The 57,671-nt window shown below is 68.3% G+C and carries 53 protein-coding genes (2 of these 53 cut by a window edge); 25 read left to right on the top strand and 28 right to left on the bottom strand.

The annotated features are described in order from the left end of the window. A protein-coding gene (locus A9310_RS18535) for an NAD(P)/FAD-dependent oxidoreductase (protein ID WP_058251906.1) crosses the window boundary here: on the bottom strand, window positions 1-100 show its 5' portion. 1,382 nt of this gene lie to the left of the window's left edge; 100 of the gene's 1,482 nt are visible here — the first part of the coding sequence; the start codon lies at window positions 98-100; its stop codon lies off the left edge, out of view. Window positions 101-218: 118 nt separating this feature from the next. Here A9310_RS18535 and A9310_RS18530 point away from each other — a divergent pair, with 118 nt between their 5' ends. Beyond that, a complete protein-coding gene (locus A9310_RS18530; RefSeq protein WP_058251907.1) occupies window positions 219-1,436 on the top strand; it encodes an MFS transporter in 1,218 nt (405 codons plus the stop codon). On the opposite strand, the gene malQ is transcribed toward A9310_RS18530, so the two are convergent. The 6 genes from malQ to A9310_RS18500 all read right to left on the bottom strand — a co-directional run bounded on the left by malQ (window position 1,408) and on the right by A9310_RS18500 (window position 7,735). Then, window positions 1,408-3,540, bottom strand: coding sequence for a 4-alpha-glucanotransferase (gene malQ / locus A9310_RS18525; protein ID WP_058251908.1), 2,133 nt, complete (start codon window positions 3,538-3,540; stop codon window positions 1,408-1,410). The genes A9310_RS18530 and malQ overlap by 29 nt on opposite strands. 79 nt (window positions 3,541-3,619) lie before the next feature. Continuing rightward, entirely contained in the window at window positions 3,620-5,026 is a 1,407-nt protein-coding gene (locus A9310_RS18520; RefSeq protein WP_083207442.1) for an FAD-binding oxidoreductase, read from the bottom strand. After that, on the bottom strand, window positions 5,007-5,660 hold the full coding sequence (locus tag A9310_RS18515) for an SDR family oxidoreductase (protein ID WP_165629752.1): 654 nt from the start codon (window positions 5,658-5,660) through the stop codon (window positions 5,007-5,009). Before A9310_RS18515 ends, A9310_RS18520 begins: the two co-directional genes overlap by 20 nt. Window positions 5,661-5,828: 168 nt before the next feature. Next, entirely contained in the window at window positions 5,829-6,104 is a 276-nt protein-coding gene (locus A9310_RS18510; RefSeq protein WP_004023462.1) for a GlsB/YeaQ/YmgE family stress response membrane protein, read from the bottom strand. A 180-nt stretch (window positions 6,105-6,284) separates the two neighbouring features. Then, complete coding sequence (locus tag A9310_RS18505) at window positions 6,285-6,728, bottom strand: lipoprotein LpqH (protein ID WP_058251911.1); 444 nt, start codon at window positions 6,726-6,728, stop codon at window positions 6,285-6,287. Between the two features lie 56 nt (window positions 6,729-6,784). Continuing rightward, window positions 6,785-7,735: a ParA family protein gene (locus A9310_RS18500; protein WP_058251912.1), complete on the bottom strand. Its 951-nt coding sequence runs from the start codon at window positions 7,733-7,735 to the stop codon at window positions 6,785-6,787. A 374-nt stretch (window positions 7,736-8,109) separates the two neighbouring features. Between A9310_RS18500 and A9310_RS18495 the strand changes: the two genes are divergently transcribed. The 4 genes from A9310_RS18495 to A9310_RS18480 all read left to right on the top strand — a co-directional run bounded on the left by A9310_RS18495 (window position 8,110) and on the right by A9310_RS18480 (window position 12,282). Continuing rightward, complete coding sequence (locus tag A9310_RS18495) at window positions 8,110-8,751, top strand: hypothetical protein (protein ID WP_065631902.1); 642 nt, start codon at window positions 8,110-8,112, stop codon at window positions 8,749-8,751. 84 nt (window positions 8,752-8,835) lie between these two features. Beyond that, entirely contained in the window at window positions 8,836-10,671 is a 1,836-nt protein-coding gene (locus tag A9310_RS18490) for a hypothetical protein (RefSeq protein WP_065631870.1), read from the top strand. Then, window positions 10,668-10,958, top strand: coding sequence for a hypothetical protein (locus A9310_RS18485; RefSeq protein WP_065631869.1), 291 nt, complete (start codon window positions 10,668-10,670; stop codon window positions 10,956-10,958). Before A9310_RS18490 ends, A9310_RS18485 begins: the two co-directional genes overlap by 4 nt. Then, the gene (locus tag A9310_RS18480) at window positions 10,933-12,282 is read left to right on the top strand and encodes a hypothetical protein (protein WP_065631868.1); all 1,350 of its coding nucleotides are present in this window, start codon (window positions 10,933-10,935) and stop codon (window positions 12,280-12,282) included. Before A9310_RS18485 ends, A9310_RS18480 begins: the two co-directional genes overlap by 26 nt. A 7-nt stretch (window positions 12,283-12,289) precedes the next feature. Here the strand turns inward: A9310_RS18480 and A9310_RS18475 are convergent, their stop codons facing one another. Both A9310_RS18475 and A9310_RS18470 read right to left on the bottom strand, forming a co-directional pair. Beyond that, a complete protein-coding gene (locus A9310_RS18475; protein ID WP_058251916.1) occupies window positions 12,290-12,490 on the bottom strand; it encodes a hypothetical protein in 201 nt (66 codons plus the stop codon). A 101-nt stretch (window positions 12,491-12,591) separates the two neighbouring features. Continuing rightward, complete coding sequence (locus A9310_RS18470; protein WP_058251917.1) at window positions 12,592-13,065, bottom strand: NUDIX domain-containing protein; 474 nt, start codon at window positions 13,063-13,065, stop codon at window positions 12,592-12,594. An 83-nt stretch (window positions 13,066-13,148) separates the two neighbouring features. Between A9310_RS18470 and A9310_RS18465 the strand changes: the two genes are divergently transcribed. Both A9310_RS18465 and A9310_RS18460 read left to right on the top strand, forming a co-directional pair. Further along, a complete protein-coding gene (locus A9310_RS18465) occupies window positions 13,149-14,345 on the top strand; it encodes a pyridoxal phosphate-dependent aminotransferase (RefSeq protein ID WP_065631867.1) in 1,197 nt (398 codons plus the stop codon). Between the two features lie 14 nt (window positions 14,346-14,359). After that, a complete protein-coding gene (locus tag A9310_RS18460) occupies window positions 14,360-15,565 on the top strand; it encodes a serine hydrolase (protein ID WP_065631866.1) in 1,206 nt (401 codons plus the stop codon). Window positions 15,566-16,083: 518 nt separating this feature from the next. Here A9310_RS18460 and A9310_RS18455 read toward each other — a convergent pair. Genes A9310_RS18455 through A9310_RS18450 form a run of 3 tightly spaced genes read right to left on the bottom strand, consistent with a single transcriptional unit; the run spans window position 16,084 to window position 18,474 of the window. Further along, window positions 16,084-17,355: an HNH endonuclease signature motif containing protein gene (locus tag A9310_RS18455; RefSeq protein WP_082652930.1), complete on the bottom strand. Its 1,272-nt coding sequence runs from the start codon at window positions 17,353-17,355 to the stop codon at window positions 16,084-16,086. After that, window positions 17,328-17,504, bottom strand: coding sequence for a transposase (locus tag A9310_RS26415; protein WP_231742397.1), 177 nt, complete (start codon window positions 17,502-17,504; stop codon window positions 17,328-17,330). The genes A9310_RS18455 and A9310_RS26415 overlap by 28 nt, the downstream gene beginning before the upstream one ends. 7 nt (window positions 17,505-17,511) lie before the next feature. Continuing rightward, complete coding sequence (locus A9310_RS18450) at window positions 17,512-18,474, bottom strand: ISL3 family transposase (RefSeq protein ID WP_254661299.1); 963 nt, start codon at window positions 18,472-18,474, stop codon at window positions 17,512-17,514. 952 nt (window positions 18,475-19,426) lie between these two features. On the opposite strand from A9310_RS18450, the gene A9310_RS18445 reads away from it, so the two are divergent. The 6 genes from A9310_RS18445 (at window position 19,427) to A9310_RS18420 (ending at window position 26,919) form a co-directional block, all read left to right on the top strand. Continuing rightward, on the top strand, window positions 19,427-20,809 hold the full coding sequence (locus A9310_RS18445; RefSeq protein WP_065631901.1) for an FAD-binding oxidoreductase: 1,383 nt from the start codon (window positions 19,427-19,429) through the stop codon (window positions 20,807-20,809). Between the two features lie 32 nt (window positions 20,810-20,841). After that, window positions 20,842-22,032, top strand: a complete 1,191-nt coding sequence (locus tag A9310_RS18440) for a helix-turn-helix transcriptional regulator (RefSeq protein ID WP_065631865.1) — start codon at window positions 20,842-20,844, stop codon at window positions 22,030-22,032. A 201-nt stretch (window positions 22,033-22,233) separates the two neighbouring features. After that, window positions 22,234-24,048 (top strand): acyl-CoA dehydrogenase, encoded by a 1,815-nt coding sequence (locus A9310_RS18435; protein WP_065631864.1) that lies wholly within the window; start codon window positions 22,234-22,236, stop codon window positions 24,046-24,048. A gap of 65 nt (window positions 24,049-24,113) precedes the next feature. Beyond that, entirely contained in the window at window positions 24,114-24,875 is a 762-nt protein-coding gene (locus A9310_RS18430; RefSeq protein WP_065631863.1) for an SDR family NAD(P)-dependent oxidoreductase, read from the top strand. Window positions 24,876-24,905: 30 nt separating this feature from the next. Further along, complete coding sequence (locus tag A9310_RS18425; protein ID WP_065631862.1) at window positions 24,906-25,424, top strand: PH domain-containing protein; 519 nt, start codon at window positions 24,906-24,908, stop codon at window positions 25,422-25,424. Then, the gene (locus A9310_RS18420) at window positions 25,411-26,919 is read left to right on the top strand and encodes a PH domain-containing protein (protein ID WP_065631861.1); all 1,509 of its coding nucleotides are present in this window, start codon (window positions 25,411-25,413) and stop codon (window positions 26,917-26,919) included. The genes A9310_RS18425 and A9310_RS18420 overlap by 14 nt, the downstream gene beginning before the upstream one ends. 26 nt (window positions 26,920-26,945) lie before the next feature. Here A9310_RS18420 and chrA read toward each other — a convergent pair whose 3' ends face one another. Beyond that, window positions 26,946-28,400, bottom strand: coding sequence for a chromate efflux transporter (gene chrA / locus A9310_RS18415; RefSeq protein ID WP_065631860.1), 1,455 nt, complete (start codon window positions 28,398-28,400; stop codon window positions 26,946-26,948). 172 nt (window positions 28,401-28,572) lie between these two features. On the opposite strand from chrA, the gene A9310_RS18410 reads away from it, so the two are divergent. The 4 genes from A9310_RS18410 (at window position 28,573) to A9310_RS18395 (ending at window position 32,166) form a co-directional block, all read left to right on the top strand. Next, window positions 28,573-29,049 carry a Chromate resistance protein ChrB gene (locus A9310_RS18410; protein WP_065631859.1) on the top strand — a complete coding sequence of 159 codons (477 nt, stop codon included), beginning with the start codon at window positions 28,573-28,575 and terminating at the stop codon, window positions 29,047-29,049. Then, window positions 29,046-29,477, top strand: coding sequence for a chromate resistance protein ChrB domain-containing protein (locus A9310_RS18405; protein ID WP_065631858.1), 432 nt, complete (start codon window positions 29,046-29,048; stop codon window positions 29,475-29,477). The genes A9310_RS18410 and A9310_RS18405 overlap by 4 nt, the downstream gene beginning before the upstream one ends. A 149-nt stretch (window positions 29,478-29,626) precedes the next feature. Beyond that, complete coding sequence (locus tag A9310_RS18400; RefSeq protein ID WP_139104681.1) at window positions 29,627-31,459, top strand: FAD-dependent oxidoreductase; 1,833 nt, start codon at window positions 29,627-29,629, stop codon at window positions 31,457-31,459. 41 nt (window positions 31,460-31,500) lie between these two features. Beyond that, window positions 31,501-32,166, top strand: coding sequence for a TetR/AcrR family transcriptional regulator (locus A9310_RS18395; RefSeq protein WP_065631900.1), 666 nt, complete (start codon window positions 31,501-31,503; stop codon window positions 32,164-32,166). On the opposite strand, the gene A9310_RS18390 is transcribed toward A9310_RS18395, so the two are convergent. Beyond that, window positions 32,097-32,615 (bottom strand): NUDIX domain-containing protein, encoded by a 519-nt coding sequence (locus tag A9310_RS18390; RefSeq protein WP_139104680.1) that lies wholly within the window; start codon window positions 32,613-32,615, stop codon window positions 32,097-32,099. The two genes, A9310_RS18395 and A9310_RS18390, sit on opposite strands and share 70 nt — an antisense overlap. A 76-nt stretch (window positions 32,616-32,691) precedes the next feature. Between A9310_RS18390 and A9310_RS18385 the strand changes: the two genes are divergently transcribed. Beyond that, window positions 32,692-34,401 carry a nucleobase:cation symporter-2 family protein gene (locus A9310_RS18385; protein ID WP_065631855.1) on the top strand — a complete coding sequence of 570 codons (1,710 nt, stop codon included), beginning with the start codon at window positions 32,692-32,694 and terminating at the stop codon, window positions 34,399-34,401. A 28-nt stretch (window positions 34,402-34,429) separates the two neighbouring features. On the opposite strand, the gene A9310_RS18380 is transcribed toward A9310_RS18385, so the two are convergent. Then, on the bottom strand, window positions 34,430-34,807 hold the full coding sequence (locus A9310_RS18380) for a cupin domain-containing protein (RefSeq protein ID WP_058251930.1): 378 nt from the start codon (window positions 34,805-34,807) through the stop codon (window positions 34,430-34,432). 156 nt (window positions 34,808-34,963) lie between these two features. Here A9310_RS18380 and A9310_RS18375 point away from each other — a divergent pair, with 156 nt between their 5' ends. From A9310_RS18375 to rsgA, 4 genes are all read left to right on the top strand, one after another. Beyond that, window positions 34,964-35,197 carry a hypothetical protein gene (locus tag A9310_RS18375; protein ID WP_065631854.1) on the top strand — a complete coding sequence of 78 codons (234 nt, stop codon included), beginning with the start codon at window positions 34,964-34,966 and terminating at the stop codon, window positions 35,195-35,197. Then, window positions 35,198-35,581 (top strand): VOC family protein, encoded by a 384-nt coding sequence (locus A9310_RS18370; RefSeq protein WP_058251932.1) that lies wholly within the window; start codon window positions 35,198-35,200, stop codon window positions 35,579-35,581. Between the two features lie 72 nt (window positions 35,582-35,653). Further along, entirely contained in the window at window positions 35,654-36,955 is a 1,302-nt protein-coding gene (aroA, locus tag A9310_RS18365) for a 3-phosphoshikimate 1-carboxyvinyltransferase (RefSeq protein WP_065631853.1), read from the top strand. Between the two features lie 22 nt (window positions 36,956-36,977). Next, window positions 36,978-38,012, top strand: coding sequence for a ribosome small subunit-dependent GTPase A (gene rsgA, locus A9310_RS18360; RefSeq protein ID WP_065631852.1), 1,035 nt, complete (start codon window positions 36,978-36,980; stop codon window positions 38,010-38,012). Between the two features lie 12 nt (window positions 38,013-38,024). Here rsgA and A9310_RS18355 read toward each other — a convergent pair whose 3' ends face one another. The 9 genes from A9310_RS18355 to raiA form a co-directional block, all read right to left on the bottom strand. Next, the gene (locus tag A9310_RS18355; protein WP_065631851.1) at window positions 38,025-39,224 is read right to left on the bottom strand and encodes a fatty acid desaturase; all 1,200 of its coding nucleotides are present in this window, start codon (window positions 39,222-39,224) and stop codon (window positions 38,025-38,027) included. A gap of 72 nt (window positions 39,225-39,296) precedes the next feature. Further along, window positions 39,297-40,640, bottom strand: a complete 1,344-nt coding sequence (locus A9310_RS18350) for a fatty acid desaturase (RefSeq protein WP_065631850.1) — start codon at window positions 40,638-40,640, stop codon at window positions 39,297-39,299. Window positions 40,641-40,872: 232 nt separating this feature from the next. Then, complete coding sequence (locus tag A9310_RS18345) at window positions 40,873-42,015, bottom strand: GNAT family N-acetyltransferase (RefSeq protein WP_139104679.1); 1,143 nt, start codon at window positions 42,013-42,015, stop codon at window positions 40,873-40,875. Between the two features lie 82 nt (window positions 42,016-42,097). Further along, window positions 42,098-43,213: a ferredoxin reductase gene (locus A9310_RS18340; protein WP_065631849.1), complete on the bottom strand. Its 1,116-nt coding sequence runs from the start codon at window positions 43,211-43,213 to the stop codon at window positions 42,098-42,100. 74 nt (window positions 43,214-43,287) lie between these two features. Continuing rightward, window positions 43,288-43,854, bottom strand: coding sequence for a hypothetical protein (locus tag A9310_RS18335; protein ID WP_065631848.1), 567 nt, complete (start codon window positions 43,852-43,854; stop codon window positions 43,288-43,290). Window positions 43,855-43,906: 52 nt separating this feature from the next. Beyond that, a complete protein-coding gene (locus A9310_RS18330; RefSeq protein WP_065631847.1) occupies window positions 43,907-45,397 on the bottom strand; it encodes a wax ester/triacylglycerol synthase domain-containing protein in 1,491 nt (496 codons plus the stop codon). Window positions 45,398-45,452: 55 nt separating this feature from the next. Continuing rightward, window positions 45,453-45,974, bottom strand: coding sequence for an Rv3235 family protein (locus A9310_RS18325; protein ID WP_319005263.1), 522 nt, complete (start codon window positions 45,972-45,974; stop codon window positions 45,453-45,455). Between the two features lie 263 nt (window positions 45,975-46,237). Further along, the gene (gene secA, locus A9310_RS18320) at window positions 46,238-49,066 is read right to left on the bottom strand and encodes a preprotein translocase subunit SecA (RefSeq protein WP_058251941.1); all 2,829 of its coding nucleotides are present in this window, start codon (window positions 49,064-49,066) and stop codon (window positions 46,238-46,240) included. 152 nt (window positions 49,067-49,218) lie between these two features. Continuing rightward, entirely contained in the window at window positions 49,219-50,040 is an 822-nt protein-coding gene (gene raiA, locus A9310_RS18315; RefSeq protein ID WP_058251942.1) for a ribosome-associated translation inhibitor RaiA, read from the bottom strand. 395 nt (window positions 50,041-50,435) lie between these two features. Here raiA and A9310_RS18310 point away from each other — a divergent pair, with 395 nt between their 5' ends. Then, window positions 50,436-51,065 carry a ComF family protein gene (locus tag A9310_RS18310; protein WP_058252023.1) on the top strand — a complete coding sequence of 210 codons (630 nt, stop codon included), beginning with the start codon at window positions 50,436-50,438 and terminating at the stop codon, window positions 51,063-51,065. Window positions 51,066-51,082: 17 nt separating this feature from the next. Here the strand turns inward: A9310_RS18310 and lpqB are convergent, their stop codons facing one another. The 3 genes from lpqB to mtrA are packed head-to-tail and all read right to left on the bottom strand — an operon-like array spanning window position 51,083 to window position 55,184. Beyond that, complete coding sequence (lpqB, locus tag A9310_RS18305; RefSeq protein WP_065631846.1) at window positions 51,083-52,831, bottom strand: MtrAB system accessory lipoprotein LpqB; 1,749 nt, start codon at window positions 52,829-52,831, stop codon at window positions 51,083-51,085. Continuing rightward, a complete protein-coding gene (mtrB, locus tag A9310_RS18300; RefSeq protein ID WP_058251944.1) occupies window positions 52,828-54,501 on the bottom strand; it encodes an MtrAB system histidine kinase MtrB in 1,674 nt (557 codons plus the stop codon). Before mtrB ends, lpqB begins: the two co-directional genes overlap by 4 nt. After that, window positions 54,498-55,184 (bottom strand): MtrAB system response regulator MtrA, encoded by a 687-nt coding sequence (gene mtrA, locus A9310_RS18295; RefSeq protein WP_091344371.1) that lies wholly within the window; start codon window positions 55,182-55,184, stop codon window positions 54,498-54,500. The genes mtrB and mtrA overlap by 4 nt, the downstream gene beginning before the upstream one ends. A gap of 88 nt (window positions 55,185-55,272) precedes the next feature. Between mtrA and A9310_RS18290 the strand changes: the two genes are divergently transcribed. Continuing rightward, window positions 55,273-55,926 (top strand): dTMP kinase, encoded by a 654-nt coding sequence (locus tag A9310_RS18290; protein WP_065631845.1) that lies wholly within the window; start codon window positions 55,273-55,275, stop codon window positions 55,924-55,926. Between the two features lie 379 nt (window positions 55,927-56,305). Then, a complete protein-coding gene (locus tag A9310_RS26410) occupies window positions 56,306-56,821 on the top strand; it encodes a hypothetical protein (protein WP_139104678.1) in 516 nt (171 codons plus the stop codon). Window positions 56,822-56,915: 94 nt separating this feature from the next. On the opposite strand, the gene ahcY is transcribed toward A9310_RS26410, so the two are convergent. Then, on the bottom strand, window positions 56,916-57,671 hold the 3' portion of the coding sequence (gene ahcY / locus A9310_RS18280) for an adenosylhomocysteinase (RefSeq protein WP_065631843.1). Its footprint extends 714 nt past the window's final position; the window shows 756 of its 1,470 coding nt (coding positions 715-1,470); the start codon falls outside the window, past its right edge — the gene reads right to left on this strand; it ends in the stop codon at window positions 56,916-56,918.

The following is a 57,671-nucleotide window of genomic DNA, read 5'->3' as shown; positions in this document are numbered from 1 at the left end:
GGATCGCGATGTTGTCCAAGCCCTGTCGCTTCAGTTCGATCGCGGCACCCATCCCGCCGAAGCCGGCACCCACGATCACGACGTCGAGTTCTGGTTGCATCCGACACCCCCTCGTCGCTCACCCTTAATTACCGTTACCGACAGTTACCGTAACCCAGCACACAGCCGGGAGACCAGGGCCGGACCCTCCCGGACGCGGCGGTAGCGTGTCAGCTGCCATGTCTGACCGTTCGCATACCCCCGCCTCCCCTGCGCCGACCGGCGCATCCTTCGCCGCGGCGGTCTACGCCTTCGCCGTGATCATGCTGGGCACCACGCTGCCCACACCGCTCTACGCGATCTACGGCGAGGAACTCGATTTCGGCGTGACCACCACGACCGTGATCTTTGCCGTGTACGCGGCCGGCGTCATCGCCGCGCTGATCGGCTTCGGACGCTGGTCCGACGTCATCGGCCGGCGCAAGATGCTCATCGCCGGCGCGATCCTGTCGGCGGTCAGCGCCGTCGTCTTCCTCACGGCCGGCCCGGTCTGGCAGTTGCTGCTGGGCCGGGTGCTGTCGGGTCTGTCCGCGGGCATCTACGCCGGCGCCGCCACCACCGCGGTCATCGAACTGGCCCCCGCGTCGTGGCGGGGACGCGCCCCGGCCGTGGCGACCGCGGCCAACATCGGCGGCCTGGGCCTCGGACCGCTGATCGCCGGAGTCCTCGCCGAGTACGCCCCGTCCCCGCTGCACACCCCGTTCGTACTCGATCTGGCGCTACTGGTCCTGGTCTTCCTCGGCATCTGGCGGCTGCCCGAGACGGTGGACGTCGTCCCCGGCGCCCGGCTGAGCATCCAGCGGCTGTCGGTCCCGGCCGACATCCGCGGCGTCTTCGTCCGGGCGTCGATCGCCGCATTCGCCGGATTCGCGGTGATGGGCACCTTCACCGGCGTGATGCCGTCCTTCGTCACGAACATCCTCGGCATCGACGACCACGCGTTCACCGGTTTCCTGGTGTTCGTCCTGTTCGCGTCCTCGGCGGTCACCCAGATCGTCGTGCGCCGGATGCCGACCGAACCGGCCCTGATCGCCGGCTGCGCCATCCTCATCCTCGGGACCGGCCTGTCGATCCTGGGACTGGTCGCCGCATCGACCCCGGCGTTGCTGGGCGGAGCGGTGATCTGCGGTGTGGGGCAGGGCATGTCGTTCAGCAAGGGACTGGCGTCGGTGGTCGCGGCGACCCCGGCGGGACGCAAGGCCGAGGTCACCTCGACCTACTTCGTCGTCGCCTACGTCGCGATCTCGATCCCGATCGTCGGCCAGGGAATCACCGCGCAGCACTGGGGTCTCCGGCCCGCCGGGATCGCCTTCAACATCGGGGTCGCTCTGCTGGCCCTCATCGCACTCGTACTGACCATCGTCTCGGTCAGGAACCTGGCACGCCCGACTCGTTGAGCACCGACACGAGGCGGCGGAAGCGCACGCTGCTGACGAGGTCCTCGACGAGCACGACGTCGCCCTCCGAATTGGCCAGCGGGACACACCAGTTCGGGTACTGACTGCTGTCGGTGCCCGGCTGGTTCTGGATTCGTCGCTCCCCCACCGCATCCACCAGGGCGACGCTCAGCAGTACCGACGGGCTGTGGGCGATCACGGCGTAGAGAGCGTCGACGACCTTCGGGTCGGTCAGCGGGGTGTCCCGGGACAGCAGGCCGCGTTCGTAGGCGAGTTCGAGGACGGCGTCGCGTTCACGTGCATCGCGCGCCCGCTCCGCGTCCTCCCCGGAGGCGAGCAGGCCCAGCCGCGATCGCAGCGTGATGTGGTCGCCCGCCAGATATCCCACGGTCGGGGGCAGATCGTGGGTCGTCACCGAGGTCAGACACAGCTCGCGGTAGTCCTCGGGCGGGGTCGCGGCGTCGGGCCCCTGTTCGAACCACAGGATCGACGTGCCGAGGATTCCGCGTTCGCGGAGTGAGTCCTGCACCGACGGTTCGAACACCCCGAGATCCTCGCCGACGACCACCGCGTCGGCGCGGTGCGCCTCGAGCGCCAGGATGCCGATCAGCGCCTCGCTGTCGTAGTGCACATAGGTGCCCTGGGCCGGGCTGCTGCCGTCGGGTATCCACCAGAGCCGGAACAATCCCAGGATGTGATCGACGCGCACACCGCCCGCGTGTCGGAGGACGGTGCGGATCATGTCGCGGTAGGGCTCGTAACCGGCCTCGGCGAGGCGTCGTGGATGCCACGGCGGTTGGTCCCAGTCCTGGCCCTGCTGGTTGAAACCGTCGGGCGGCGCCCCCACCGTCGCACCGGAGGCGAGCACGTCACCGAGGGCCCATGCATCGGCGCTGTGCCGAGCGACCCCGACCGCGAGATCGGCCATCACACCGATCTCCATGCCGGCCGATCGCGCCGCGTGCGCGGCGGTGGCCAGTTGCTCGTCGCAGATCCACTGCAGCCACATGTGGAAGTCGATGCGCCGGGCCATCTTTCGACGCTTCTTCTTCATGTACGCGGGGTCTGCGAACTTGCCCTGCCAGCGCGGGTCGTCGGCGTCGTACCGCTCGGCCAGCGCGCACCACGTCGCGAAACGCTTGAGGCCCTTCCCCTCCCGGCGCCGGAATGCGCGGTAGGCGTGCGCACGAGCCGGGGCGAGCGGGACGCCGTAGATGAGTTCGAGTGCTTCCAGCTTGGCGCGGAATGCCTTGTTGCGCCGGATCTTGTCGGTCGCGGTGTTCTCGTCGAGGAAGCTGCGCTTCAACGCCTTGACCCACTTGCGCTGCGACTTCGACAGCCCGTCCAGCTCGGGGATGTCGGTGATCCGGATGTAGAGCGGGTTGACGAATCGTCTCGTCACCGGCAGGTACGGCGACGCCTCGATCGGCGCTTTCGGCTGGGCGGCGTGAAGTGGATTGACCTGGACGAAGTCGGCGCCGTACGCACTGGCGGCCACCTCGCAGATCCCGGCGAGATCGGCGAAGTCGCCCACGCCCCACGAGTCAGCCGATCGGATCGAGTACAGCTGCGCCGCGAGTCCCCATCGCTTCCGGCCGATCAGCCGGTCGGCGGTGTGCAGTCGGCGCGGCGTCACGATCAGGGGCGCGCTCGAGGCCGATGAATCGTCGAGATCGAGCGCCTTGATCTGGTGATATCCGGTGGGGAGGTCGTCGGGCACCGCGAACGTCGCACGGCCGATCAGCACGCCGTCGACCTCGCGCGGCTCGACCCAGACATCGAGTTGGGGGGCCGCGACGTCGTCACCGGTTTCGCTGACCACCCACACCTTCACCAGGTGCCCGTGCGGAACATGCACGGCGAACGTGGCTCCCGAGCCCTCGGTCACGACGGTCACGGCCGGGACGAACTCACGCCACGGTTGTTCGTCGATCTCGCGAATCGAGTTCTCGATCTCCTCGGGCGAACCCGCGGGGACGTCTAGCGCCCGGAGCACCGCGACCAATGTGTCCGGATCCACCTCGTGCCGCTCGTCACCCCAGCCGACATAGCTGGAAGCGACGCCGTAGCGATCCGCCAGTGCGGTCAACCCATCGAGGTTCACATCAGCCACCCGTGCATGATCGCAGGATTTCCGTGCGCCCGCCGCCCGCGCCGCCCGGTTCGGTCCACCGGTACGGTCCTCACGGAAAGATCACCCCCGGGTTCAGGGTTCCCCGCGGGTCCAGCGCGTCCTTGATCGCGCGCATGGTCGCAAGGTCGGTGGCGTCACGGCCGAGGTGCGTCCAGGCCGACTTCGCGCGGCCGATACCGTGCTCGGCACTGATGCTCCCGCCGTTGGCGGCCACGATCCCGAACACGTGGTCGGTGACCGCGCCGGCCTGCGCCGGCGGGACGTCGAGCAGGTTGACGTGGATGTTGCCGTCACCCACGTGTCCGAAAAGAATAGGGCGACAGGGAAATTCGTTTTCGGAACCCACACGGGACAGTTCGGCGAATGCCTCGGGCAGTGCCCGGATCGGAACCGAGATGTCGAGCTTGACGACCGGTGTCGCGCTCGACCGGGCGATGGCCTCGGTGTGGCCCTCGCGACCGGACCACAGGGCGCAAGCCGGCGCCGGCGCGAGCACGGCGTCGATGATCCCGGTGGCATCACCGAAGAGCTCCGCGGTGGCGGTCTCGATGTCCCCGGTCCCCGACACCTCGAGAAGGACATAGAACGGTCCCGGCGTCGTCGTCGGGCGCCGGTGGCCGTACTCGGCGACGAGCGCAACCCCGGCCTCGGTCATCAGTTCGGCGGCCTCGACGGTCAGTCCCGCCGCCGACGCGGCGCCGATCAGCCCGATGGCGTTCTCGACGCGCTCGATCGAGGCGACCGCGACGGTCGCGGCCGAGGGCGGCGCGACGAGTCGGAACAGGACCCGGGTGATCACCGCGAGGGTTCCCTCGCTACCGGCCAGGAGGGCTGGAAGGTCGTATCCCACATTGTCTTTGACGAGGGATGTCCACCGGCGGAGCACGCGGCCGTCGGCCAGGACGGCCTCGATCCCCGCGATCTGCGACCTCGCGTTGCCCCGCCGGATCATCCGCGTCCCACCGGCATTGGTCGACACGACCCCGCCCGCGGTCGCGCTCTGGCGGGAGGCGAGGTCGATACCGAACGACAGGCCGTGCGCCGCGGCGCGGAGGTCGATGGATTCGACGGTCGCGCCGGCCTGGGCGCCGACACAACGACCGACGGTGTCCACCTCGTCGATGTCGGTCATCCGCACCGTCGACAGCACGATCCAGCGCTCGCCGACGGCGGCGGCCGGTGGCACCGAGCCGCCGACGAGTCCGGTGTTGCCGCCCTGCGCGCAGACCCGGATGCCCGACCGGTCGCATTCGGTGAGCACGCGCGAGACCTCGTCGGTGGTGCGGGGCCGGACCACCGCCTCCGCCGCTCCGCGATACCGCCCGGTCCAGTCGGTCAGGAACCCTGCCGTGGCGTCCGGGTCGGTGAGGACATGCGCGTCGCCGACGATCGCGCGACAAGCCGCGATAACGGCGGCAAGAGGGGAATCCGGCTCCTCAGGACCGTGGGAAGGCATCGAGGATCGGGGTGTCGCCGTCGTTGAACTCGATCACCTCGTGCACCGCCGCCGGATGGTCGAGAACGGCCGCCGCGACCTGGGCGACGTTGTCCCGGCTGACCTGGTCACCCTCGACCCGGTCGCCGCCGAGCGTGATGCTGCCGGTGCCGTTCTCGTCGGTCAGCTTGCTGGGTCCGAGGATCGTCCAGTCGAGTTCCGTGGACTTCAGGTACGTGTCCGCAGCCGCCTTGGCCTCGGCGTAGGCGTGGAAAGAGTTGTCCTCGGGCACACCGTGATCGGGTCCGGCGCCGAAGTAGGACACCATCACGTACCTGCGGACTCCGGCCCGCACGGCGGCGTCCATGGACCGGATCGCGGCATCGCGGTCCACGGCGTACGTCCGCTTCGGATCGCCGCCGCCGGCCCCCGCGGTCCACACCACCGCGTCGTGGCCGGAGATCGCGGTGGCGATGCCGGTGGTGTCGAGGGTCTCGACGTCGGCGACCACGGGAACGGCCCCGGTGTCCGCGACGTCTTCGGCGTGTTCGGGATTGCGGATGATCGAGGTCACCTCGTCGCCGCGTTCCGACAGAATCCGCGCCAGCCGCAGCGCTATCTTGCCGTGTCCGCCGATGATCGCCACTCGAGTCACTGGATGCTCACTTTCGGTTGCTCACTTGTGCGGTCGCCACTCTCGTACCCAATCCAACGTACGCACATGCGCGCACCGGACACGGCCGAGACACGACTCCGCCCCGGCCCGACGTTCGATGCGAACGTCGAGCCGGGGCGGAGTTGAGTCGGACGAATCCGGTGGACCTCAGACGCGGGTACGACCGCGGCCGGTCACCAGCTTCACGAGGAACAGCAGGATGCATGCGCCCGCCAGGCAGGTGATGAAGCTGAAGATCCAGCCCCCGCCCTCGACGTCGACGCCGAACAACGTCAGCAGCCAGCCGCCGAGAAGGCCGCCGATGACACCGACGACGATGTTGAGGATGATGCCCTGCTGCGCATCTGTCTTCATGATCTTGCTGGCGATCCAGCCGGCCAGGCCGCCGATGATGATCCACGCGATGATGCCAATTCCCAGCATGTCTGCCTCCTATGGTCGTCGTGATCCGTTGTGCAAATCGTTAGAGATCGCGAAGACCTCTCGAATCGCTACAAATCGGAACGTACCCAGACTGACAGAGCGTCAAACAGTGTCCGCGGAAAATGTGTACACATCGAGACCGGACCGGTCACCGGACCGAGACCAAGCGGGGAAACGGGATCAGGGGCAGGTCACCTTGATCTCGTAGGACTTGGTCACGGGCTCGGTCGGATTGGCGGGATCGATCCCGGATGCGTCACCGGTGACCGTGTAGGTGTCCCCGTCCTTGGTGACCTCGCCGCTGCCGCCGCCGGCACCCTTCTGATAGGCCAGCACCACACCGTCGAGCGAGCCCAGCCCCACGGACTCCACCTCGGGCGAGTCACCCGACGTCAGGACGACGCCGATACCCGAGCCCCCACCCGATCCGATCCCGATGGTCACCTTGCCCGCGGCGTCGGTGCACCCGACCGTCTTGTCCGCCAGTTCCAGTTCCTGACCGTCGACGGTCACGGTGGCCTCCGCGTCGGTGCCACCCGACGCCGAGTCATCGGAACCGCACGCCGTGAGGGCGACGGCCAGTGCTGCGGCGCCGAGAACCGAGGTGATGTGCACTTTGCGCATGATGGGAGCTCCTGAGGAGTCGAACGAGGCGCCACCGGTCGGCGGCTGAGACGAACTTAGACGCCTGAGCTGCGGTTCGGCGTCGGTCGATCGAATGGGCCGCGGGAACTCGGAACCGCCCCCGAGAGTTCGGCCCGAGCGAGTTCGGCCCGAGCGAGTTTGGCGTCGGCCTCGACCATCACGGCGCGGGTCAGATCGCGGAACTGTTCGTAGTGGCCGTGGTAGCCGTACTTCGCATGCAGGCTCGGCCAGGTTGCGAAGTCGGCGGCGGCACCGATCGCGTTGCCCTCGTGCAGATAGGTCGGGAGGACGTTCTGGATCGAGGTGTCCCGTCTCAGTCGTCGCACCGTGTCCTGATGGAGGGTCGACGCCGCCCGGTACTTGGTGATCACGACCCCCAATTCGACGATTTCTCGCCCCAATTCGGTGCCGAAATCGGCGACCTGACGCTGGATGTGCGGAATCGCATATGTGGACAGGACATCCGGGATGGTCGGGATCAGATATGCGGCGGCCATCGCCAGCCCGTTGAGGCTGAACGGTCCGACGTTGGGCGGGCAGTCGACGAGAATGTAGTCGTATTGCCCGGCGATCGGGGCCAACGCGTTCGTCAGGACCTCGACGGCCGCCAGATGGTCGTCCGCAGCAACCCGGTGAGCACTGAGCTCCTCGGCCAGTTCGATCAGGTCCAGGGACGACGGCAGCAGGTCGATCCCGGTGAGCCCGGCGACGGTCGAGACATCGCGCTGCACGCTGCCCTCGAGGTCGAACGATTCCGTACCGTCGAGCAGGTCGGTGAAGAGTGTCGCGACGGTGTGCCGCCGGGCGTTGCACGTCAGCCAGTGTTCCTGCCCGATCATCATCGTCGTCAGGTTGGTCTGGGCGTCCAGGTCGACGAGCAGCACCTTCTTGCCGAAGACGCCGGCGAGGAAGTCGGCGAGGCCTCCCGTGAGCGTGGTTTTCCCGACCCCGCCCTTGAGACTGATGGTCGCGATCACCGTCGGCATGGCGTCCCCGGTCTGTTCGGTCGCCCTGCTGTTCGGGCGTCCTGCGTCGCGAGTAGATTACCGAGCCGACGCGTAGGCCACCGGGTGTTCGGTGGCGCCGCGACGGCCGCCCGGCCCCTCGAACCTGCGAATCCGACGCCGAATGTCTTTTCCACCCTCATTCTGCGGGCATTACCCATATCTGTAAGAATGACCGGGTCGAGCATTGACCGGATATTTCTGTCGATTCGGTCGTGTGATTCAGAGTCAGGTGAGAACGACTTGACAATCGTTGACGAGAATCGAACGGGATGCGAAATCCCGCATATTTTCGACGACCGTGCGACTTGCTTTTTCCTGGTCGGTACTGAAAACCCATGTGGAAGGACACCCGTATGAGCAACCGAGTCCGGACAGCCACCGTCGGCCTGGCGGTGTGCGCCGCAGCGGCATTCGGAGCCGCCCTCGCGCCCGTCGCCACCGCAGCGCCGAGCGATGTGACCGCGACACCCTCGGTGTCCGGCAACACCGTCACCCTGACGGTGACGAACAACGCCGCGAAGCGCATCGGCTGCGAGATCGTCGGCGTCCCGGCCGGCGGAGCCCCGACCAATGTCGTCTTCGGATACCAGACACCGGAGGAGCTCGGTGCGCTCATCTCCCCCGGCTCGTCGAAGTCGTTGCCGCTGCGAATCTCTCAGGGCACGCCGCCGACACCCAGTGGGACGACGACGATCCCGGACGGCAGGTACGACATCTACTGGGGATGCACCACGATCACGCTGCCACCGGGCACCGGGGCAGCCGAGGAGTTCTGGGGCACCAACCCACCGGTGACAGGGACGACCCCGACGGTCGCCGCACCGCTGCGGGTAACCGTGCCGGGCGGAGCGGCAACGGCACCGGCCCCGGAATCGGAGACCCCGGCGGCGCCCGGATTGCCGAGCATCCCGGGCCTGCCCGACATCCCCGGACTCCCGGGGATCGAGCTGCCGGAGGAGATCTGCACGACGTCGTCGTGCGTCCCCGTCGGATGAGCTGAGCGGGCCGTTCACCGCGCGTGATCGCCGTTTTGCCCAATGCACTCCCGGGACCCGGGTGCGGTTGTGCATACTTCGACCATGTCAACAAGCGATGTCACGCGCGTCCATCTCGCCGCCGAGGGTGGTGGAGCGGCACTCGACCAGGTCTTCCTGATGTCGGCGGTGGCGGCCGTCGTGTCGGTCGGACTGCTCTGGATCGGTTATCTGCATCGCACGCGCAAGATCACGTGGCTGACCACGCTGTCCGAATGGGCCGCGCGCCGGGTGAACCGCCCACCGTGGGCGGCGCTGCCGATCTTCCTGTTCACCAGCACGATCATCTGCGCGCTGTTCGGCTTCCTCTGGGACGTGAGCCTGCACATCGGCGACGGTCGCGACGAGGGGCCGCTGGCGAACCCGGCGCACTACTTCATCCTGGTAGGCCTGTTCCTGCTGTTCATCTCCGGCATGCTGTCGGTGTTCCTCCCCTTCGACAAGCCCGGCCGCTCGGCGATCCGGATCACGCGTCACTGGTACGCACCGGTGGGCGGAATCCTGTTGGCAGGCTGCGGTTTCTACGCACTGCTGGGGTTCCCGCTCGACGACGTCTGGCATCGGATCTTCGGCCAGGACGTCACCCTCTGGGGCCCGACCCACCTGATGCTCATCGGCGGCGCGGGCCTGTCGCTCATCGCCGTCGTGATCCTCGATCGTGAGGGCCGGGCCGCCATGGGTCCCGACGCCCCGGACGACGGCCGGAGCCAGTGGCTCGTGCGCTGCCTGGCCTTCGGCGGGCTCGTGATCGGCATGTCGGTGTTCCAGATCGAGTACGACTTCGGCGTCGAGCAGTTCCGGCTCGTGCTGCAGCCGATGATGATCGCCGGGGCCGGGGCGTTCGCCCTCGTCGCCGCGCGGATCTGTCTCGGGCCGGGCGCCGCGCTCGTCGCGGCCGTCTTCGCGATCCTGCTGCGTGGTGTCGTCGCGGTCGTCGTGGGTCCGGCGCTGGGTGCGCCGATCAACGTCTTCCCGCTCTACCTGGGCGCGGCCGTGGTCATCGAACTGCTCGCGCTGACCCCGCTGCTCAAGCGCCGCGTGCTCTTCGGCGCGGTGGCCGGGCTCGGAGTCGCGACCCTCGGCCTCTGGATCGAATCCTGGTGGATCGCCGCGGCCTACCCCTTTCCGTGGGTCACCGGCATGTGGGGCGAGGCGTTGGCGATGGCGATCCCAGTGGGCATCGCGGCCGGTGTGTGCGGCGGGCTGCTGGGTCTCGTCAGCGTCGGCGAGCGGCTCCCGACCCGTTGGGTCAGCATCACCGCGGTCGTGCTCTCCGTCCTGGTGATCGGCGGGGCCGTTGCCAACGGTCTACGGGTCTCGGTGCCCGCGGATGTCACCGCGCGCGTCGTCCTCACCCCGGCCGGGCCGAACGAGGCTGCCGACGAGAACGTGACGGCCGAGGTCTTCCTCGACCCCGCCGACGCGCTCAGCGACGACCCAGAGTGGGTCACGCTGATGTCGTGGCAGGGCGGGATCGACAATGACCGCGGCATCGTCATCGACCGGCTGGAGCGCGTCGGCCCCAACCACTTCCGGTCCACCGAACCGATGCCGGTGTCGGGATCATGGAAGACCATCCTGCGCGTACAGGACGGCACCACGATGGCGGGCGTGCCGGTGTATCTGCCGGCCGACCCGGCGATCGGCGCGGAGGGCGAGCCGGCTCAGCTGACGTCGACGAAACCGTTCGTCGCGGAGATATCGATCCTGCAGCGCGAGCGCACCTTCGACTACCCGTCGTGGCTGTTCGGCGCCGCCTCCCTGGTGGTGCTCGTGTGTTCGCTGCTGCTCATCGCGGCGCTGTCGTGGGGAGCCGGCCGGGTGAACGCTCGGGAGGCGACATCGGGCGCGCGGGAGCCTGAACTCCAGCCGCAGCCGTGATCGCTCTCGCTGCCGACCCCGGCGTCCACCACCTGGCGACGCATCCGCTCGTACTGGCGCTGCCGGCCGTGATCCCCGCGTTCCTGGTGGTGGGCGTCATCGTCGCGATCGCGATCATCGACCGTCGACGCGGGGACGACGAGGACGACGAAGGCGACGCCGAAGACGTGGCGGGCCGCCAAGGCCAGGCCGGCCGCACTGCCGCCGAGCCGGCAGGCGGCGACCCCGATTCCACCGCTCCCCCGACCAGAGACGAGGCCGATGACCCCGCCCGCGAGGCCGACTGACGTTCTGCTCGCCCACGGACTGGGTGGTTCGGAGTACCTACCCGTCCCGCTGACCGCGGTGTTGATCGGCGGCGCCTGGGCGCTGACCATCTCGTTCGCGGTCATCGCGTTCGCTTGGCGTACACCACGATTCGGTCGGCCGGACGCCGGCCGAGAGCTCCCGAGATGGGTGACGGCGACCGTCGACAACCGTTGGGTGCGCGGCGTGATCAGCGGCGCCGCAGTGGTTCTCACCGCATGGCTGATCGTGGCCGCCGTCGGCCCCGACGACGACGAGAACCCCCTACCGGGTGCGTTCTATGTGCTGCTCTGGGTCGGCATGACCGTGCTGTCGGTGCTCCTCGGACCGGTGTGGCGACTGCTGTCCCCGGTCCGCACCCTGTTGCGGGCCGCCCGAGGTCTCGGCGGCCCGCGGGTCGTCGGCCTGCGGGAGTATCCGCGCCGGCTGGGCTGGTGGCCCGCGGCGTTCGGCCTGTTCGCCTTCGTCTGGCTCGAATTGGCGTCGCCCGACCCGAGTTCGGTGTCATCGGTGCGGATCTGGCTGCTCTGCTACCTGGTCATCACCCTCGTCGGTGGCGTGGTCTTCGGGTTGCGGTGGACCGCGGACGCCGACCCGTTCGCGGTGTACAGCACCGTGGCCTCGCGCCTGTCCCCGTTCGCGCGCAACAGCGCCGGCCGGGTGATCCTCCGTAGCCCGATGAACTCGCTGCCCACGCTCCCGGTGCTCCCGGGTACCGTCACCGTTCTCGCGATCCTGCTCGGCTCCACCGCGTTCGACAGCTTCTCGGCGATCGCGTTCTGGCAGGACCTCGTCGCCGACGGTGCCGGTGACAGCCGGGCGGCCGCCACCGTGTACTCGACCGCGGGCCTGTTGGTGTTCATCGGCGTCGTCGTGGTGACGTTCTGGACGGCCGCCCGCGCGGTCGGCGGTGTGCAACCGGACCTCCGGCGCCGCCTCCCCGGCCTGATGGCGCACTCGCTGGTCCCGATCGTGATCGGTTACATCCTCGCCCACTATCTGCAGTCACTCGTCGAACAGGGACAAGAAGCCGTCCTCGCGCTCGGCGATCCGCTGGGGATGGGATGGAATGTGTTGTGGCTCAGCGATGCTCATCCGGTGTACGTGATGAGTGACCACCCGACGGTCACGGTGACCCTGAAGGTGGCGTTCGTACTCGGCGGCCACCTGTTGGGGGTGGCCGCGGCGCACGACGCATCGTTGCGCCTCCTGCCCCGCCGGCATCAGTTGACCGGGCAGCTCACCATGATGGTGCTGATGGTCTTTTACACGTTCCTCGGGCTCTGGCTGCTGTTCGGCGGGTGACGCCCGGTCAGTAGGTGGTCGGGGGCGTGTTCTTCTTGTTCGAACGGAACAGCATGTAGCCGCCGTAGAGGGCGAGTGCGACGAGGGCGATCCAGAAGAGTCCCTCGAGTAGCGGGCCGAGGACGGCCAGTGCGATCAGCGCGACCGCGATGATGCCCAGAACCTTCCAGAAGGTCATGCCGGTGGTGTTGTTCGTCGATGTGGTCATGAGCCCAGTCTGCGCCCGCCGAAGCCGGAAAGCGATGCTCGGCGGCACTTCTGGGGCGAACTTCAGGGACTTCCCTGAGGGACCCCCTACCGCTGGAACCCCTACCGTCGGAACCACGCCTCGGCGTTGCCGGCCAGCGCCTTCTCGATCCGCAGTGCCGACGTGTCGGTCAGGTCGGACGGCAATGCGTCGGGCGCGAACCACGCGACGTCGGAGTTCTCGTCGTCGGCGGCCCGGGGATCGCCGTCGACGTGGCGCGCGAGGAAGCAGACGTCGAGATAGCGGGTCCGGTCGCCGTTCGGGTAGGTGATCAGCGGGGTGACGTCGATACTGGTCAGTCGGATGATCTCGGCGCTGACATCGGTTTCTTCGCGGACCTCGCGCAGGGCCGCCCGCGCCGGCTCCTCTCCCGGTTCGAGGACGCCGGACACGACGGCCCACTGTCCGTTGTCGACGCGGCGCGTGAGGAGCACCCGCCCGGCGTCGTCGCAGACGACGACGCTGACGCCGGACAACCAGAGTTCGCGGGTACCGACCTGGGCACGCAGATCGCGGATGAATTCGGGAATGGGCACCCCCACATCCTGCCTGCCGGTGCGTGTCGCCGCCGGAGAGGTGGGGTCGGGTGCCAGATATCCCGACGCGCACAATGTCACCCATGAGGATCTCCCGACGTGCCGAAGGGATCGCCCCGTTCCAGGCGATGGAGTTCGCGAAGCGCGCCGCCGAACTCGAGGCGGCTGGTCATTCCGTCGTCAAGCTGAACATCGGCGAACCCGATTTCGGGGCACCGCCGGCGGTCCTCGCCGCCGCCCGCGAGGCGACCGGCCGTCCCCTCGCCTACACCGGTGCCCTCGGCCTCCCGGAGTTGCGCGAGGCGATCGCAGACTTCTACGGCCACCATTTCGGGGCGTCGGTGGATCCCGCGCGGGTGGCGGTCACCGCCGGCGCGTCGGCGGCCCTCCTGATGGCCTGCGCGGCACTGATCGACCCGGGCGACGAGGTCCTCATCGGCGACCCGTCCTATCCGTGCAACCGCCAGTTCGCGCACGCCTTCGGCGCACAGGTCCGGCTCTTGCCGACCAGCCCCGCCAACCGGTTCCAGCTCACCGCCGCCGAAGTCGACGACGCGTGGACGGAATCGACCCGCGGCGTCATCGTGGCGACCCCGTCGAACCCGACCGGCACCTCGATGTCGGCTGAGGAACTCGTGACCATGTGCGAGCTCGCGGCGGCCCGGGACGGCTGGTCGATCGTCGACGAGATCTACCTCGGGCTGTCCGACCCCGGACCGGACGGTCGGCCGCCGCGCAGCGTCCTGGCCGCCGATTCGCCGGGCGTCGCGGAGACGGTGGTGATCAACAGCTTCTCCAAGTACTTCGGGATGACGGGTTGGCGGCTGGGATGGTGCATCGTGCCCGCGGAACTCGTGGGGGTGCTGGAGCGGCTGGCGCAGAACTTCTACGTGTGCCCGCCCACGCCGTCGCAGTACGCGGCGCTGGCCTGCTTCACGCCGGATTCCCTGGCGGTGGCCGAACAGAACCGTCGTGAGTTCGCGCGACGCCGGCAACTCGTCGTGGACGGGCTCGCGGACATCGGACTCGRCGTGCCGGTCATCCCCGACGGCGCGTTCTACGTCTACCTCGACGTCGGCTTCACGGGCCTGACGTCGGCCCAGTTCTGCGACCGGGCGCTCGCCGAAGCCCATGTCGCCCTGACCCCGGGCCACGACTTCGGGGTCGCGGGCGCGGACCGGTACGTCCGTCTGTCCTATGCCGCATCCACCGACGACCTCACCCTCGCCATCGACCGACTCCGGACGTTCGTCGGGGCCGGTCACGTTCCACTTCGATGAGGAGAGACCATTCCATGACCTCTGCGGGACCAGTCCGATCCGAACGCCTCGCCAAGGAGGTGACCCCGATCCTGACCGCCCGGACCGAGGGCGCGCCGCGGGTGCCGGGGGTGGTCGCGGGCGTCACGACCGACGAGGAGACGGTCTTCCTCGGTGCCGCGGGGGTGCGTGCGCTCGACGACGAGCAGCCGATGACCGTCGACTCCGTCTTCGCTCTGTTCTCGGCGACGAAGGCGGTGACCGCGACGGTCGCGTTGCAGCTCGTCGAGGAGGGCGCCTTGGACCTGCACGCACCGGCCCGCACTTACGTCCCGGCGCTCGGCGAGCTGCAGGTGATCGAGGGCTTCGACGACGACGGGCGGCCGCGCCTGCGGCCACCCGCCTCCGATGTCACGACCCACCAATTGCTCACGCACACCGCCGGTTTCGGTTACGACTTCTTCAACGAGACCTACCGTCGACTGACCGCGGACCACGGTGTGCCCGCCGTCGCCACGGCCACGAGGGCCTCGTTGCGAACCCCGCTGCTGTTCGATCCCGGCACGGAGTGGGAGTACGGCTCCGGGGTGGACTGGGCCGGCCAGGTCATCGAGGCCGTCACCGGACGCCGTCTCCGCGCGGTGATGGACGAGCGGGTCCTCGACCCACTCGGCATGTCCGACACCGGATTTGCGCTGTCCGACGGCGCCCGGCGTCGGCGAGCGGTCCWGCACATGCGCAAGCGGGGCGAGCTCGTCCCCAACCACCGCTGGGAACAGCCTGCCGATCCCGAGATCGACATGGGCGGGCAGGGCCTCTGGTCCACCGTCCCCGACTATCTGACCTTCCTGCGAATGTGGTTGCGCGAAGGCCGCTCCGACCGCGGTGAGCAGATCCTGCACCCGGACACGGTCGCGACGGCGTTGCGCAACCAGATCGGCGATCTCGCAGTGCGGCGGCTGCCCGGTGTGATCCCGCCGCTGAGCCACGATGTCGAATTCGATCCGGGGACACCGAAATCCTGGTCGTATCCGTTCATGGTGAACGACTCCGACACCCCCACCGGCCGCAAGGCGGGTTCGCAGTCGTGGGCCGGGCTGGCCAACCTCTACTACTGGATCGATCCCCACACCCGGATCGGCGGCTTCTGGGCCACCCAGATCTTCCCCTTCGTCGACCCCGCATCGATCGACGGGTACCGCGACTTCGAGGCGGCGACGTACCGAGCGTTGGTGGACTGACCTACGGCGCGTTCAGCACGAGGTGTCGCTGAGCGACACCCGGTTGCCCGACCCAGGCGAGATTGCGAAGACGGTGGATCGGTACCAACATCGCGCGGCTGTTTCTACCCGCACCACGCCGCCGACGACCACTCCTGCCCGGCGCACTCCGAGATCGTCACCGACGAACGCAGCCGGCTGTGGATGCGGCCGACCCAGGCTGCTCTCAGGCGAGCCACGAATCGCAGCGCGCCGACTCGACGTTTGCCATGAACCCGAACCCGGTTGGGTGATCGGCGGGGCGGCCAGGTGGTCGCGGTCGAGCAGTGAACCGCTACGGAGCGTGTCTCGCGGGTCGATTGCCGGTGAGCGGGGCCGTTCTTGCGTTGTCCGTAACCCCCGTTCCCGAAGGTGATCGCAGCGGGAACAGGGCATGGAGGGACATCACTGTGGAGTTGTCAAGGTACGGTTGCGATCCCGGACGGATTCCGGGTGCGGAAGGTGCTACGCGAAAGTCTGGTGGTCTGTGGCGGCAGTGCTCAGGCGGCGTCGTCGAGTCGCATGGTGCGTCGGTTGTAGGCGGGTAGTGGTCGGCGGTGCGGATCAATACTGGCGGGTGGGACGAGCCAGGGATGACGGTCGAATCCCATCACGATGTCCCAGCCGTGGTGGTGGACCTGGGTGTGGCAGCGTTGGCAGAGCAGGCAGCCGTTGTCGAGGTCGGTGGGTCCGCCGTCGGCCCATGACCGGATGTGGTGGACCTGTGTATGTGACGGCGGCGCACCACATTTGATGCAGCAGGTGTCGCGGACGATGATCGCCTTGCGGAGGTGTGCCGGATACAAGCGGTGGGTGTGGCCCATCTGCAGCGGCACGCCCTCACGGTCGAGGATGATCTCGGTCAGGCATCCGTCGCAGGAGACCTGTTTCGCCGTCACTTGGCTGACCGATCCGGTCCACGGCAGCGTCGCCAGGTCTCCGGTCGCGGGGATCGTCAGCATCAACTGGGTGCGTGGGCTTCCGACGGTGTCGATGCTCGCGCCAATCGCGGCTTGGTCGAGGATCAGTTCGAAGGCGTCGGCGCGGCGTTGCTCGGCGGTGCGGCGATCCTCGGCGCCGTCGGGTTCGGGCCGTGGGCAGGACCGTTCGTCGATCATGGCCTGGAACTTCTCACCGACCAACTGGGTGAGGTCGGCACGGACCTCGACGCGGCCGTCGTCGGTGGTGTGTGCATTGACCGTGTTCAGAGACGTGTCGTCGGCTGCCGGTACACCGGCGTCGGAGGCGTCGGCGAGAGCGTTGGCGATCGCGCGGGCGTGTTTCAGGATCTGTGTCGGGGTCGCGCCGGACAACGCTTGTGCGATGAGTTCGCTCTCGTATTGGGAGCGTTCACCGCCGGAAAGCGCCTCACCACAACGCTTGTCGATCTGGTTCATGCCTCGGACGATAGCGTCGACTACTTCGCCGGCCAGTCTCCCGTCAGCGGCGTGACGGGCAAGTGCGGGCAGCGCGGGTAGGGCGTCGACGCTTCGCATGGTGCGAAGAGCAGCGGCCGGGGCATGCCCTGACTCGATCAGCAGTTTCTTGGTGGTGCTGCCGGCTTTCTGCGCGACGCCGAGTTCGTCGAGTTGTGCTGCGTGGGTGATGATCTGGTGGTCGGCAGGGTTGCGGATCAGTCGCCACGTGTCGAGGGCGTCGAATGTTGCTCTGCCCGTTGGGTCGTCGGCGGGCGGGCTGGGCGCGACCCTGTGGATCTCCTGACCTGAAAGTGGGCGGTTTTCGGTCAGTTTCGATGTGGGAGTTCCGGGCATGCGCCGCCCCTGGTGAGGTTGGCCATCGCGATCAAAGCATCGGGAGTGTGAAATCCGTATGACCGCTTTGTCAATGACCGCAGATGGCAGTTCGTCGCCTCGACTCGAGCGTTGCTCATCTGACACGTGACCGCGTTGTAGATTTGCACCTCTCGTTTACGGATACTCGGCGCCAAGGTGCGGAATCTCGGGTATATCGCAGGCCTCTGCCTTCCTCAACCAGCGCCGCAACGGCGCCCAACATGAGGAGTACGCACCTGAAAGTATGTGCCTTATTTCTTCTTTCATCTGATACGCACGGGCCAGCACACTGTTGGCATCGGCGACCACGATGGACTGCAGCCGCTCTTGACTCTCGGTGAGGTTGTCAGGATTCTTCAACAACGCCCACCTCAATCGGCCGCGTTCCACCTTTGACAAGCCAGCTATCCGGCTCATCACCCGAGACCGGCATCGATCCAACGCCTGATTGACCCACTGCAGCACATGAAATGGGTCCATACACCAGTACGCTCCCGGCGCCCGCTCGGCGAGGACCGCACCGATGTACTCGGCGCCATCAGCACTGATGTGGGTGATCTCGCCGGCTCGCACATCACCCAGTTCATCGAAGAACCGCTCGATGGTCGCCTTCTTGGCGCCCTCACCAGCCCACACCAGTTGCCCTGTGTCATGGTTGACCACGACGACCAAGTACCGGCGGCCCTTGCGATAGGCGATCTCATCGATACCGATGCGCCGCAACCCGTTCAAGCGTTTGGTGAGTCCGACATGATCGTCGACCACACGCTCGACGATACGAGACACCGTCCGCCAGGAGACCCGCAGGTAGGCGCTCACCGCGGTCATCGGGGCGTGCGCACACATCCACGCGACGGTGTCGTCAAACGCCCTGGTCATCTTCACTTCCGGACGTGCCCACGGAACCAACTCAGTCTTCACACCATGGCGAGGGCACCGCACACGCGTCGCGGGCAGCTCGAGGAAACACCGCCAGCCGCCCATATCCAGATGCCGCCACAACCGCGGTGCCGGCGGCTGATCGTAACCCGGGCAGCGCTTCTTGCACTGCGGACACCGTGATCGTGCGTTCTTGTGCAGTTCTAGTGTCGCCACCATGACGTGCCCGCGATCATCCTCATCGAACCTGAMACCCACGACACGGGCACGCTCGATTCCAAGCAACTTCTGCAGTACTCTGACAGTGCGCAACGCCCACTCCTCTAGGTCTTTTTCTTCGCAAGTCAAAACCTAAGCGAGACTGGGCGTTGCGTGCATTAGGCTCGCTAAAAGTAGCCCACTTCAGGGTCAGAAGAGCCTGAGTTGTTCGAGGAGAGTGGCGAGCTCTGGCATGACTCCAAGGCACCGGAACATTGGTTCGACTACGAGGAGTTTCCACAGGCTCAGAGATCGCGAAACTGTCGACTGTGCAGCGTTTTTCGTCGACTGTGCGTCGACTCCCGTCGACTGTGTGTGGATCGTTGACAGTGGTGAACTTCAGTCACATCCGTTACGGATTCTGGGTGGAAAGTGCGAGTCTGAAGTGGACTGAAGATCCCGCGCGAACTCGCTTCCCCGGTCCGAATCCGCAACCTGCCGTGCGTGGGGCGCTGGGTCTGCAGGGGGTTGTACAGCGGCGTCGGGTCACCAAGTGGCTTCGACTCGGCGCCTCGCTCCGCTCGGTGCCGGCTCAACCAGCGGAGGTTCAACGCCGGCTCAACCAGGGGGTCGCTTCGCTCGGTGCCGGCTCAACGAGCGGGGTCAGGTCACCAAGTGGCTTCGACTCGGCGCCTCGACCTCGACGCGCTCCTTCGTCGCTTGCTCGGCCCGGCGGCTCCGCTCGGTGCCGGCTCAACCAGCGAGCGAGGGTCGGTCGACTGACCGCCCCCAGACTTCTGGGACGCACACGAACCCAGAACTCTGGCGCGAGCATTTCCCGCGTTCGAGGGATGGCGGGAACAAAAGGGCGTCGGCCACTCTGAGTCCCATGGAGCTGCCGAGTCCGGCGGCCCACCACAGCAGCACCGACGCTCGAACCCGTTCATCCGCAGATCATTACGAAGGAAGCATCGTGTCCATCACCTCCGAACCCATCGACTTCACCGACTTCGACGCCCTGCTCTCCGCGGTCAGCGGTCCCGTCCTGACCCCGGCCGACGAGGGCTACACCGCCGAACTGACCGGCTTCAACCTCGCGGCGATACCCGCCGCTGACGTGGTCGTCGGGGCGACGAACGCTGCCGACGTCGCCGCCGCCGTGCGATATGCGCGCTCGAACGGGATGCGGGTCGGTGCGCGGGCGACCGGGCACGGATCGCCGATCGAGGGGCGCGGCACGGTCGTCGTCACCACGTCTCGGATGGCGGGGGTGAGTGTCAATCCGGTGACCAGGACCGCGCGCGTCGAAGCCGGTGCGCGGTGGCGCGATGTGGTCGCCGCGACCGCGCCGCACGGCCTCACCGGGCTCGTCGGCTCGTCGACGTCGGTGGGTGTCGTCGGGTACACACTCGGCGGCGGGCTGAGTCCGCTGGGTCGTCAGTTCGGTTATGCCGCCGACCATGTCCGGTCGATCGAGCTCGTCACCGCCGACGGTTTCGTCCGCACGGTGGACGCATCCGCGGGTTCGGACCTGTTCTGGGCACTGCTCGGCGGACGGGACGGGTTCGGCATCGTCACCGCACTCGAGTTCGAGCTCTTCGATCTGCCCACGGTCTACGGCGGCGGGATCTTCTTCGCCGGCTCGGCGGCCGCCGACGTCCTGCACGCCTGGCGCGAATGGGCGCCCTCCCTGCCCGAGGAGGCCGGGACCTCGGTGGCGATCCTCCGCCTCCCGCCGGACCCCAACCTGCCCCCGCCCCTGCAGGGTCAGCTCGCCGTGCACGTCCGCTACACCCACACCGGGGACCCGGCCACCGCCGCCGCGTTGCTCGCACCGATGCGGTCGGCGGGTCCGATCCTCCTGGAGAACATCGACGTCCTCCCGACCGCTGCGCTCGACGCGGTACACATGGACCCGCCCGGGCCGATGCCGAGTGCCGAACGCGGCTGCGTACTCGCCGACTTCCCGGCATCTGCTGTGGACGCGCTGCTCGCGGTAGCCGGGCCGCAGGTCGCGAGCCCGCTGGCCATCGTCGAGGTCCGTCTCCTGGGTGGCCGGTTGCGGTCGCCGCAGCGCGTACCCAACGCCGTCGTGGGACGCGACGGCGCGTTCTCCGTCCTCGCCATCGGCGTACCCGCCGGCCCGCTGGGCGAACAGGTCGGTGAGCATCTCGCGGCCGTCACCGACGCGGTGGCCGCCCACTCCTGTGGAGCGCTGCTCAACTTCTCCGGGCGGACGGCAACCCAACGCGACGCGCTGTGGTCGACCGACCAGCGGACACGCCTGGAGACCATCCGACGACGCCACGATCCGGCCGGTGTCCTCCGTCCGGGGGACCCCACTATTGTGGGATAGACATCCGCGCAGCTCACGCCCACAATTGTCGAATGACATCGAGTCTGACCGCCGAGCGTGTGCGCCGCGACATCGAGGTCGTGGCCCACGCCGGCCTCGGTCTCGACGATTTCTTCGCCGAGACCGTTGCCTCGCTGGGTCGCGCGATACCGGTGGACGCGGTGTGCATCGGCACCTTCGATCCCAACACCGTCCTGCTGACCAGCGCCCGCAAGTACGGGTCACTGCTCGGCGAGGATCACCGGGACCCGGACTGGGGTCTCCTCGAATACGGGCAGGTCGAGCCGACGGCCTACCGCGAGATGGTGGCCGCCAAACGCGACGCGGTCGGACTCAACCTCCTCAACCGGGGCGCCACCGAACGGTCCAATCGGATGTCGCAGTTGATGATTCCCGAATACTGCTTCCACGACGAGGCCCGCTTGGTGCTGCGTGACGGGGACCGGGCGTGGGCCGGGATCGCAATGTTCCGCAGCGGGGCCGGGTGCCGGCCCTTCGACGCCGACGAGATCGACTTCCTGGGTTCGTTGTCACGCACTCTCGCCTACGGCGTCCGCGTGGGGTTGCTGAGCAGTGTGGTCGCCGGCGGGGCGAGTGCCGCCGCCCCGGCCGCCGTCGACGCGCCGAGTCCGCCACCGCCGACCGGCCACGGCCCGGCGGTGCTGATCATCGACCGCAGCAACGAGATCGTGCAGATGAGCGCAGGCAGCCAGGAGCGCATCGCCGACCTCGCGTCCGGTCCGAACGGCGCGGCGGTGATGAACCCGATCTACGGCCTGATCGGAGCCGCACGCCGTTACGGCTCGGGTGAGTCCTCCGTCCCSCCGCGCCTCCGGGTGCGCGGGGCGTCGGGCATGTGGCTCGTCATCCACGCGTCGCCGCTGTCGTCGGCCGACGGCCGGGTCGGCGAGGTCGTGGTGACCATCGAGGAGGCCCGCCCGCCCGAGATCATCCCGCTGGTCGTCGAGGCTTTCGGGCTCACGGCCCGTGAACGCGACGTCACCCAGATGGTGCTGCAGAGCGTGGCCACCAAGGACATCGCCACCGCCCTGCACGTTTCCGCCTACACCGTGCAGGACCACCTCAAATCGATCTTCGACAAGGCCGGCGTCCGCAGCCGGCGCGAGCTGATCGCGCGAATCTACTTCGACCAGTACGCCCAGCGTCTCAACGATCCGCTGCTGCCGTCCGGATCGTTCGCCGCCGCCGACAGCGAGCTCTAGCAGCCCCTCCCCCGTACCCGCCCAGTGCGCGTATCGCACCGGGCGGGTTCGTCGTCGTCTCACTGTGAGACGTACGCCCTGCCACACCGTGTGACGAACGGGCCGGGGTCTCGCACGCGGCCGCGGCGTGCCGGGGCATGATGGACGGGCGACGGACATCCGCGTACCAGCGTCCGCCCACCTGACCGACGAGGAAGTGCGATGACCACACCCATGTCCCGGCGGGACCTCGAGTTCCTGCTCTACGAATGGCTCGATGTCGAGGCGCTGACCTCGCGGGAGCGCTTCTCGGCACACTCGCGGGAGACCTTCGACGCCGTGCTCGAACTCAGCGCCGACATCGCGATGAAGTGCTTCGCACCCGCCAACAAGATCGGCGACGCCAACGAGCCCTACATCGGCGACGACGGCAAGGTCGTCCTGCCCGACGAGATCATCGCCGGCCTCACCGAGTACCGCAAGGCCGGTCTCATCTCGGCCTCCTTCGACGACGAACTCGGCGGCATGCAACTGCCCACCGTCATCCGCCAGGCCTCCGCCGTGTGGTTCCAGGCCGCCAACGCCGCGATGTCGTCGTACAACTTCCTCACCGTCGGCAACGCGAACCTGCTGGCCGAGTACGCCACCCCCGAGCAGCGCGACACCTGGGTCCGTCCCCTCGTCGAAGGCCGCTTCTCCGGCACGATGTGCCTGTCCGAGCCACAGGCCGGCTCGTCGCTGGCCGACATCACCACCAAGGCCGAACCCGCCGGCGACGGCTCCTACCGCATCACCGGCACCAAGATGTGGATCTCGGGCGGAGACCACGAACTCACCGAGAACATCGTCCATCTCGTCCTGGCGAAGATCCCCGGCGGCGGCCCCGGCGTCAAGGGCATCTCGCTGTTCATCGTGCCCAAATACCTCGCCGACGGAACACGCAACGACGTCGCGCTCGTCGGCCTCAACCACAAGATGGGCAACCGCGCCACCACCAACACCCTGCTCAACTTCGGCGACGGCACCTTCGGCGCCGACTCGACGCCCGGTGCTGCACAAGATCAGCCCGCTCGCTCCGCTCCCGGCGCTGTCGGCTACCTCGTCGGCGACGAACACCGCGGCCTGTCCTACATGTTCCACATGATGAACGAGGCGCGCATCGGCGTCGGATTCCTCGCCACCGCACTGGGTTACGCCGGGTACCGGGCCTCGCTCGACTACGCGAAGGTGCGCACGCAGGGCCGACCCGTCGACCACAAGGACCCGTCGACCAAACCGGTCCCGATCATCGAACACGCCGACGTGCGTCGCATGCTGCTCGCCCAGAAGTCCTACGTCGAAGGCTCTCTCGCGTTCGGGTTGTACTGCAGCACCCTCGTCGACGAGGCGGCCACCACGACCGACCCCGCCGAACGCGACCGGTTGAACCTGTTGCTCGAGGTGCTCACCCCGATCGCGAAGAGCTGGCCCTCCCAGTGGTGTCTCGAGGCGAACAGCCTCGCGATCCAGGTCCACGGCGGATACGGTTACACCCGCGAATTCGACGTCGAGCAGTACTACCGGGACAACCGGCTCAACCCGATCCACGAAGGCGCCCACGGCATCCACGGCCTGGACCTGCTCGGGCGCAAGGTGATCATGCAGGGCGGGGCCGGTCTCGCCGCGCTGGCCGAGACGATCGAGGCCACCGTCGCCCGCGCACGGACTGTCGACGGACTCGACACCCTTGCCGACACGCTGCACGCGGTGGTGGACCGGCTGGTGAAGGTGACCGCGCACATCTGGTCGGCGGGCGACCCGAAGCTGTCGCTGGCCAACGCCACGATCTACCTGGAGACGGCCGGCCACATCGTGATCGCCTGGATCTGGCTCGAACAACTCCTCGCCGCCGACGGCCGGACCGGTGACTTCTACGACGGCAAACGCGCTGCGGCACAGTATTTCTTCCGGTATGAACTACCCAAGACCGGCCCACAGCTCGATCTGCTGACCGCACTCGACCGCACCACCCTCGACGTCGAACCGTCCTGGTTCTGACGCCGATTCCGACTCGACCGGCGCCCCGCGTCGGTCACCGTGCTGAGTACTCAAGGGAGACAACGATGTCCGTGATGGATCTGTTCGACACCACCGGCAAGGTGGTCATCGTGACCGGCGCCTCGTCCGGGCTGGGGGTCTCGTTCGCCCGCGGTTTCGCCGAAGCCGGCGCGGATGTCGTACTCGCCGCGCGACGGGCGGAGAAGCTCGCCGACACCGCTGCCGCCGTCGAGGAACTGGGCCGCAAGGCGCTGGTGGTCCCCGCCGATGTCGCCGACCCCGAGCAGTGTCAACGGGTCGTCGACGCCGCGATGGAGACCTTCGGCAAGGTCGACGTGCTCATCAACAACGCCGGCGTCGGGACCGCGTACCCGGCGACCCGCGAGACCCCCGAGCAGTTCCGCGGCGTCATCGACGTCAACCTGAACGGCTCCTACTGGATGGCCCAGGCCTGCGGGCGGGTGATGCAACCGGGTAGCTCGATCATCAACATCTCGTCGATCCTCGGCATCACCACCGCCGGGCTGCCGCAGGCGGCGTACGCCGCGAGCAAGGCCGGCGTCATCGGCCTCACTCGCGACCTGGCCCAGCAATGGGGCGCGCGCAAGGGCATTCGCGTCAACGCCATCGCCCCTGGGTTCTTCGAGAGCGAGATGACCGACACCTACCAACCGGGATATCTCGACTCCCAGATGCCCCGGGTACTCCTCGGCCGGACCGGACACGGCGAGGAGCTCGCCGCCACCGCGATCTGGTTGTCCTCGGCCGCAGCCGGATACGTCACCGGCCAGACGCTGCCCGTCGACGGCGGCATCACCGTCACCTAGGGCGGGGAACCCACCCCTAGACTGGCGGCAATGGACCCCTCATCTGATCCGACCGTGCCGGTGCACCCGACCCTGCGTGACCCGGTCAACAGTGTCGATCCACGCGCCAAGACCCTGTGGCGCATCGGCCCGCTCGTTCTCGGGGTCCTGGGTGTGGTCGCCGCCGTGGTGGTGGCCGTCGTCGTCGACCAGGCGCGATGGATCGCGGTGCTCGCCGCTGTCGCGCTGGTCGTCGTGACCGTCGCCTGGGTCGCGGTTGTCCCGCAGTGGCGCTACCGCTTTCACCGCTGGGAGGTCAGTGACGACGCGGTGTACTCGCAATCGGGCTGGTTCGTCCGGCACCGCGTGATCATCCCGATCGCCCGAATCCAGGTGGTCGACACCGAGGCCGGGCCGATCGAACAGTTCCTCGGGCTGGCGACCCTCACCGTGACCACGGCGTCGTCGGCCGGGACGATCCACATCGCCGGTCTCGACGCGGAGGTCGCACGGACGACCGCCGCCGATCTGACCATCCGCACACAGGCTTTCACCGATGACGCGACCTGAGCCGTTCGCCGTCGACGGGCCGGAGGACTGGCACCGGTTGTCGCCGTGGATGATGGCCGTCAAACCCGTCGAGCTCCTGCCCTCACTGATCCCGGTCGTGATCGCGCTGGTCTTCGCCGGCTCGGGTGCGCCGCTGTTCACCCTGATCGCCACCGCGGTCATCGTGCCGTTCGTGACGGTGGTGCCCTGGCTGACCACGCGCTACCAGGTCACCGATGAGCACGTCCGGGTGCGCAGCGGGCTCGTCACACGTAAGGTCGCGACCGCGCGCCGGGACCGCATCCGCAGCGTCGACCTCACCGCGTCCCCTGTTCACCGCGTGCTGAAACTGCAGAAGGTCAAGATCGGCACCGGAGGGGACGACGAGTCGTCGGCGGTCGTCCTCACCGCACTCACCGTCGACGAGGCGCGGGCGATGCACGACAATCTGATGGCCACGCGCACCCTGCGGGGACCGTCGGCGCCCGCCGGCACAGACCCCGACGACCCGACCGCCCCGGTGGCGGCCGAGGACCCCACGGTCCTGGCGCGGTTCCAGACCTCGTGGCTGCGCTACTCCCCCTTCTCCGTCGCCGGGCTCGCACTGGCCGCGGGCGCCGCCGGCCTCGCCGCGCAGATCGCCAACGACGCCGGGGTATTCGCGGAGGGGATCGGTTTCGCGCGCGATGCCGTCGACTCCATCCGCGAGACCGCGATCGGACTCGTCGTGCTGGGTTCCTGTCTGCTCGTGATCGTCGTCGGCGGAATCCTGTCCGTCCTGGGGTACGTCCTGAACTACTGGAACTTCCGGCTCCTCCGCTCCCCCGACGGGACCCTGCGCACCGAACGCGGACTGCTGACCACCAACGCGATCAGCTTCGACGAACGACGCATCCGCGGCAGTCACCTCACCGAGCCGGTCCTCATGCGCCCACTCAAAGGCGCTCGCCTGCAGGCGATCGCCACCGGCAGCACCAAGCACCCGCTACTGCTGCCACCGGCACCGATCGACGAGGCGATGCGGGTGGCCGGTCTGGTCACCGACGAACGCACCGAGCTCACCACGCCGCTCGTCGGACACGGCGTCACCGCCGGGCGGCGTCGGATCAACCGCGGATTCCTGTCCGGCGCAGTGGTGTTCATCGTCATCGGCGTCGCGGTACTCACGCACGCCCTGCCGACGCCATGGCTGGCGGTGGGGGTCGTCGCCGTTCTCGGCTCGACCGCGCTCGGTGTCGTCCGCGCCCGGCACCTCGGGCATCGGCTGACCTCTCGCTCGGTGGTCATCGCACCGCCGAGCGTCGCGCGGCAACGCATCGTCGTCGACCGGGACGGTGTGATCGGCTGGGCCAGCCGTACGTCGCTCTTCCAGCGCCGRGCGGGCGTCACCACCTTGATTCTCGCGACCGCGGCGGGCGCCGAGCACTACGCACTCGTCGACGTCGACGACGAGACCGCGGCCGGCGTCGCCCGTGATGTCTCGCCCGACTGGATCCGCCCGTTCCTCGTGCCCTGACGACACCCGTTCAGGTCAGGGGGCGTTCAGGTCAGGGGCAGGCCGACCGCGGCGGCGAGCAGGCCGAGCACCGCGCAGATGCCGAGGGTCCGGAGCACCGACTGCTTGAGCGGATAGATCAGGACGAAGGCGATCACGGTGATCACCACGGCCAACGGACGCAGGGTGTCGAGATGCGGGACCGCGAGGTGCAACGGCCCGGCGGTGACGACCGTGGTGTCCCGGAACAGCGTGTGCAGTGCGAAATACAGTGCGAGATTGGCGATCACGCCGACCACCGCGGCGGTGACGCCGTTCAGCGCGGACGTCAGATGCCGGTTGTTGCGGAGCTTCTCGATGAACGGCGCGCCGAGGAAGATGAACACGAAACTCGGCACGAACGTGACCCAGGTGGTCAGGAGTGCGCCGATGGTCGCCGCGACCCAGGGGTCGAGACCGCCCGGATCGCGATAGGCGCCGAGGAACGCGACGAACTGGACGACCATGATGAGAGGGCCGGGGGTCGTCTCGGCGAGTCCGAGTCCGCGCACCATCTCACCCGGCGTGACCCAGCCGTAGACCTCGACCGCCTGCTGGGCGATGTAGGCCAGGACGGCGTAGGCGCCGCCGAAGGTGATGAGGGCGGTCCACGTGAAGAACGTGCCCTGCTGGGTGAACACACTGCCCGTCCCCGTGGTCGCCACGACGATGCCCATCGGGATGATCCAGGCCAGCGCACCGACACCGAGCACCAACCCGGCGCGACGCCAGCTCGGGGATGCCGTGTGGATCGCGTCGTCGGCGATGATCGGCGCGGGCCCGTCGTCGGCGACCTCCTTCTGGGCAGCGACGACACGGCGGCCGGTCAGCCAGCCCAGGACGCCGGCCACAGCGATGACTATCGGGAATGGGACAGCGAAGACCGCCAGGGCGATGAACGCAGCGACCGCGATCGCGATCTGCACCGGCCCGGTGAGCGCCCGTTTGCTCACCCGCGTGACCGCCTGGGCGACGATGGCGAGCACCGCGGGGCCGATGCCGGCGAACAGGGCCGCCACGATGGTCGTCGCGCCGAAGGCGACGTAGATCGCCGACAGCCCGAGTATCGCGATCACCCCGGGCAGGACGAACAGGATGCCCGCGATCAGCCCACCGGCGGTTCCGTTGAGCAGCCAACCCACGTAGATGGCCAATTGCTGGGCTTCGGGCCCGGGCAGCAGCATGCAGTAGTTGAGGGCGTGGAGAAACCGGCGCTGGCCGATCCAGCGCCGGTCGTCGACCAGTGCTCGCTGCATCACCGCTATCTGACCCGCGGGACCCCCGAAGGTCTGCAGCGAGATCAGGAACCACGCGCGGGTCGCGGTCCGCAGCGAGACCCCCGCGGTCGGGTCGACGTGGTCACCCGACTCGACGGCCGCCGACCCTTCGGCCTCCGGCGGACTGTCCGCACGTCTCGACGCATCCGAACTCCCGGGTCGACCGGATCTCTCCGACATCGCCACTCGCACCCCTTCCACCACGCACCAACGTGCCCGCGTCGCCGCGATCGTGCGGCTCCCAGCAGATGCAACCACGGTTACAATCAGATTGTCCAGGGTTGAACGCGCGGTGAGCGGCGGGTAACGACATCGACCGCTGGTGCATGATCGGATGACATGCCGAGGAGGTGCTGGAGTGTCCGAAGACTGGGTGATGCTCGTGTACCGAGTCCCCCGAGAGCCGTCGACGCCGCGGATCGCGATCTGGCGCAAACTCCGGAAGTACGGCGCCTATCAGCTGACCGATGGGGTGGTACTGCTTCCCGCGAGCGCCCGGACCCGCGAACAGCTCGAGTGGGTGGCCGAGGATGCGGTCAGCGCAGGCGGATCCGGCGAGGTCTGGTCGGCCGCGCCCACCAACCCGCGCGAATTCGAACGCATCCGCGCCGAACTCCAGTCGGCCCGCGGAGCCGAGTACGCAGAGATAGTCGTCGAGGCGCAGCAGGCGGAAGACCATGCCGACCCCGCGAAACAGCTCGGCGTCCTGCGTCGCAGGTTCCGTGAGATCACCCGACGGGATCATTTTCCGACCGAGTCGCGCGAGACCGCCCGACAAGCACTTCGCACACTGGCCGACCGACTCCTCGAGACCGAACCGGCGAGGCCGTCGTGAGGTGGGCGACCCGGGCCGGCGTGCACATCGACCGAGCAGCGTGCGCGTGGCTGATCCGCCGGTACGTCGATCCCGCCGCCGAGTTCGTCTTCGTCACCAACGCAGACGAAATCCCCTCGGACGCAACGCCGTTCGACATGCGCGGGGTCGAACTGGGCCATCATGACGGCGACTGCACATTCGAAACGATCCTGAAACGGTACGAACTCACCGACCCGGTCCTGTGGGCGATCGCAGAGATCATCCACGAAGCCGACATCGAAGACGACCGCTACGACGCTCCGGAAGCGCCGGGCCTCGATGTCGTGTTGCGCGGCCTCTCCCTCATCGGCGACGACGAACACACCCTGTCGGTCTCGGATGCCGTTTTCGACGGTTTGCACGAGTACTTTCGCCAACGCACCCTCACCGGCCGCGAACCGTCGTAGTCAGCCGCGGGGCGCGTCGGAGCACCCCGTGAGACGATTCGCCAAAACCGTCCGACCCACTTTGACGCTGTGGTAGACATCACAGCAGATAAGTCAACGCTGACTGTTCTCCACCGTCGCGGACAGTCGTCGACAAAGGGGTCATGGGGATGTCGGACGCCACTTTCACTTCGAACAGCAACTCGCCGAACAGCTTTCCGCGGCGGTCCATGCTGCGCGGATCGGCTGCCGCCGCAGTCCTGGCCGGTACCGCAGTGGCGCTACCGGGCGTCACGGTTCCCTCTGCGCGTGCGGTGCCACGACACGGCACCGGCCGCGGACGCGACGTCTGGATCTTCGGCGGCGGGATGGCCGGCTTGTCCGCGGCGCATGAACTCGTCGAGCGCGGCTTCGGGGTCACGGTCTACGAGCCGTCGCGCCTCGGCGGCAAGGCCTACAGCCACGACGTCCCCGGCACCGCACGGGGTGGTCGCCTCGCTCTCCCCGGCGAGCACGGTTTCCGGTTCTTCCCGGGTTGCTACCAGCACGTGCCGGACACCATGGAGCGAATCCCCGTCGGCAACAGCAACGTTCGTGACCGTCACCTCATCGACGTCGAGTCGGCGGTCGTCGCCTTCGACGACGCCGGGTATGCCCCGACCACCGCCCCGGCATCGATCATGGGTTTCGTCCAACACGCGAACGAGATCGTGACGCTGGACAACCTGCGCAACGCGTTCATGACCGGACTCAAGTTCGTCGTCGATGTGCCGCCTCCCGAACTCGCGTTCTTCGTCACCCGCGAGCTGATCCTCGCGACCAGTTGCACCGAACGTCGAATCGGCCAGTGGGAGAACCAGTCCTGGATGCAGTTCGTGAAGTCCAACGGCAAGTCACGGGCGTATCAGCGATATCTCGTGGGCGCCCTCACGCGAGCGCTTGTCGCCGCGAAACCCGACACCGCGTCGGCACGGACGATCGGCCAGATCGGACTGGCACTGGCCACCTCGGCGACCGGATTGATCAGCGGATACGACGCCGGGCTCGTACACGGCGGCGTCGACCGGATCCTCAACCGCCCCACCAATCATGCGTGGATCGACCCGTGGGTGGCCCACCTCCGCGGTCGCGGCGTCCGCTTCGAGATGGGGACCGGCCTGGCGCGACTGAATCTGACGCGCGGCCGGATCAGTGGAGCGCAACTCACCTCCGGCGCCCCGGTCGATGCCGATTGGTATGTCGCCGCGATGCCCATCGATCGCCTCCGTCCGTTGTTGTCGCCCGAGTTGGTCACGGCCGACCCGTCGCTGGCCGGTATCCACGCTCTCAAGGACGACTGGATGGTCGGCATCCAGTACTTCCTGTCCCGGCGCGCCGACATGCCGCCGAGCCACATCGCCGCGCTGGGTACCCCCTGGGCTCTGACCGGCCTGTTCCAGGCCCGCCCCTGGAACGTCGACTTCGCGCGCACCTACGGTGACGGGCGAGTGAAAGATTGTCTGTCCATTGACATCTCGGAGTGGGAGAAGCCAGGCATCCGCTACGGCAAACCCGCCAAACAGTGCACCCGGCAAGAGATCGCGCGGGAAGTGTGGGCCCAGATGAGCCGAGCGATGAACTCGGGGGCCCGGAAGCTCCTGCGTTCGGGGGAGATCGTCACCTGGTCCCTCGACCCCGGGATCACCTGGTCGCCGTCCATCGCCAACGCCACACCGCTCATGGTCAACACCGCCGGCTCGTACAAGAACCGGCCGAACGCCTACACGTCGATTCCGAATCTGTTCATCGGCGGCGACCACGTCCGGAGCAACATCGATCTCGCGACGATGGAGGGCGCCAACGAATCCGGCCGCCGGGTGACCAACGCGATCATCGCCGCGGCCGACAGCCCCGCCCGCGCGGCGACCGTCTTCCCGCTCTGGGAACTGCCGATGCTCGAGCCGCTGAAACAGATCGACCGCGATCGTTACCGCGCGGGCCTCCCGCACATCCTCGACGTGTGAGGCCGCGGGTCATCCGCGCCGTGCCGAACTACGATCCTCGTGTGACCACCTCTCCCGGCGCCCCGCGCGCGCGGCAGCAACGCAGCGGGGTCACGCAGACCCGCATCCTCGATGCCGCGATCCGAGTCCTCGTCGATCGCGGATACGCCGCCGCGAGCACGGTCGCCATCCAGAACCAGGCGGGCGTGAGCCGGGGCCGGTTGTTGCACCACTACCCGTCGCGGGACGTCCTGCTGATGGCGGCCGTCGGACACCTCGCCCGCACCCGCATCGCCGAACTGCCCAGCCACGTCGAATGGCCGGCCGATCCGGTCCAGCGCATCGCGCTGGCCACCGACGTCGGGTGGTCGACGTTCCACCAGCCGTACTTCGTCGCGTCGATGGAGTTGTGGGTCGCGGCGCGGACGAATGCCAATCTGCGGACGGCATTGCTCCCCACCGAACGCGAGATCGGCCAGACCGTCCGGCGCGCGGTCGCCGGGTTCCTCGGTCCCGAGTTGACCGCGTCGCCGCGCTACGCCGCCCTCTACCCGCTGCTCCTGACGAGCATGCGCGGCGCGGCGACCACCTACCTCATCGACCGGCGCGACCCGCTGACCGACCCGCATCTCCCGCTGTGGCGAGACCTGACGCGCACCTACCTCCTCGGTGACGCCGGGTCCGCGGACCCCAGCGCCTCGAGCAGACGGTCGACGAACGGAACCTGAGCGGGGTTGAGCCGGGTCCGCGCGAGATCGACGGAACACCATTCGGCGCGGTCGATCTCGGGGAACGCCTGCATCCGTCCCGACCGCGGTGGCCACATCAGCTCGAACGTGTTGCTGACGACCGACACGACGTCGAGGTCGCCTTCCACGGCGAATCCGATCACCCTCTTGCCGCTCTTCAACCTGACCTCGCCGAGTTCGATCGGCGGGGCGTCGGGCACCGGGCTCCCGATCTCCTCGGCGTACTCGCGTCGCGCGGCGGCCCACTCGTCCTCGCCCGGTTCGACGAGCCCCTTGGGCACCGACCACGACCCCGCGTCCGGTTTACGCGCCCAGATCGGACCCCCGGGGAACACGAGGAGAACTTCGACGGCAGCGGCACCGTCGGCCGACGTCGTCCGGCGATAGAGCAGGATTCCCGCGCTGCGGCGGGAGGCGGTGGCCATCACGGATATATCTTGGCGGAAACGTCGCGGATACACGCTCGCGCCTTCACGGAAACGTGCGAACCGTAGAACACTGACCATGTCGGTTCTCGATGTCGTCAAGAACGGAAGGTCCGCCGCACATCCGGTGGACGAGATCCCGCCGTTCATCAAGCTGTTCCCGCTCGGCCTCCAGCACGTCCTGGCCATGTACGCCGGGGCCGTCGCGGTACCCCTCATCGTCGGCGGCGCGATGGTCGGCGCCGGCCAACTCGAGCAGGGTGACATCGTCCACCTGATCATGGCGGACCTGTTCGTGGCGGGCATCGCGACGATCTTGCAGGCCGTGGGGTTCTGGCGGTTCGGGGTCCGACTCCCGCTGATGCAGGGCGTCACCTTCGCCGCGGTCGGCCCGATGATCACCATCGGGACCTCGTACGGCATCACCGCCATCTACGGGTCGGTCATCGCGTGCGGGTTGTTCATGATCGCCGTCGCACCGATCGTCGGAAGACTGATCCGCTTCTTCCCGCCGCTGGTCACCGGGACGATCATCCTCATCATCGGGGTGTCCCTGATGCGGGTGGCGGCCGGCTGGTTCGGCGGCGGCACCGCCGCGGGCCCCGACTTCGGCGACCCGAAGAACCTCGCCTTCGGATTCCTCACCCTGGCCGTCATCATCGGCATCGAACGATTCGCCCCCGCGGCGATCCGCCGGGTGTCGATCCTGCTCGGCCTGGCGGTCGGCACCCTGATCGCGATCCCGTTCGGCATGACGCACTGGGATCAGGTCGGCGAGTACCCGTGGGTCGGCATCCCGCAGCCGTTCCAGTTCGGCGCACCCACCTTCGAGGTCAGCGCCATCATCTCGATGATCATCGTCGGCGTCGTGATCATGACCGAGACCACCGGCGACATCGTCGCCGTCGGCGAGATCGTCGACCAGAAGATCACCCCGCGCAAGCTGGCCGACGGAATGCGCGCCGACGGCCTGGGCACCGCCCTTGGCGGTGTGTTCAACACGTTCCCCTACACGGCCTTCGCGCAGAACGTCGGCCTCGTCGCGATCACCGGGGTCAAGACCCGCCACGTCGCGACCTGCGCCGGCGTGATCCTGGTGGTCCTCGGCCTGCTGCCCAAGATGGCCGCCGTCGTCGAGGGCATACCGCTGCCAGTGCTCGGCGGGGCCGGAGTCGCTCTGTTCGGGATGGTCGCGGCCAGCGGCATCCGGACGCTCGCGAAGGCGAAGCTGAACAACACCAACATCCTGGTCGTCGCGATCTCCGTCGGTGTCGCCATGCTGACCGAGGCCAAGATCTACTACACCGACCGCGAACTCGGCGAAGCGCCGGTCAACGTGGTCCTGGATCTCTACGCCCAGTTCCCCGACTGGTTCCAGACCATCTTCCATTCGGGGATCTCCGCGGGTGCGCTCACCGCGATCGTGTTGAACCTCCTGCTGAACACGCGCAGCGTGTCCGCCGATCCGGTCGACTACCACAACACCGGCGACATCGCAGTGGTCGGTGCACCCGACGGTTCAACCGACCTCTCCGGCGCCGACGGCGTCCGCGCCGCCGCCTTCGACCCGCGCGACGCGTTGGCGGCCGCCGACCCCGACACCCCGGCCGACACGCTCCGCTATCTGGCCGACCACGACTCGTCGCTGCACCCGTTCATCGTCACCAATCCGGCTGCGCCCAAGGACCTGGCCGACCACATCAAGAGCCTCGGCGACCCGAAGGTGTTGCGGCTCTTCGACACCTGGGACGGTTACACCTCGGGCGGGTTCTCGCGGCGCGGTTCGTGACGGGTTCGGTTCGGACCGTGGTCGGTCGTCACCCGGCCTGCTGTTTGGCGTAGTTGCTGGCACCGTAGAAGTCCACGAGGACCACGGGTTCGTCGCCGACCACCCAGGCGTCGTGCCCGGAGGGCAGGGACGTGATCGATCCCGGCCCAGCGTCGAACTCGGTGCCGTCGGCCATCACGACGTGGATGACCCCGGACACGTGGTACTGGAAGTGCGGTGCCTCGCACAGTTCGGTACCGGCGATCGGTTTGACGTCGACCGACCATCGCCAGCCCGGTTCCAGGGTCAGCCGGCCGATGTCCGACGTCCCAACGGTGAGTAGCTCCACCTGCCCGTGCCCGAAGGTGCGTACCTCGTCGGGTTCGGCGAAGTCTCGGTGCTCGGTCCGGTGCTCGATGCTGGTCATGATCCCTCCCGGTGATCGCGTACGAAACGCCCGACCCCGACGACAACGGTAGGCCGCCGACCTTGCGTTTGTACTGCGACGACCGCACGATCGCGCAACGGTCGGGCCGCTCCCGAATCCCGCGCACCGCGCCCGGTTCGGCCTATCGTGGAACCCATGTCCCCCAGTTCTGATCTTGAGCCGATCGACGACGACGGGCGCATCGTCGACCCCGACCTCCCGCACGAGTGGCCGCACGGCTCCGCGTTCGCGTTCGGCGATTCGACGCCCATCGGCGAGACGGAACGGCTGGCCCGCGAACGGGCCGCGTACGAGGCCGCGAGCCACGGGAGCGACCTCAACCGCGGACACGCCCTGGGCGGCTCCGCCGGCACCACCGAGGGGCAGTAGATGGAGGTCCTGGCCAGCCGGGTGCTCCTGCTCTCGGCCGATCCCGAACGCCTGCAGTCGTTCTACCGCGAGCGGCTCGGTCTGCCGGTCCACCGCGAGTATCCGGGTGGTGTCGTGTTCTTCGCCGGCAACGGGCTCATCGAGATCTCGTCGCACATGAAGACCGACGAGCCGGCCCCGTCCAGCGATTCGGTTCTCTGGCTTCAGGTCCGGGATGCCGAGGCCGTCGCCGACGAGTTCCGCGACCGCGGCGTTCCCGTGACCCGCGAGCCGCGCACCGAGCCGTGGGGTCTCATCGAGATGCACGCGACCGATCCCGACGGCCGGACCCTGATCGTCGTCCAGATCCCCGCCGATCACCCGCTGCGCAAGGACACGCGATAGATCGGGATCCCATCGCCGTGGACGGCCCATCGGCGCCGGGGAACGTGGGCACCCCATGACAGACTGGACGCCATGAGTTCCTGGAACGCGCCGACGATCACCAAGGGCGGCTTGGATGCAACCGCCGGAGGCGGCCTGGATGCAACCGTGGAGTTGCCGGGTTCCAAGTCGATCACCAACCGCGCTCTCGTCCTCGCCGCCCTCGCCGAGGGGCCGTCGACAGTCCGTGGAACCCTCCGGAGCCGCGACACGAACCTGATGCTCGCCGCGCTCGAGGCCCTGGGCGCCGAGATCCGCATCGACCCCGCGAGCGAGACCACGGTCTCGATCGTGCCCGGACCCCTGCGGGGTGCCGCGATCGACTGCGGCCTCGCCGGGACCGTGATGCGGTTCCTGCCGCCGGCCGCGGCCCTGGCCACCGGGCGCGTGGTCTTCGACGGCGATCCCCACGCGCGCGAACGGCCGCAGACCACCATCCTCGACGCGTTGCGCGGGCTGGGTGTCGCCGTCGACGGCGATCGATTGCCGTTCACCATCGACGCCACCGGCACCGTGCCCGGCGGCGAGGTCACCATCGACGCATCCGGGTCATCGCAGTTCGTGTCGGGGCTCCTGTTGTCGGCGGCCCGGTTCGAGGCCGGCGTCGTCGTCCGGCACGTCGGCGCGGCCGTCCCGTCGACCCCGCACATCGACATGACCGTGGAGATGCTGGCGACGGCCGGCGTCGTCGTCGACACCTCCGAACCGAATGTCTGGCGCGTTGCACCCGGACCGATCGCGGCCGTCGACTGGACGGTCGAGCCCGACCTGTCGAACGCCGCCGCGTTCCTCGCCGCGGCAGCCGTCACCGGCGGTACCGTGCGGGTGCCGTACTGGCCCGCCGTGACCACCCAGCCCGGTGCACGGATCGCGGACGTCCTCGCCGCGATGGGTTGCGCCGTCGAGCACCTCGACGGCACGCTGTCGGTGCGCGGCCCCGAGGTGCTCAAGGCCGTCGACCTCGACCTCCGGGACATCGGCGAGCTCACCCCCACCATCGCCGCGCTGTGCGCGCTCGCCGACGGCGAGTCGGTACTGTCCGGGATCGCCCATCTCCGCGGCCACGAGACCGACCGGCTCGCCGCGCTCACCACCGAGATCACCCGCCTTGGTGGGACATGCGCCGAAACCGGCGACGGACTGCGCATCACCGGCACCGCCGGCTCCCCGTTACGCGGGGGTACCTGGGAGTCCTACGCCGACCACCGGATGGCCACCGCCGGAGCCATTGTCGGCCTGGTGACACCCGGTGTGGTGGTAGCCGACATCGAGACGACGAGCAAGACGCTGCCTGACTTCCCGGGGATGTGGCAGCAGATGCTGGGGCGCGCATGAGCTCTCGAGGACAGGCGCGCCGTTGAGTCGCCGCGCGGCGAGCTACGACGAATCCGACGTCCGGGTCCGTCCCGGGAAGGGCACCCGACCGCGCACCAAGACGCGACCGTCCCACGACGACGCCGAGCAGGGCATGGTGGTCTCGGTCGATCGCGGTCGCTGGGGCGTGGTGCTCGGCGGCGACCCGGATCGGCGCGTCGTCGCGATGCGCGCCCGCGAACTGGGTCGCACCCCGATCGTCGTCGGCGACGACGTGTCGGTGGTCGGCGACCTGTCCGGCCGGCCCGACACGCTGGCGCGCATCGTCCGGGTGGCCGATCGTCGAACGGTGTTGCGCCGCACCGCCGATGACTCCGATCCCTACGAGCGGATCGTCGTGGCGAATGCCGATGCGCTCCTCATCGTGACCGCCATGGCGGATCCGCCGCCGCGCACCGGATTCGTCGAACGCGCACTGGCCGCGGCCTATGTGGGCGGCCTGTCCCCCATTCTGTGCCTGACGAAATCGGATCTCGCCGATCCCGCCGAATTCACCGCGGCCTTCGCCGATCTCGACCTGCCGGTGGTGTGCGCGGGCCGCGACGACCCGCTCGACGAGATCCTGTCGACGTTGCGCGGTCGGATCACCGCGTTCATCGGCCACTCCGGGGTGGGCAAGTCCACTCTGGTCAATCGTCTCGTCCCGGACGCATATCGGGCGACCGGCGTGGTGTCGGGAGTGGGCAAGGGCCGGCACACGTCCACCCAGTCGGTGGCGTTGGCCCTGCCCGATGACGCCGGCCCGCGTGGCTGGGTCATCGACACCCCCGGCATCCGGTCGTTCGGACTCGCGCACGTCGGACCCGACGACATCGTCGCCGCCTTCGACGATCTGCACGCCGCCATCGAGGAATGTCCCCGCGGCTGTACGCATCTGGGCCCACCGGCGGATCCCGAGTGCAAGCTCGACGAGCTGACCGGCCACTCGTATCGTCGCGCGATGGCCGTGCGCCACCTCTTGGTGGCGGTCAGCGGCGGTGAGGGCGACACGGCCGAGGAGCCACGAGCGGCGGAGTGACCGAGTGGCGTGCTAGCGCCGGCGACGCCGGGCGCGCAGTTCGCGGATCGCGGTCTTGAGGCCGGCGGCGCGGGGGGTCATCCCGGCGAAACGCCGCTCCGACGCCGTTTCCGGGGCGTCGTCGGCGGTGTCACGCAGGAACGAATCGGGCAGCGCCAGCTTGTTGATCGTGCGAAGTGTCTGAAGGTACTGCACGACAATCGATCCCGTCGTGTACGGAAGGTCGTACTTGTCGCAGAGAGCGCGTACCCGCACCGCGATCTCGGCATACCGGTTGCTCGGCAGATCAGGGTACAGGTGGTGCTCGATCTGGTAGCACAGGTTGCCGCTGAAGAAGGCCATCGCGGGCCCGGCGTCGAAGTTCGCCGTACCGAGCATCTGCCGCAGGTACCACTGGCCCTGCGTCTCGTTCTCGAGTGACTCCGCGGTGAACTTCTCCGCGCCGTCCGGGAAATGACCACAGAAGATGACGACGTAGGCCCACACGTTGCGGATCAGATTGGCACTGAGGTTCGCGGTCAGCGTGTGCTTGAAATTCGGTCCCGACAGCGCGGGGAACAGGACATAGTCCTTGGCCAACTGCTTGCCGACCTTGCGCGCGAACACCTTCAGCTGCGGGATCGCGACCTCTTTGGGCTTCTTCCCCGAGATCGCGTCCTTGATGTCGAGGTCGTGCAAACCGATGCCCCACTCGAACAGCGCCGCGAGGAGGATGTTGGTGACCGGCTGGAGGAGCTGCTTGGGCTTCCACGGTTCGTCCCGCGTGACCCGCAACGTCTTGTAACCGACGTCGTGGTCCATGTCGAGGACGTTGGTGTACTTGTGATGGATGTAGTTGTGGGAGTGCTTCCAGTGCGGCGCCGCGCACACCATGTCCCACTCCCAGGTGGTCGAGTGGACCTCCGGGTCGTTCATCCAGTCCCACTGCCCGTGCATCACATTGTGCCCGAGCTCCATGTTCTCGATGATCTTCGACAGCGCGAGCGCTCCGGTGCCCAGCAGCCAGAGCGGCCGGGAACGGCTGCCCATGAGAGCCGCTCGGCCCGCGACCTCGAGAGCACGGTGCGCCAAGATGGTGCGCCGCAGATACCGGACGTCGCGCATGCCGCGGTCCGCCTCGATCTCACGGCGGAGCGCGTCGAGCTCGGCACCGAGTGCTTCCACGTCGGCGTCGGTCAGGTGCGCGTACTCGTTGATATCAGTGATTGCCATTGCGCCTCATTATGCCCCTGTCGGGGCCACTGCCTTGGTCTCGATGTGTGCCGGCCGTCTGACCTGCGCCGATCAGGCGGCCTGCTCGTCGGAGCGGGCGGCCGACGTATCGACACCGATTCGGGAACGAAGCGAGCGGAGCGAACCCTGGTCTCGCCGCCGGGAGCGGAGCGACGCAATGGCCGAGCGGAGTCCCCGGCGCGCGCCGGTCGTCTCGTCGATCGTCGCCTGCAGACGCGCACCTTCCGGCAGGCCCTGCTTGAAGCGGCGTTCGGAAGCGGTCTCGGGTGCGTCGTCCGCGGTCGCCGACAGGTACTTGTCCGGCAACGAGAGCTTGGCGATGGTCCGCCACGCCTTCGCGTACTGCACCGGGAACGGACCCGAGGTGTACGGGAGGTCGTACTTGTCGCAGAGCGCGCGCACACGTACCGCGATCTCGGCGTACCGGTTGCTGGGGAGATCGGGGAAGATGTGGTGCTCGATCTGGTACGACAGATTCCCGCTCATGAAGGCCAGCGGGAATCCGGCGTCGAAGTTGGCGCTGCCGAGCATCTGGCGCAGGTACCACTCCGCCTGCGTCTCGTTGTCGATGTCCTGCTTGGTGAACTTCTCCGCGCCGTCCGGGAAGTGACCGCAGAAGATGACTGCGTTGCTCCACACGTTGCGGATGACGTTGCCGAGCGCGGTCGCGGTCGCAGCCTTGGCGTACGCGCGGCCGTACCCGACCTTGTGCCCGGTGGCGGCACTGACCAGCGCCGGGTACGCGAGGTAGTCCTTGGCGACCTGCTTGCCGATCTTCGACAGGACCTCGTTGCGATTGCGCCGGAACTCTTCCTGGGCCTCCGGGGTCTTGCGCTTCTTGCCCAGCTCGAGATGCTGCACGGCGACCCCGTATTGGAAGGCGAGCGCGAGAATCGTGTTGTAGACGAGATTTCCGTAGTTGAACGGACGCCACCGCTGATCGCGCGTGACGCGCAGCAGTCCGTAGCCCACATCGTCGTCCATGCCCAGCACGTTCGTGTACTTGTGATGGATGTAGTTGTGGGTGTGCTTCCAGTGCGCCGACGGGTCGGTGTTGTCCCACTCCCAGGTGGTGCTGTGCACCTCCGGGTCGTTCATCCAGTCCCACTGCCCGTGCATCACGTTGTGCCCGAGCTCCATGTTCTCGACGATCTTCGCGACGCCGAGGGCGCACGCACCCGCCCACCAGGCCGACTTCCGAGTCGAACCGAACAGCAGGGCGCGGCCGGTGACCTCCAGCCCGCGCTGGAACCGGATCGTGTTGCGCAGGTACCGCGCATCCCGCTCACCACGGTCGGCTTCGATGTCGGCGCGGATCGCGTCGAGTTCGGCTCCCAATGCGGCCACGTCGGACTCGGTCAGGTGCGCGTATTCGGGGATGTCAGAGATCGCCATACGTGTGGTTCCCTTCGCCGGTGGTCGGTCGATGGCGCGACTTCGAGGTGCGCGTGTCGACCACTGCCTACGCCTACGTTTCCGTAACTTACGCAAGCGTAGGTTGGCGACGGCGTCGTGTCCAGTGAGTGTGACGAACCGGGACTCAACCGATCAACGGAACGGGTTCCGTGCCGGCGAGGAAGCTGCACAATCGACGCGAGACAGTGGATGGTCGACGGGGCGGGACTAGTCAGTTCTTGCGGTCGGCCTCGTAGTCGTCGCGGAACAGCTCGAATCCCACGAGGTCCTCGAAGACGCCGTCGGACCGGGCGGCGAGTTTCTGTGTGCCGAACTCGCGGAAGCCGGCGATGCGGGCGAGCTTCTTGCTGCCCTCGTTGCTGTCGGCGGCGAAGAGGGTGAGGCGGCGGAACCCCAGCTTGTCGAAGGCGTACCGGACCGCAGCCGGAAATGCTTCGCCCAGAACGCCTTTGCCGCGGGCCTCGGGGTGCGTGTAGAAACCCGCCTCGGCGCCGGTGACCTCGTCGATGTGCAGCAGGGTGATGTCGCCCAGGTAGTCGTCGGTCTCGCGATCCGCCACCGCCCAGGTGCATGTCGTGCCCTGCGCGGCCGTCCACCACTTGCGGAGGCGTTCGGCCGCAGCGTGTTCGAGTTCCAGCGGATCGGGGCGCGCGAACAGGTACTTGCGCGACACCGGGTCGTCGAGCGTCTCCCGGATGCGCGGGTCGTCGGTCTCCGCGAGCGGCCGCAGGCGGAACCGCTCGGTCTCGAAAACGTCTGTCCGCCAATCGGTCTTGGGATGCTGAGGATCGCCTGCGTGCAGCGATCCGACCCAGGCGTCGCGGATGTGACCGCGGACCTCGATGCCGTTGGGAACCGCGGCGTCAAGACGGAAACCGCAGGAGTGGGCCACCCGCAGCGCGTCGATGTTGCCGGCGACGGTCGTCCATCGGACGACCTCTTTGTCCGCTTCGGAGAATGCGTAGTTGACGGCCAGCAGGACGGCGCGCTTCATCACGCCCCACCCGCGGGCGTCGGGGTGCAGGTCGTAGCTGAGTCGGGTGAGCGGTCCCTCGCCCTCGATGTCGACGGTGCCGACGAACCGGCCGTCGAATTCGACGGCCCACAACATCCGGGTGCCCTTCGCCCAGCTGCGCGGCGCGTAGTCGAGGGCGAAGCGCTCGGCTGCCGCACGACTGTACGGTGCCGGGATCGGGGTCCATCGCATCATGACCGGATCCGCCGCGAGTTCGACCATCCGGTCGAGGTCGTGGGGCTCATGCGGCCGCAGGGTGACGCCTCCGTCACTCAGGACGGGGATCTCGCTGGGGGCCGGGGCCTCAGCGGTCACTGGTGCCTTCGCCGGCGTTTCCACAGAACAGATTCCTCTCGCCACGCACGTCGTTCACCCTACCGGCTCACCGATGCGCGCGAGCCACACGAGACGAAGACGCTGCTCAGACGGCGAGGGTGCAGTCCCCCGCCGCGGCGGAAACACAGGTCTGGATGCGCTCGCCCTCGACGTGTTCGACGCCCGAACGCAGGTCGCGCACGCATCCCTTGTCGAGCATGACCACGCAGCTCTGGCAGATCCCCATCCGGCATCCGAACGGCATCATCGCGCCCGCGGTCTCCCCCGCCTCGAGCAACGTGGTCGCACCGTCGACGACCGCCGACTTCCCGGACCGCGAGAACGTGACGGTGCCGCCCTGGGCCCCGACGACGCCGCGTTCGAGGGCGAACCGCTCGATGTGCAACTGCTCGGTCAGGTGCGCCTCCGCGTAGAGGCGCTGCAGGCCGTCGAGGAACCCGGCGGGTCCGCACGCCCAGGTCTGACGTTCGCGCCAGTCGGCGCAGAGGGACGGCAGCGCGTCGGGAGTGATCTGCCCGTCGGTTCGCGTGTACTGCACGTGCAGGTCGACGACGCCGCTGTCCGCCAGGTCCCGGAGTTCGTCGGCGAAGAGCAGATCGGCCGGCGTGGGCGTCGAGTGCACGAGTGTGATGTCGGTGCGCTGGTCGCGGTGTCGTGCGGTGCGCAGCATCGAGATGATGGGCGTGAGTCCGCTTCCGGCGGTCACGAAGAGAATCTTCGCCGGCAACGGGTCCGGCAGCACGAACTCCCCGCACGGTGCGGCGAGCCGGACGACCGTGCCGGGCCGGAGACCGTTGACCAGGTGACTGGACAGGAAGCCCTCGGGCATCGCCTTGACCGTGATCGAGATCGTCTTGTCGTTCGCCGACGAGTCCGGAGTCGAGGTCAGCGAATAGGAACGCCACGCCCAGCGGCCCTCCATCAGGACACCGATGCCGATGTACTGACCCGGGGCGTAGTCGAACGAGAAGCCCCAACCGGGCCGGATGCGGATCGTCGCGGTGTCCTCGGTCTCCTTGGTCACCGAGACGACCTTGCCCCGCAGCTCGCGGGCCGACCACAACGGATTCGCCAGATGCAGATAGTCGTCGGGCAGGAGCGGCGTCGTGATCCGGGTGAGCGCGGCGCGGGCCCACTGCGAGCCGCGGCTGCGGGCCGCGATGCCGGAAACCGGTTCCTCGAACCTCTCGAGCAAACCCATCTCACTTACCGCCTTCGACGTCGGAACGTGTCTGAGCAACCATAACCTACGCAACCGTAGGTTAGTGGTCCGGTTCAGAGGAGCTCGAGGAGGAACGGAAGTTCCTGAGTCGCGTACCACGCCAGATCGAAGTCCTCGACGTCGCCGACCGCGAGTTCGGCATCGAGATCACCCATGTCGGCGGCGTCGATGACCACCACGGCCGCACGCACCTTCGGCTCCGCCTCGGCGACGTCGACATGCACGGACGCGATCGCCGACACCGGGACGGGCCCGGAGATCTTGACCACCGCGTCGTCCAGGTCGGGACGCAGTGTCACGTCCGCCACGTCGGCCGCGACGACCACGCGCCGGGGCGGCAGACGCGGGGTGTCCGCGGGGTCGGTGACCGCCTCGTCGGCGACCAGTTCGGACTCGGACTCGCGGTCGCCGGCCTCCGGGGCCTCCCCGGCGAGCAGGCGCAGCGACGCACGCGCGGCCTCGCGCAGCGCGACCTCGGACAGCTCCTCGTCATCCCCGGAGACGAAGGCCTCACGCAGCGCGGGCGTCAGGGCGAAGCCCGTGCCACCCAGAGGACGGAACTCGCCGTCGGTATCGAGCCGCAACAGCATCGCCAATGTCGCCGGCAGGTACACCCTCATTCGTCAACTACTCCCGTTCGGCCAGCGGTAGGGCTGGGTCAGCTCTTCTGGGTCAACTCTTCTGGGTCAACTCTTCGTGGGACTCGAAGACGTAGTCGGCCATCGCGGGCAGATCGGCGATGACTCCGCGGTCGGCGACGAAGGCGAAGTGCAGATGGTCACGGTACTCGACGACGCTGATCGCCAGCGCACGCTGCGACACGAGGGTGGGAATCGAGAAGACCTGGCGCACCGGTGCGCCGAGGACGAAACGGTCCGGCACCGGCGACGTGCTCATCGCCACCGGCACGTTGTACGCACGGCTGTTCAGCGACCGGAACGCCCGAGAGCTGATCTCCGGGAACGGCACCACACCCAGTTCGGGGAAGAGCGGGCTGGGACCGAGAGTCATCCGGCGCGGCGACTGCGCATATCGGTCGGCCAGACCGGCCACCTGCGCCAGCCGAACGGCCGGATTACTCTCCCCCACCGGCAGATCGGTGACGAAACTCGGTTTGCCGACCCCGATCCACCCGGGTTCCGGCTCGGCCGTGCGCTCGACACCCGGGTCGCGTGCTGACAGCGGCACGACGACCCGCACGGTGTCGGCAGGGACCTCGGCCGGATCGAACGACAGCATCCACTTGCGCATGACGCCGGAGATGATGGCCAGCTCGACGTCGTTGATGGTGCAACCGTGATGCTCGGCGACCTTTGCGCACCCCCGTCGCGGCAGTGCGACGGTGGTGAAGGACCGGGTGGTGGTGCCCGCGTTGTTCAACGGACTGCGTGGCGCCGAATCGGTCAGTTGCGACACCACGTCCCCCACGCGCCGCACGGTCGTGCCGACGGCGGACCGCATCTCGGACACGATTCCGTTGCCGTGGAGCACCGTGTCCACGAGGTCGCCCGGACGCGCGAGCGCCTCGGCGAGGGCACCGGCGACGAGATGGGTGCCGCCCGGCGGCCTGCCCGGCATCCACAACTCCTCCGGCAGCGGTTCCGCTGTCTCGGTGTCGTCGCAGATGACCTCACTGATCTCCCGGCTGCCCGCATCATCGATGAGGCATCGGTGCGACTTGGTCAGGATCGCGAGTCGGCCGTCGGCGAGACCCTCGATGAGATACATCTCCCAGAGCGGTCGCGTGCGGTCGAGCGGCCGCGACATCACCCGGGCGACGAGTTCGTCGACGTCGACGGCTCCACCGGGCCGCGGCAGACCCGCGCGACGGATGTGGAAGTTGATGTCGAAGTCGGGGTCGTCGACCCAGACCGGGCGCGCGAGCCCGAGCGTCACCTCGCGGACGACCTGGCGATACCGCGGGATGAGTTGAAGGCGGTTCTCGACCAGCGAGACCAGACCCGCGTAGTCGAGCGTCGACTGCCGGGACGCTCGCCTGGCCGCGTCGGACGCTTCGGATCCGGTGTCGCCCGGTTCGGCGTTCTCCGAGGTCGCCTGCGCGGCCGCGGGATCGACGATCAGCAACGCCCCGAGGTGGGTCGTGGACCGCGAATCGTCGAGGAAGTAGTACATCGCGTCGCGGGGCGACAGACGGGTGACCACGACGCCGATCGTAGCCGTCGACGCGGATTTCCGTGGTCTGCGCAGGAGCTACCCGTCAGCCGAACTCGAGGGCCACCAGCTGCCACCGGTATTCCACTCGACCCAACGATCGCCGGCCTGGGTCCGCGGCGCCACGGACCCGGATCGGCTTGCGCTCGATGCGGCCCGCGAACGCCCGGGTCCGCCCACCCCCCTCGTACGAGCCGAACACCTCTGCGGCGCTGGGATCGCACACCTGGACGTGCACGCGCCGCAGCACATTCCCGGTCGACATCTGCGCCACCGGCGTCGATACGGTCCCCGGCGTCCCGGTTCCGGTCGACTCCGGAATCCGAAAGGCGTCGTGCCGGACGAGGGCTGCGACCTGGTCGGCGATCGCCGGCGACACGACGTCGCCGAGGTGCGCGACCGAGCGACGCCGATCGACCACCTCGAACAGCAGCCGGGACACCGCAACGGTGAAGCGGCGGGCCTCGGCCGCGGCGACCGCGGTCTTGCGCGCCGAACCGGCACCCGGAGCCGACCCCGGGAACGGCCGGATGGCCGTCGGAGTCGCGAGGCCGTGCGGTGCTGCCACCACCGGACCGGCGGGCTCGTACGGCGGCGCCGGACGAACCCGGACCCGCGGTGTCTGCTGCGACGGCCGCGATCCGTGCGGCCGCGACGTGCTCGTGGGTGCGAGTTCAGGACCCGCCAGGAGTGGACGCATGGGATTTGGACGCACGGGGCGGCGTCCCGGTTCCATCGAATCCGAGAAAAACGTCGACGGTCGGTCCCGGACATCTCCGGGACCGACCGTCGGCGGTCACTGCTGGTGGCGGCACCCGCTTGGGGCGCCGGTCAGCGGCGCTGCTTCTTGGACTTCGGCGGCTTCGGCCGGGACCCCTTGGTGGTGGCGCGGGCCGCGGCGCGGCGCTCGCGACGGCTGGCGGATTCCGCGGCGCCCGAGAGCTCCTCCTCCTCGGAGTGCACGACCGTACCGCCGCCCTCGCCCGGGCCCGAGTATGTGACCGCCGCGTCCGCCGACTGAGTCGGGGCCCGCAGGGCGGCCGGGGCCTGAGCACCGGAGTCGGCGGCCGGAGCGGGAGCGGGCACCGGTGCCGGGGCACCCGCGCCCACGGCCGCGCGCAGGTCGGCAGCACTCGGGAGCGGTTGCTCGGCCGCCGGCTGCTGTGTCTGCACCTGCGCGTTGAACAGGATGCTCAGCGTCTCTTCCTTCAAGCCCTCGAGCATGCCGTGGAACATGTCGAAGCCCTCGCGCTGGTACTCGACGACCGGGTCACGCTGGGCCATCGAACGCAGGTGGATGCCCTCGCGCAGGTAGTCCATCTCGTACAGGTGGTCGCGCCACTTGCGGTCGAGCACGCTCAGCAACACGCTCCGTTCGAGCTGTCGCATCGCGCCCTCGCCGGCGATCGCGTCGATCTGCTTCTCACGGGTGTCGTACGCGGCGCGCGCGTCGGCGACGAGCTTCTCGCGCAGCTCGTCGGCCGAGATGTCATCGCGCTCACCGTATTCGGACTCACCGACGACATCCTTCGGATCGAGCTCGATCGGGTACAGCGCACGCAGTGCGGTCCACAGCTCGTCGAGATCCCAGTCCTCGGCGTAACCCTCGGCGGTCGCACCGTCGACGTAGGCCCCGACGACGTCGTCGACCATCTGCTTGACCTGCTCGTGGTGATCCTCGCCCTCGAGGATGGTGCGGCGCTCGGCGTAGATGACCTTGCGCTGCTCGTTCATCACCTCGTCGTACTTGAGCACGTTCTTGCGCATCTCGAAGTTCTGCTGCTCGACCTGCGTCTGCGCGCTGCGGATCGCCTTGGTCACCATCTTCGCCTCGATGGGGACGTCGTCGGGCAGCCGGTTCATGATCGCCTCGAGCGCACCGCCGTTGAATCGACGCATGAGCTCGTCGGCGACCGACAGGTAGAACCGCGACTCACCCGGGTCGCCCTGGCGGCCGGAACGGCCGCGCAGCTGGTTGTCGATACGGCGTGACTCGTGGCGTTCGGTGCCCAGCACGTACAGACCGCCGGCCGCGCGGACCTCCTCGGCCTCCTTCGCGGCGTCGGTGCGGGCGACCTCGATGGCCTCGTCCCACGCGGCCTCGTACTCGTCGGGGGTCTGCACCGGGTCGAGACCGGCCTTGCGAAGCCGGGTGTCGGCGATGATGTCGGGGTTGCCGCCGAGCACGACGTCGGTACCGCGACCGGCCATGTTGGTGGCCACGGTGACCGCGCCGAGCCGACCCGCCTCGGCGATGATCTGCGCTTCCTGCTCGTGGAACTTCGCGTTCAGGACGCTGTGCGGGATCTCGCGCTTCTTGAGCTGGCGGGAGAGGTATTCCGAACGCTCGACGCTGGTCGTACCGATCAGGACAGGCTGACCCGTCGCATGGCGCTCGGTGACGTCGTCGACGACCGCGGCGAACTTCGCCTCCTCGGTCTTGTAGATCAGGTCACCCTGGTCCTTGCGGATCATCGGCTTGTTGGTCGGGATCGGCAGCACCCCGAGCTTGTAGATCTGGTCGAACTCGGCGGCCTCGGTCTCGGCGGTACCGGTCATCCCGGACAGCTTCTCGTAGAGGCGGAAGTAGTTCTGCAGTGTGATCGTGGCGAGCGTCTGGTTCTCGGCCTTGATCTCGACGCCCTCTTTCGCCTCGATGGCCTGGTGCAGGCCCTCGTTGAAGCGACGCCCGTCGAGCACGCGGCCGGTGAACTCGTCGACGATCATGACGTTGCCGTTGCGGACGATGTAGTCCTTGTCGCGCTGGAACAGCTCCTTGACCTTGATCGCGTTGTTCAGGTAGCTGACCAGGGGCGAGTTGGCGGCCTCGTAGAGGTTGTCGATGCCGAGGCGGTCCTCGACGAACTCGACGCCGGCCTCGTGGACACCGACGGTCTTCTTCTTGATGTCGACCTCGTAGTGCACGTCGCGCTCGAGCAGCGGGGCGATCCGCGCGAACTCGGTGTACCACTTGCTCGACCCCTCGGCGGGGCCGGAGATGATCAACGGGGTACGGGCCTCGTCGACGAGGATCGAGTCGACCTCGTCGACGATCGCGTACGAGTGGCCGCGCTGGACGAGGTCCTCGAGCGAGTGCGCCATGTTGTCGCGCAGGTAGTCGAAGCCGAATTCGTTGTTCGTGCCGTAGGTGATGTCGGCGGCGTAGGCCTCGCGCCGCGCGGCCGAGCTCATGCCGGTGAGGATGACGGCGGTGTCGAGACCGAGGAACCGGTGCACGCGGCCCATCCACTCGGAGTCGCGCTTGGCCAGGTAGTCGTTGACGGTGACCACGTGCACGCCGTCGCCGGAGAGCGCGTTGAGGTAGGCCGGGAGCACACAGGTGAGCGTCTTGCCCTCACCGGTCTTCATCTCGGCGATGTTCCCGTAGTGCAGCGCCGCCCCGCCCATGATCTGCACGTGGAAGTGCTTCTGGTCGAGCACTCGCCACGCCGCCTCGCGGGCGACCGCGAAGGCCTCGGGCAGCAGCTCGTCGAGCGACGCCCCGTCGGCGATGCGCTCTTTGAACTCGTCTGTCTTGGCACGCAACTCGGCGTCGGTCAACGCCTCGACGTCATCGGACAGCGTCTCGACGTGCGATGCGATCGCATCGAGTCGCTTGACCATGCGGCCTTCGCCGACACGCAACAGCTTGTTCAGCACCGTGGATCGAGTCCCTCACCTGTAGAAAACACACGGAATCCGGCCCGCGCGAACGCACAGACCGGATCCCATGGTACCGAGGTGAGCTGAGCAGACCCTGATCGGATCGTCGGACATCGACCGGATGACCGCCTGCGGGGCCCGCTCGGGCGTCAGGTCAACCTGATGAGCCCGTAGTCGAAGGCGTGCCGGCGATAGACGACGGACGCCTTGTCGGTCTCCTTGTCGTGGAATAGGAAGAAGTCGTGGCCGACCAGTTCCATCTCGTAGAGCGCGTCGTCGACGGTCATCGGCACGGCCGTGTGCTCCTTCACGCGGACGATCTGACCGGGTGTGTATTCCTCCACGCCGTCGTCCCACTGTTCGGCGGAGTCGGCCGCCGTCGAGTTCGGATCACCGACGAAACCGTCCACGGAGAGCTGGTTGTCGCGGAGGGGCGGCGCACCGATCTCGGTGGCTTCGGCGACCGAGAGCGGCCGACGGTTGCCGTGGTGGACACGCCGGCGGTCCTTGACGCGGCGCAGCCGGGACTCGACCTTGTCGAGCGCGTGTTCGAGGGCGGCGTAGAAGTTCTCGCCGCAGGCCTGCGCCCGGACGATCGGCCCCTTGCCCGTCGCGGTGATCTCCACCTGTTGACAGACCTTGGACTGTCTCCGGTTGCGCTCGTGGTTCAGCTCGACGTCGAATCGGTAGATGGTCGGATCGAATCGCTCGAGACGAGCGAGTTTGTCGCCGACGTAGATGCGGTAGTGGTCGGGGATCTCGACGTTGCGGCCGCTGAACACGACCTTCGCGGTGGGTTCGGCCGGCTCGTCGGCGTCCACCGTTCCCGGTGGGCGGACGAAGGCGAACTCCGGATCGTAGGAATCGTTCTCGGTTGATCGGCGGTCGGGCGCGGGACCCTCCTCCACGGTCGGCCGTGGGTCGGCGGTCTTCGGTTCGCGCTGGCCTTTGCGGTGGATGACTGTGGACATTCAACTACCTCCTGAATTGTCCCGAAGCCGGTTGAATCGCCGTGATCTGTTGTCGCACTGGCGATTCGAACGGCACCGAGGATGTGTCCATGTCAGCTGACAGCTGACACTCAAAGACAGGGGCATCACCTCCCGGCAAAAGCGGTCGTGGCCGGCACACCTCGACGGCCTCCGGCAACCTGCTGTACCCCCGACCGTAGCCGCAAGTTCCGGTATCGGCCACGTTTTGCGGCGCGGCGTCGGCATGTCGGGACGAACGGGCACGAGATCCTCCCGCGAGCACCCGTGCCCCGGTTGTGCACACCCTCGCCCACCGCCCCGCACACCTGTGCGAGGTGCACTACCGTCGGCGCGTGACGTGGCGCCGGGAGGTCTTCGAGGCGGGAGCCGATCTGATGTTCCCGATGGTCTGCGGCGGGTGCGGTCGCCCGGGTACTCGGTGGTGCCGTCGGTGCGAGCGCGCGTTGTCCGACGCCCCGATCGCGGCCCACCCTCGGGTCGCGCCCGGCGTCCCGGTCTGGGCGCTGGGCCGGTACCGCGGTCCGCATCGGCAGGCGATCATCGCGCTCAAGGAACACGACCGTCGCGATCTTGCCCGGCCCCTCGGCACCGCTCTCGCGCTCGGTGTCCGCGTCCTGGCCCGGTGGGGTGAGCTCCCCGACGCCGAACGGATGCTGCTGATCCCGGCACCGACCCGCCGGATGACGGCGCGGCGGCGCGGCGGGGACCCCGTCACGGCGGTGGCGGCGAACGCGGCGCCCGCACTGGGCCGACGGGTACGGGTCGCACCGCTGCTGGTGACGTCGGCGACGGCACGGGACTCCGCCGGACTCGACGCCCGGGCCCGCGCCCGGAATCTACGCGGCGCCGTCCGGCTGCGCTCCGGCGCCGTCCCGGCCCCCGGGGCGAGCGCGATCCTGGTCGACGACGTGCTGACGACCGGCGCGACCGTGACCGAATCGGTGCGCGTGCTGGCCGAGAACGGCGTCGACGTCGCGGCGGTCGTCGTGCTCGCGGCTGCCTGACGGTAGCGGCTCGGATTTCAGGGCAGGACCGGGATCGCGCCCTCGATCATCGCCGGCTCGACCTCGGTCCAGTACTGGTCGGGTTGGCCGTTGCTGCTGCCGAGTCGCAGCACACCGCGCTGATCGCCCACGTAGATCGTCGAGGCGTTGGCGACGACCGCCCGCACCGGCGGTGACACGTTGCCGCTCAGCAGGCCAACCGCCGGGGTGCCGTCGATCGACAGTTGCACGACCGGCGACTCGGGTGCCTCGCGCGCGATCATCAGCGTCGTCGGCGACGCCCAGTCCACCGAGACCGCGCGGTTGCCGATGTTGTAGGCCGCGATCCGCGGGCTGGTCAGCGAGACCTGGCCCTCGGTGTTGGTCGACAGCACCGCGAAGACGATCTGTCCGCCGACCACCAGTGCGGTGCGCACACCGTCCGGGGCCACCTGCATCTCGGTGATCGCGCCTCGCGCGACCGTCGGGATCGCCGAAGCCTCGACGGGCACGGTGGCGGTACCGTCGTCGTCGCGTTGCCATTGGATCGGTTTGCCGTCGACGACGACCCACACGGTGTTCTCGTCGGAGCCGAACGACGGCCGGGTGATCGACGACCCGCCGACGATCGGTCCGACGTCCCCGCCGTAGTCGCCGATCGCCAGTTCGAGCCTGCGCTCGGGTCCGGACAGACTCCGGACCGCGGCCACCCGCGCCCCGTTGTCGGAGATGGTCGCCGACCGCAGATCGCGCGCCGACCCGAGCGGCCCCTGCACCGGCACGGTCGCGGTGTCGGTCACCGCCCGCAACGCGCCGCCCGTGACGATGTTGAGCCCGACATCGGTGGTCGGCACAGAGTTCGGATCGAAGGCCCGCACGTCGGTGGTCTGCCATCCGGAGGCGCGTTCGGCCGCCAGCGGCGCGCCGTCGGCGTCGATGACGTAGGGCCCGGATATGTCGGCGCCGTCGAGCGTCCAGATGATCTGCGCCGCCAGCAGGTTGCGATCCCGCGCGGGGGAGCTCCCGATGCCGTCGAGATCCACACGTACGCCGCCCCCGGCGAGGCCGACGACCGGACCCCGCAGTGCGGCTCCGTTGGGGAAGCCGCTGTCCACTGCCGCCGCGAGGTCCGACGCGGGTCCCGCGATTAACCGGTTCACCAGCACGGTCGGGTCGGTCGCCTGTCCCGCGTAGAGCCAGCGCGGGTCGGGGACGAGCCGGCGCCCGGTGCGGTCGCTGTAGTACAGCGAGACCGGCCGGTAGGTGCTGTCGAACTGGTCCCGGTCGATCATCGTGCCGTTCGGCAGGGGCCCGTCGATGCGCCACTGGTCTCCCGAGCGGGTGAGGCTGATGCTGGTCTCGACCCGTCCCGAGGCCGGCAGCAGCTGACCGTCGGACTTGAGGGTCCCGACGTTGTCGCCGATGAGCCGCATCCGCACCGAGTCCTCGTTGCGTTGGTCGACGAAGGTGTTGATCTCGTCGACGATCAGCGCGTCGCCGCGGTCGTCCCACTGCTGCGAGGCGACCGAGGTCAGGAAGGCGCGCGCCGAGCGATGCGCCGAGTCGGGATCGACGGTGGACTTGAGGAAGGCCCGCACCAGGGCCTCGGGATCCATGTCGGCCTGGGGCACCGGGACGGCGTTGGTCGCGCCCTCCCGTTCGAACGATTTGATCGGCTGGGGAGACGAGTCGTTGGGGATCGCCCCGCAAGCGGTGACCAGCAGCAGCGCCGCGATGCCGAGCGCCAGCGCCAGGACGGCGCGGCCGGACCGGGATGACCGCGTCATTCGGCACCCGCTCCCGGGCCCGCGGCGCGCCCACCCGTCCTGGGCGCGGATGTGCGCTGCAGGGTGCCCACCGATTTCAGGGGCAGCGGCGAACCGAGGACCTTGTGCCCGCGCACGAGCGGCAACGTCAACCGGAAGCACGCGCCCTTGCCCGGTTCACCCCACGCCTCGAGGCGCCCCTGGTGCAGGCGGGCGTCCTCGATGCTGATGGCCAGGCCGAGGCCGGTACCACCCGAACGCCGGAATCGCGACGGGTCGGATCGCCAGAACCGGTTGAACACCAGCTTCTCCTCCCCCGGCCGCAGTCCGATGCCCTGATCGCGCACGGTGATGGCCACCGCGTCACCATCCGAACGCATGGTGAGCGTCACCGGTTTCCGTTCGCCGTGATCGATGGCGTTGGCGAGCAGGTTCCGCAGGATGCGTTCGACGCGACGCGGATCGATCTCGGCCAGGACGGGTTCGGCCGGGAGATCGAGGACGAGCTCGGTGCCGGTCTCCTCGGCGAGGTGACCGACGGTGGCCAGGGCACCGTCGATCGGGATGGCCATGTCCATCCGCTCGGCGGCCAGTTCGGCCATGCCGGCGTCGTGACGCGAGATCTCCAGGAGCTCGTTGAGCAACGTCTCGAAGCGGTCGAGTTCCTTGTCCAGCAATTCCACCGACCGCTTGCGGACCGGGTCGAGATCCTCGCGGCCCTCGTAGAGCACGTCGGAGGCCATCCGCACGGTGGTCAGCGGTGTACGCAGTTCGTGGCTGACGTCGGAGGTGAACTGCCGCTGCAGTCCGCCGAACTCCTCGAGATGGGTGATCTGCTTGGACAGGCTCTCGGCCATGTCGTTGAAGGACATCGCGAGCCGGGCCATGTCGTCCTCACCGCGGACCGGCATTCGCTCCTTCAGTCGGCCGTCGGCGAACCGCACCGCGATCCGCGACGCCGACCGCACCGGGATGACGACCTGACGCGACACGAGCCACGCGATCGCGGCCAGCAGACCGAGTAGCACGATGCTGCCCGTCAGCAGCGTGCCGCGGACGAGGTCGAGCGTGTTCTGTTCCGCGGTCAACGGGAACACCAGGTACAACTCGAGGCCGGGCACCGAGGCGTTCGTGGGACTGCCGACGATCAGCGCCGGCGCCCGACCCCCCGTCCCGTCGGGGACCTGGGTGTACTGGTAGGCCACCTGACCGCCGCGGACCATGTCCCGCAGGTTCGACGGCACCTCGGCCGTCGGCCCGACGCCGCTCGCGACCCCGTTGTCGGAGCCGCCCGGTACCAGCAGGACGGTGTCGAAGGCACCGACGGCACCCGACGCCTGCCCGGTGTCGGCGTCCCGGTCGGTGAGCAGGGACCGCGTCTGACGCAAACGGTTCTGGACGGACATGTTGCCCGCGCCGCTCGACAGATCGCGCTCCACCGAGATGCGGGCGCGATCGATCTCCTCGGTCGCCGCCGCCAGCTTGACGTCGAGCAACCGGTCGGTGATCTGGGTGACGAGGACGAAGCCGAGAATGAGGAGAACGACGACCGACAGCACCAACGTGGACACCACGACCCGCAACTGCAGCGAGCGCCGCCAGATGTGCCCGAAGGCACGTCCGACAGCGCCGGCGGTGCGGGTGAAGCGTCCGAGAGTGCTGTTGACCCGTCGTCGAGATCGACCGATCACGGCGGGCCGGCCTTGTAGCCGACCCCCCTCACCGTCAGGACGACCTCGGGATTCTCCGGGTCGGTTTCGACCTTGGCGCGTAACCGCTGGACATGCACGTTGACGAGTCTAGTGTCCGCCGGGTGCCGGTATCCCCACACCTGTTCGAGGAGGACATCGCGGGTGAACACCTGACGGGGCTTGCGCGCGAGCGCGACGAGCAGGTCGAACTCGAGCGGGGTCAGCGAGATCGGCACGCCATCGCGGGTGACCTTGTGGGCGGGCACGTCGATCTCCACCGGGCCGATCGACAGCAGCTCGGCCGGTTCCTCGTCGGTCCGGCGCAGGCGCGCACGCACCCGGGCGACCAGCTCCTTCGGCTTGAACGGTTTGACCATGTAGTCATCGGCGCCGGATTCCAGGCCCAGCACCACATCGACGGTGTCGGACTTCGCCGTCAGCATCACGATGGGCACACCCGAATCGGCACGCAGCACACGGCAGACGTCGATGCCGTTCATGCCGGGCAGCATGAGGTCGAGAAGCACCAGATCGGGACGGATCTCCCGGACCGCAGTCAGAGCCTGTGTGCCGTCGCCCACCACGAAGGGCTCGAAACCCTCGCCGCGCAACACGATCGTCAGCATCTCGGCGAGTGCGGCGTCGTCGTCGACGACGAGGATGCGGGGTTTCATGTTGTCAATGGTGACATCACCGTGATGAAACCGTGGTGATCGACGCGCCGGGACGGACGTTCTGACCCGTTTGGTTTAACCACCTAGACTCCCCGGCGTGGGTCAATTGATAGCCGTGGAAGGACTCGACGGCGCCGGCAAGAACACCTTGGTCACCGGTCTGATCGACCGATGGTCAGCGGCCGGACTCCGGGTCGCGACGTTCACCTTCCCCCGCTACGGCCGGTCGGCGACCGCCGACATCGCGGCCGAAGCGCTCCACGGTTCGCACGGTGACCTACGCGACAGCGTGTACGCGATGGCACTGCTGTTCGCGCTCGACCGGGCCGGAGCGGTCGAGGACATCCACGCCGCCACCGAAGCCCACGACATCGTGATCCTGGACCGCTATGTCGCGTCCAACGCCGCCTACAACGCCGCACGTCTGGAGCAGGGCGCCGGCGGTGAGATGGTGCGGTGGGTCGTCGACCTGGAGTTCGGCCGATTCGACATGCCGGTCCCCGATCGCCATGTCCTGCTCGGGGTGTCACCGGAGGTCGCGATGCAGCGTGCGGCATCGCGCGCCGACCAGGACGCGGCGCGAGCCCGGGACGCCTACGAACGCGACGACGCCCTGCAGCGCCGGGTCGACGCCGTCTACCGCGAACTCGCCGAGGACGCCTGGATGTCGCCCTGGCACCTGTTCGACGGTGAGGATGTCGCAGGCCTGGCCGACGAGCTCCGTACCGACCGGACAGCACCGACCGAATGACGCGTCCGATGACCTCGCGGCGCCCTTTCGATAGCCTGGGACCACCGATTCTGAAGGGCGTTTCATGACCTATCAGCCACCGCCACCAGGTGGTGGACCGCCGCCGTACGGTCCCCCGGGCCCCGGCCGGCCGGGCCCGGGTCCTCACGGTTCGGGCCCGCCGGGTCCCGGCAGGCAGGGCCCCGGTCAACAGGGTCCCGGTCAGCAGTACGGCCCGGGTCGGCAACCAGTACCCGGTCCGCAACGCCCGGCGGGATACGGCCCTCCGCCCGCCCCGTACGGCCGCCCCCCGTTCGCCCCGGGACAGTACGGTCCCTCCGGGCCCGGGACCCCCGGCTTCGGGGGTCCGCCCGGCCCGCCGCCGCGTGGCAACACCGGGGTGATCGTCGCCTGGGTGCTCGGCGGCGTCGCGGTCGTCGCGGTGATCGCCCTGGTCCTCACGGTGGTGGTGACCAGATCGTCGTCGGACGACACGGTGGTCGCCGGTTCGTCGAGCGCGACGTCGGGCCCGACCTCCGCCTCCGACGACCCGTCGCCGAGCGAGAGCGGGTCGGAGCCGGGATCGACCGACTACACCGCCCTCTCCGAGATCCGGGCGGCGTTGCTCGCCTACATCACCGCCCGCAACGAGCGCGACGTCGCGCGCATGCGCGCCGCGGTCTGCACCCAGTCCCGCGACCGGATCACCGGCGTACCCCCTGCCGACGGCGGAGACATCGTTCTCGACGGCTTCCTCGACACGGTCTTCGACGGGAACGTCGCCCAGTCCGAGGTCGTGTCCCACCTCGAGAAGGGCACGGAGAGAACGGCATCGGAGAAGTCGAACGAGCGCTTCCTCAAGGAGGAGGGTTCGTGGATCTACTGCCCCGACGCCGAACCCGACATCGGGACCTGACCTCGGGGACCTGACTTCGGGGACCCGGCTTTCGAACCCCCGGTCATAGACAAGGAGCCCCACCGAGGTGGGGCTCCTTGTCTCTGCCGACCGATCAGTAGCGGTAGTGCTCGGGCTTGTACGGCCCCTCGACATCGACGTTGATGTACTCGGCCTGCTCCTTGGTGAGCTTGGTGAGCTTGCCGCCGAGCGCCTCCACGTGGATGCGGGCCACCTTCTCGTCGAGGTGCTTGGGCAGGCGGTAGACCTCGTTGTCGTACTCGTCGTTCTTCGTCCAGAGTTCGATCTGCGCGATGACCTGGTTCGAGAAGCTGTTGCTCATGACGAACGAGGGGTGACCGGTCGCGTTGCCGAGGTTGAGCAGACGGCCTTCGGAGAGCACGATGATCGACTTGCCGTTCTCGAAGATCCACTGGTCGACCTGCGGCTTGACGGTGATGCGCTTGGCACCCGACCGCTCGAGGCCGGCCATGTCGATCTCGTTGTCGAAGTGGCCGATGTTGCCCAGGATCGCCTGGTGCTTCATCGCCCGCATGTGCTCGAGGGTGATGATGCCTAGGTTGCCGGTCGAGGTGATGACGATGTCGGCGTTGCCGATCGCGTCCTCGACGGTGACGACGTCGAAGCCGTCCATCAGCGCCTGCAGCGCGTTGATCGGGTCGATCTCGGTGACCTGGACGCGGGCGCCCTGGCCGGCCAGCGACTCCGCGCATCCCTTGYCCACGTCGCCGTAGCCGCAGATCAGCACCTTCTTGCCGCCGATGAGGACATCGGTGCCGCGGTTGATGCCGTCGATCAGCGAGTGGCGGGTCCCGTACTTGTTGTCGAACTTCGACTTGGTGACCGAGTC

The organism is Gordonia sp. UCD-TK1 (assembly GCF_001691435.1).
Classification (GTDB): Bacteria; Actinomycetota; Actinomycetes; order Mycobacteriales; family Mycobacteriaceae; genus Gordonia; species Gordonia hongkongensis.
Note: the sequence above shows the minus strand (reverse complement) of the source record. Positions and strands in the feature narration are given on the sequence as shown.

Coding starts and splice junctions, on each gene's coding strand:
- A9310_RS18520 (WP_083207442.1), bottom strand. CDS start 5,026: ATGCCTTCCCACGGTCCTGAGGAGCCGGATTCCCCTCTTGCCGCCGTT.
- A9310_RS18510 (WP_004023462.1), bottom strand. CDS start 6,104: ATGCTGGGAATTGGCATCATCGCGTGGATCATCATCGGCGGCCTGGCC.
- A9310_RS18475 (WP_058251916.1), bottom strand. CDS start 12,490: ATGACCACATCGACGAACAACACCACCGGCATGACCTTCTGGAAGGTT.
- A9310_RS18425 (WP_065631862.1), top strand. CDS start 24,906: ATGGACCCCTCATCTGATCCGACCGTGCCGGTGCACCCGACCCTGCGT.
- A9310_RS18435 (WP_065631864.1), top strand. CDS start 22,234: ATGACCACACCCATGTCCCGGCGGGACCTCGAGTTCCTGCTCTACGAA.
- A9310_RS18495 (WP_065631902.1), top strand. CDS start 8,110: ATGAGCAACCGAGTCCGGACAGCCACCGTCGGCCTGGCGGTGTGCGCC.
- A9310_RS18340 (WP_065631849.1), bottom strand. CDS start 43,213: ATGGGTTTGCTCGAGAGGTTCGAGGAACCGGTTTCCGGCATCGCGGCC.
- A9310_RS18310 (WP_058252023.1), top strand. CDS start 50,436: ATGTTCCCGATGGTCTGCGGCGGGTGCGGTCGCCCGGGTACTCGGTGG.
- A9310_RS18335 (WP_065631848.1), bottom strand. CDS start 43,854: ATGAGGGTGTACCTGCCGGCGACATTGGCGATGCTGTTGCGGCTCGAT.
- A9310_RS18490 (WP_065631870.1), top strand. CDS start 8,836: ATGTCAACAAGCGATGTCACGCGCGTCCATCTCGCCGCCGAGGGTGGT.
- aroA (WP_065631853.1), top strand. CDS start 35,654: ATGAGTTCCTGGAACGCGCCGACGATCACCAAGGGCGGCTTGGATGCA.
- A9310_RS18505 (WP_058251911.1), bottom strand. CDS start 6,728: ATGCGCAAAGTGCACATCACCTCGGTTCTCGGCGCCGCAGCACTGGCC.
- A9310_RS18350 (WP_065631850.1), bottom strand. CDS start 40,640: ATGGCGATCTCTGACATCCCCGAATACGCGCACCTGACCGAGTCCGAC.
- A9310_RS18400 (WP_139104681.1), top strand. CDS start 29,627: ATGTCGGACGCCACTTTCACTTCGAACAGCAACTCGCCGAACAGCTTT.
- lpqB (WP_065631846.1), bottom strand. CDS start 52,831: ATGACGCGGTCATCCCGGTCCGGCCGCGCCGTCCTGGCGCTGGCGCTC.
- A9310_RS18530 (WP_058251907.1), top strand. CDS start 219: ATGTCTGACCGTTCGCATACCCCCGCCTCCCCTGCGCCGACCGGCGCA.
- A9310_RS18430 (WP_065631863.1), top strand. CDS start 24,114: ATGTCCGTGATGGATCTGTTCGACACCACCGGCAAGGTGGTCATCGTG.
- A9310_RS18375 (WP_065631854.1), top strand. CDS start 34,964: ATGTCCCCCAGTTCTGATCTTGAGCCGATCGACGACGACGGGCGCATC.
- A9310_RS18500 (WP_058251912.1), bottom strand. CDS start 7,735: ATGCCGACGGTGATCGCGACCATCAGTCTCAAGGGCGGGGTCGGGAAA.
- A9310_RS18355 (WP_065631851.1), bottom strand. CDS start 39,224: ATGGCAATCACTGATATCAACGAGTACGCGCACCTGACCGACGCCGAC.
- A9310_RS18455 (WP_082652930.1), bottom strand. CDS start 17,355: ATGCCCGGAACTCCCACATCGAAACTGACCGAAAACCGCCCACTTTCA.
- A9310_RS18385 (WP_065631855.1), top strand. CDS start 32,692: ATGTCGGTTCTCGATGTCGTCAAGAACGGAAGGTCCGCCGCACATCCG.
- raiA (WP_058251942.1), bottom strand. CDS start 50,040: ATGTCCACAGTCATCCACCGCAAAGGCCAGCGCGAACCGAAGACCGCC.
- A9310_RS18480 (WP_065631868.1), top strand. CDS start 10,933: ATGACCCCGCCCGCGAGGCCGACTGACGTTCTGCTCGCCCACGGACTG.
- A9310_RS18370 (WP_058251932.1), top strand. CDS start 35,198: ATGGAGGTCCTGGCCAGCCGGGTGCTCCTGCTCTCGGCCGATCCCGAA.
- A9310_RS18380 (WP_058251930.1), bottom strand. CDS start 34,807: ATGACCAGCATCGAGCACCGGACCGAGCACCGAGACTTCGCCGAACCC.
- A9310_RS18450 (WP_254661299.1), bottom strand. CDS start 18,474: ATGGTGGCGACACTAGAACTGCACAAGAACGCACGATCACGGTGTCCG.